This window comes from Ruegeria sp. CH8 (assembly GCF_056536985.1).
This window is the reverse complement of record NZ_JBQFQR010000012.1, coordinates 1-53,567: the sequence shown is the minus strand read 5'-3', so window position 1 is coordinate 53,567 and position 53,567 is coordinate 1. Positions and strand designations below refer to the sequence as shown.

At 58.9% G+C, this 53,567-nt stretch carries 67 protein-coding genes (1 of these 67 running past the window's edge); 37 read left to right on the top strand and 30 right to left on the bottom strand.

Translation table 11 applies throughout. From position 1 onward, the window contains the following. The 6 genes from bluB to ACR0ER_RS14550 all read right to left on the bottom strand — a co-directional run. Positions 1–146 carry the 5' end (the start) of a 5,6-dimethylbenzimidazole synthase gene (gene bluB, locus ACR0ER_RS14575; RefSeq protein WP_480769562.1) on the bottom strand. It extends 490 nt beyond the left edge of the window, so the window shows 146 of its 636 coding nt (coding positions 1–146); its start codon is at positions 144–146; its stop codon lies off the left edge, out of view. A gap of 12 nt (positions 147–158) precedes the next feature. Beyond that, positions 159–548, bottom strand: a complete 390-nt coding sequence (gene rpsP / locus ACR0ER_RS14570) for a 30S ribosomal protein S16 (RefSeq protein WP_170333809.1) — start codon at positions 546–548, stop codon at positions 159–161. 70 nt (positions 549–618) lie between these two features. Further along, the gene (locus tag ACR0ER_RS14565; protein WP_170333807.1) at positions 619–915 is read right to left on the bottom strand and encodes a chorismate mutase; all 297 of its coding nucleotides are present in this window, start codon (positions 913–915) and stop codon (positions 619–621) included. Then, on the bottom strand, positions 912–1,466 hold the full coding sequence (locus ACR0ER_RS14560; RefSeq protein ID WP_480769561.1) for a GNAT family N-acetyltransferase: 555 nt from the start codon (positions 1,464–1,466) through the stop codon (positions 912–914). Before ACR0ER_RS14560 ends, ACR0ER_RS14565 begins: the two co-directional genes overlap by 4 nt. Next, complete coding sequence (gene ffh / locus ACR0ER_RS14555) at positions 1,467–2,972, bottom strand: signal recognition particle protein (RefSeq protein ID WP_170333804.1); 1,506 nt, start codon at positions 2,970–2,972, stop codon at positions 1,467–1,469. It lies immediately after the preceding gene. Positions 2,973–3,134: 162 nt separating this feature from the next. After that, positions 3,135–3,653 carry a hypothetical protein gene (locus tag ACR0ER_RS14550; protein ID WP_170333802.1) on the bottom strand — a complete coding sequence of 173 codons (519 nt, stop codon included), beginning with the start codon at positions 3,651–3,653 and terminating at the stop codon, positions 3,135–3,137. Positions 3,654–3,741: 88 nt separating this feature from the next. Here ACR0ER_RS14550 and ACR0ER_RS14545 point away from each other — a divergent pair, with 88 nt between their 5' ends. Next, the gene (locus tag ACR0ER_RS14545) at positions 3,742–4,272 is read left to right on the top strand and encodes a prolyl-tRNA synthetase associated domain-containing protein (RefSeq protein WP_480769560.1); all 531 of its coding nucleotides are present in this window, start codon (positions 3,742–3,744) and stop codon (positions 4,270–4,272) included. Positions 4,273–4,348: 76 nt separating this feature from the next. Here the strand turns inward: ACR0ER_RS14545 and ACR0ER_RS14540 are convergent, their stop codons facing one another. Further along, positions 4,349–4,930 carry an FMN-dependent NADH-azoreductase gene (locus tag ACR0ER_RS14540; RefSeq protein WP_480769559.1) on the bottom strand — a complete coding sequence of 194 codons (582 nt, stop codon included), beginning with the start codon at positions 4,928–4,930 and terminating at the stop codon, positions 4,349–4,351. A gap of 119 nt (positions 4,931–5,049) precedes the next feature. On the opposite strand from ACR0ER_RS14540, the gene ACR0ER_RS14535 reads away from it, so the two are divergent. The 3 genes from ACR0ER_RS14535 to ACR0ER_RS14525 all read left to right on the top strand — a co-directional run bounded on the left by ACR0ER_RS14535 (position 5,050) and on the right by ACR0ER_RS14525 (position 7,368). Next, positions 5,050–5,928, top strand: coding sequence for a LysR family transcriptional regulator (locus tag ACR0ER_RS14535; RefSeq protein WP_480769558.1), 879 nt, complete (start codon positions 5,050–5,052; stop codon positions 5,926–5,928). Further along, positions 5,925–6,836 carry a DMT family transporter gene (locus ACR0ER_RS14530; protein WP_480769557.1) on the top strand — a complete coding sequence of 304 codons (912 nt, stop codon included), beginning with the start codon at positions 5,925–5,927 and terminating at the stop codon, positions 6,834–6,836. The genes ACR0ER_RS14535 and ACR0ER_RS14530 overlap by 4 nt, the downstream gene beginning before the upstream one ends. A 118-nt stretch (positions 6,837–6,954) precedes the next feature. Then, positions 6,955–7,368, top strand: coding sequence for a universal stress protein (locus ACR0ER_RS14525; protein WP_480769556.1), 414 nt, complete (start codon positions 6,955–6,957; stop codon positions 7,366–7,368). A 9-nt stretch (positions 7,369–7,377) separates the two neighbouring features. Here the strand turns inward: ACR0ER_RS14525 and ACR0ER_RS14520 are convergent, their stop codons facing one another. Then, positions 7,378–7,710, bottom strand: coding sequence for an ArsR/SmtB family transcription factor (locus ACR0ER_RS14520; RefSeq protein WP_480769555.1), 333 nt, complete (start codon positions 7,708–7,710; stop codon positions 7,378–7,380). A 231-nt stretch (positions 7,711–7,941) separates the two neighbouring features. On the opposite strand from ACR0ER_RS14520, the gene ACR0ER_RS14515 reads away from it, so the two are divergent. The 5 genes from ACR0ER_RS14515 (at position 7,942) to ACR0ER_RS14495 (ending at position 10,512) form a co-directional block, all read left to right on the top strand. Further along, a complete protein-coding gene (locus ACR0ER_RS14515) occupies positions 7,942–8,274 on the top strand; it encodes an AtpZ/AtpI family protein (RefSeq protein ID WP_170333789.1) in 333 nt (110 codons plus the stop codon). A gap of 2 nt (positions 8,275–8,276) precedes the next feature. Continuing rightward, positions 8,277–9,035, top strand: coding sequence for a F0F1 ATP synthase subunit A (locus ACR0ER_RS14510; protein WP_480769554.1), 759 nt, complete (start codon positions 8,277–8,279; stop codon positions 9,033–9,035). Between the two features lie 48 nt (positions 9,036–9,083). Then, positions 9,084–9,308 carry a F0F1 ATP synthase subunit C gene (locus ACR0ER_RS14505; protein WP_005981269.1) on the top strand — a complete coding sequence of 75 codons (225 nt, stop codon included), beginning with the start codon at positions 9,084–9,086 and terminating at the stop codon, positions 9,306–9,308. 86 nt (positions 9,309–9,394) lie between these two features. After that, positions 9,395–9,946, top strand: coding sequence for a F0F1 ATP synthase subunit B' (locus ACR0ER_RS14500; protein ID WP_480769553.1), 552 nt, complete (start codon positions 9,395–9,397; stop codon positions 9,944–9,946). A gap of 5 nt (positions 9,947–9,951) precedes the next feature. Further along, on the top strand, positions 9,952–10,512 hold the full coding sequence (locus ACR0ER_RS14495) for a F0F1 ATP synthase subunit B (RefSeq protein WP_170333783.1): 561 nt from the start codon (positions 9,952–9,954) through the stop codon (positions 10,510–10,512). Positions 10,513–10,628: 116 nt separating this feature from the next. Here ACR0ER_RS14495 and ACR0ER_RS14490 read toward each other — a convergent pair whose 3' ends face one another. Both ACR0ER_RS14490 and ACR0ER_RS14485 read right to left on the bottom strand, forming a co-directional pair. Further along, entirely contained in the window at positions 10,629–11,117 is a 489-nt protein-coding gene (locus tag ACR0ER_RS14490) for a metal-dependent hydrolase (RefSeq protein WP_480769552.1), read from the bottom strand. Then, a complete protein-coding gene (locus tag ACR0ER_RS14485; RefSeq protein WP_480769551.1) occupies positions 11,117–11,887 on the bottom strand; it encodes an FCD domain-containing protein in 771 nt (256 codons plus the stop codon). Before ACR0ER_RS14485 ends, ACR0ER_RS14490 begins: the two co-directional genes overlap by 1 nt. A gap of 147 nt (positions 11,888–12,034) precedes the next feature. On the opposite strand from ACR0ER_RS14485, the gene ACR0ER_RS14480 reads away from it, so the two are divergent. The 4 genes from ACR0ER_RS14480 to ACR0ER_RS14465 all read left to right on the top strand — a co-directional run bounded on the left by ACR0ER_RS14480 (position 12,035) and on the right by ACR0ER_RS14465 (position 17,686). Next, positions 12,035–13,234, top strand: a complete 1,200-nt coding sequence (locus ACR0ER_RS14480) for an aminotransferase-like domain-containing protein (RefSeq protein WP_480769550.1) — start codon at positions 12,035–12,037, stop codon at positions 13,232–13,234. Between the two features lie 44 nt (positions 13,235–13,278). Then, entirely contained in the window at positions 13,279–13,686 is a 408-nt protein-coding gene (locus ACR0ER_RS14475; protein ID WP_480769549.1) for a hypothetical protein, read from the top strand. A 139-nt stretch (positions 13,687–13,825) separates the two neighbouring features. Continuing rightward, positions 13,826–17,281, top strand: a complete 3,456-nt coding sequence (locus ACR0ER_RS14470) for a chromosome segregation SMC family protein (RefSeq protein WP_480769548.1) — start codon at positions 13,826–13,828, stop codon at positions 17,279–17,281. A gap of 54 nt (positions 17,282–17,335) precedes the next feature. Continuing rightward, positions 17,336–17,686 (top strand): hypothetical protein, encoded by a 351-nt coding sequence (locus tag ACR0ER_RS14465; protein WP_480769547.1) that lies wholly within the window; start codon positions 17,336–17,338, stop codon positions 17,684–17,686. A gap of 250 nt (positions 17,687–17,936) precedes the next feature. Here ACR0ER_RS14465 and ACR0ER_RS14460 read toward each other — a convergent pair whose 3' ends face one another. From ACR0ER_RS14460 to ACR0ER_RS14445, 4 genes are all read right to left on the bottom strand, one after another. After that, the gene (locus ACR0ER_RS14460) at positions 17,937–18,872 is read right to left on the bottom strand and encodes a Hint domain-containing protein (protein WP_480769546.1); all 936 of its coding nucleotides are present in this window, start codon (positions 18,870–18,872) and stop codon (positions 17,937–17,939) included. 225 nt (positions 18,873–19,097) lie between these two features. Beyond that, positions 19,098–20,261 carry a lytic murein transglycosylase gene (locus ACR0ER_RS14455; RefSeq protein WP_480769545.1) on the bottom strand — a complete coding sequence of 388 codons (1,164 nt, stop codon included), beginning with the start codon at positions 20,259–20,261 and terminating at the stop codon, positions 19,098–19,100. Between the two features lie 10 nt (positions 20,262–20,271). After that, positions 20,272–21,192 carry an adenosylcobinamide-phosphate synthase CbiB gene (cbiB, locus tag ACR0ER_RS14450; protein WP_480769544.1) on the bottom strand — a complete coding sequence of 307 codons (921 nt, stop codon included), beginning with the start codon at positions 21,190–21,192 and terminating at the stop codon, positions 20,272–20,274. Then, positions 21,189–22,154, bottom strand: a complete 966-nt coding sequence (locus tag ACR0ER_RS14445) for a threonine-phosphate decarboxylase (RefSeq protein WP_480769543.1) — start codon at positions 22,152–22,154, stop codon at positions 21,189–21,191. The genes cbiB and ACR0ER_RS14445 overlap by 4 nt, the downstream gene beginning before the upstream one ends. A 182-nt stretch (positions 22,155–22,336) precedes the next feature. Between ACR0ER_RS14445 and ACR0ER_RS14440 the strand changes: the two genes are divergently transcribed. Beyond that, positions 22,337–22,699, top strand: coding sequence for a response regulator transcription factor (locus tag ACR0ER_RS14440; RefSeq protein WP_480769542.1), 363 nt, complete (start codon positions 22,337–22,339; stop codon positions 22,697–22,699). Here the strand turns inward: ACR0ER_RS14440 and ACR0ER_RS14435 are convergent. Next, positions 22,681–23,670 (bottom strand): glutathione S-transferase family protein, encoded by a 990-nt coding sequence (locus tag ACR0ER_RS14435; RefSeq protein ID WP_480769541.1) that lies wholly within the window; start codon positions 23,668–23,670, stop codon positions 22,681–22,683. The genes ACR0ER_RS14440 and ACR0ER_RS14435 overlap by 19 nt on opposite strands. A gap of 212 nt (positions 23,671–23,882) precedes the next feature. On the opposite strand from ACR0ER_RS14435, the gene ACR0ER_RS14430 reads away from it, so the two are divergent. Next, on the top strand, positions 23,883–24,236 hold the full coding sequence (locus ACR0ER_RS14430; RefSeq protein WP_170333757.1) for a hypothetical protein: 354 nt from the start codon (positions 23,883–23,885) through the stop codon (positions 24,234–24,236). Here the strand turns inward: ACR0ER_RS14430 and ACR0ER_RS14425 are convergent. Both ACR0ER_RS14425 and ACR0ER_RS14420 read right to left on the bottom strand, forming a co-directional pair. Then, complete coding sequence (locus ACR0ER_RS14425) at positions 24,233–24,760, bottom strand: L,D-transpeptidase family protein (RefSeq protein WP_480769540.1); 528 nt, start codon at positions 24,758–24,760, stop codon at positions 24,233–24,235. The genes ACR0ER_RS14430 and ACR0ER_RS14425 overlap by 4 nt on opposite strands. A 4-nt stretch (positions 24,761–24,764) precedes the next feature. Continuing rightward, on the bottom strand, positions 24,765–25,937 hold the full coding sequence (locus ACR0ER_RS14420) for a MalY/PatB family protein (RefSeq protein WP_480769539.1): 1,173 nt from the start codon (positions 25,935–25,937) through the stop codon (positions 24,765–24,767). Positions 25,938–26,031: 94 nt separating this feature from the next. Here ACR0ER_RS14420 and def (ACR0ER_RS14415) point away from each other — a divergent pair, with 94 nt between their 5' ends. The 6 genes from def (ACR0ER_RS14415) to speB all read left to right on the top strand — a co-directional run bounded on the left by def (ACR0ER_RS14415) (position 26,032) and on the right by speB (position 29,323). Beyond that, the gene (def, locus tag ACR0ER_RS14415; protein WP_480769655.1) at positions 26,032–26,550 is read left to right on the top strand and encodes a peptide deformylase; all 519 of its coding nucleotides are present in this window, start codon (positions 26,032–26,034) and stop codon (positions 26,548–26,550) included. Next, positions 26,547–27,041, top strand: coding sequence for a peptide deformylase (def, locus tag ACR0ER_RS14410; protein WP_480769538.1), 495 nt, complete (start codon positions 26,547–26,549; stop codon positions 27,039–27,041). The genes def (ACR0ER_RS14415) and def (ACR0ER_RS14410) overlap by 4 nt, the downstream gene beginning before the upstream one ends. Positions 27,042–27,043: 2 nt before the next feature. Next, positions 27,044–27,958 (top strand): methionyl-tRNA formyltransferase, encoded by a 915-nt coding sequence (gene fmt, locus ACR0ER_RS14405; RefSeq protein WP_480769654.1) that lies wholly within the window; start codon positions 27,044–27,046, stop codon positions 27,956–27,958. Positions 27,959–27,963: 5 nt separating this feature from the next. Continuing rightward, complete coding sequence (locus ACR0ER_RS14400) at positions 27,964–28,200, top strand: hypothetical protein (protein WP_170547215.1); 237 nt, start codon at positions 27,964–27,966, stop codon at positions 28,198–28,200. A 1-nt stretch (position 28,201) separates the two neighbouring features. Further along, positions 28,202–28,438, top strand: coding sequence for a GlsB/YeaQ/YmgE family stress response membrane protein (locus ACR0ER_RS14395; protein ID WP_170333744.1), 237 nt, complete (start codon positions 28,202–28,204; stop codon positions 28,436–28,438). Positions 28,439–28,501: 63 nt separating this feature from the next. Beyond that, positions 28,502–29,323 (top strand): agmatinase, encoded by an 822-nt coding sequence (gene speB, locus ACR0ER_RS14390; RefSeq protein ID WP_480769537.1) that lies wholly within the window; start codon positions 28,502–28,504, stop codon positions 29,321–29,323. Positions 29,324–29,379: 56 nt separating this feature from the next. On the opposite strand, the gene ACR0ER_RS14385 is transcribed toward speB, so the two are convergent. The 7 genes from ACR0ER_RS14385 to ACR0ER_RS14355 all read right to left on the bottom strand — a co-directional run bounded on the left by ACR0ER_RS14385 (position 29,380) and on the right by ACR0ER_RS14355 (position 33,673). Next, on the bottom strand, positions 29,380–29,751 hold the full coding sequence (locus tag ACR0ER_RS14385; protein ID WP_480769536.1) for a YybH family protein: 372 nt from the start codon (positions 29,749–29,751) through the stop codon (positions 29,380–29,382). A gap of 92 nt (positions 29,752–29,843) precedes the next feature. Continuing rightward, entirely contained in the window at positions 29,844–30,467 is a 624-nt protein-coding gene (locus ACR0ER_RS14380) for a trimeric intracellular cation channel family protein (protein ID WP_480769535.1), read from the bottom strand. Then, positions 30,464–30,931, bottom strand: a complete 468-nt coding sequence (rnhA, locus tag ACR0ER_RS14375; RefSeq protein ID WP_480769534.1) for a ribonuclease HI — start codon at positions 30,929–30,931, stop codon at positions 30,464–30,466. The genes ACR0ER_RS14380 and rnhA overlap by 4 nt, the downstream gene beginning before the upstream one ends. Continuing rightward, positions 30,924–31,508 carry a class I SAM-dependent methyltransferase gene (locus ACR0ER_RS14370; RefSeq protein ID WP_480769533.1) on the bottom strand — a complete coding sequence of 195 codons (585 nt, stop codon included), beginning with the start codon at positions 31,506–31,508 and terminating at the stop codon, positions 30,924–30,926. Before ACR0ER_RS14370 ends, rnhA begins: the two co-directional genes overlap by 8 nt. Further along, positions 31,505–31,957, bottom strand: a complete 453-nt coding sequence (locus ACR0ER_RS14365) for a DUF3429 domain-containing protein (RefSeq protein ID WP_480769532.1) — start codon at positions 31,955–31,957, stop codon at positions 31,505–31,507. Before ACR0ER_RS14365 ends, ACR0ER_RS14370 begins: the two co-directional genes overlap by 4 nt. Continuing rightward, positions 31,954–32,904 (bottom strand): 4-hydroxy-3-methylbut-2-enyl diphosphate reductase, encoded by a 951-nt coding sequence (gene ispH / locus ACR0ER_RS14360; protein ID WP_170333729.1) that lies wholly within the window; start codon positions 32,902–32,904, stop codon positions 31,954–31,956. Before ispH ends, ACR0ER_RS14365 begins: the two co-directional genes overlap by 4 nt. A 193-nt stretch (positions 32,905–33,097) precedes the next feature. After that, positions 33,098–33,673, bottom strand: coding sequence for a LabA-like NYN domain-containing protein (locus ACR0ER_RS14355; protein WP_058283597.1), 576 nt, complete (start codon positions 33,671–33,673; stop codon positions 33,098–33,100). 142 nt (positions 33,674–33,815) lie between these two features. On the opposite strand from ACR0ER_RS14355, the gene folK reads away from it, so the two are divergent. The 10 genes from folK (at position 33,816) to ACR0ER_RS14305 (ending at position 41,585) form a co-directional block, all read left to right on the top strand. Continuing rightward, positions 33,816–34,385, top strand: a complete 570-nt coding sequence (gene folK, locus ACR0ER_RS14350; protein WP_480769531.1) for a 2-amino-4-hydroxy-6-hydroxymethyldihydropteridine diphosphokinase — start codon at positions 33,816–33,818, stop codon at positions 34,383–34,385. A gap of 94 nt (positions 34,386–34,479) precedes the next feature. Next, on the top strand, positions 34,480–34,833 hold the full coding sequence (rpoZ, locus tag ACR0ER_RS14345) for a DNA-directed RNA polymerase subunit omega (protein ID WP_170333724.1): 354 nt from the start codon (positions 34,480–34,482) through the stop codon (positions 34,831–34,833). 26 nt (positions 34,834–34,859) lie between these two features. Next, on the top strand, positions 34,860–36,992 hold the full coding sequence (locus tag ACR0ER_RS14340; protein ID WP_480769530.1) for a RelA/SpoT family protein: 2,133 nt from the start codon (positions 34,860–34,862) through the stop codon (positions 36,990–36,992). A gap of 16 nt (positions 36,993–37,008) precedes the next feature. Beyond that, positions 37,009–37,707: a DUF2062 domain-containing protein gene (locus ACR0ER_RS14335; RefSeq protein WP_170333721.1), complete on the top strand. Its 699-nt coding sequence runs from the start codon at positions 37,009–37,011 to the stop codon at positions 37,705–37,707. After that, complete coding sequence (locus ACR0ER_RS14330; RefSeq protein ID WP_480769529.1) at positions 37,700–38,446, top strand: pyridoxine 5'-phosphate synthase; 747 nt, start codon at positions 37,700–37,702, stop codon at positions 38,444–38,446. The genes ACR0ER_RS14335 and ACR0ER_RS14330 overlap by 8 nt, the downstream gene beginning before the upstream one ends. After that, a complete protein-coding gene (locus ACR0ER_RS14325) occupies positions 38,443–39,063 on the top strand; it encodes a LysE family translocator (protein WP_480769528.1) in 621 nt (206 codons plus the stop codon). Before ACR0ER_RS14330 ends, ACR0ER_RS14325 begins: the two co-directional genes overlap by 4 nt. Beyond that, positions 39,060–39,464, top strand: coding sequence for a holo-ACP synthase (acpS, locus tag ACR0ER_RS14320; protein ID WP_170333715.1), 405 nt, complete (start codon positions 39,060–39,062; stop codon positions 39,462–39,464). The genes ACR0ER_RS14325 and acpS overlap by 4 nt, the downstream gene beginning before the upstream one ends. 72 nt (positions 39,465–39,536) lie before the next feature. Continuing rightward, complete coding sequence (gene lepB / locus ACR0ER_RS14315; protein WP_480769527.1) at positions 39,537–40,376, top strand: signal peptidase I; 840 nt, start codon at positions 39,537–39,539, stop codon at positions 40,374–40,376. Then, positions 40,373–41,050, top strand: a complete 678-nt coding sequence (rnc, locus tag ACR0ER_RS14310; protein WP_480769526.1) for a ribonuclease III — start codon at positions 40,373–40,375, stop codon at positions 41,048–41,050. Before lepB ends, rnc begins: the two co-directional genes overlap by 4 nt. A gap of 16 nt (positions 41,051–41,066) precedes the next feature. Continuing rightward, positions 41,067–41,585, top strand: a complete 519-nt coding sequence (locus tag ACR0ER_RS14305) for a GNAT family N-acetyltransferase (protein WP_480769525.1) — start codon at positions 41,067–41,069, stop codon at positions 41,583–41,585. Here the strand turns inward: ACR0ER_RS14305 and ACR0ER_RS14300 are convergent. After that, entirely contained in the window at positions 41,582–42,958 is a 1,377-nt protein-coding gene (locus ACR0ER_RS14300; RefSeq protein ID WP_480769524.1) for a multicopper oxidase family protein, read from the bottom strand. The genes ACR0ER_RS14305 and ACR0ER_RS14300 overlap by 4 nt on opposite strands. A gap of 157 nt (positions 42,959–43,115) precedes the next feature. Here ACR0ER_RS14300 and era point away from each other — a divergent pair, with 157 nt between their 5' ends. The 4 genes from era (at position 43,116) to recO (ending at position 46,226) form a co-directional block, all read left to right on the top strand. Continuing rightward, positions 43,116–44,024, top strand: coding sequence for a GTPase Era (gene era / locus ACR0ER_RS14295; RefSeq protein WP_170333705.1), 909 nt, complete (start codon positions 43,116–43,118; stop codon positions 44,022–44,024). A 55-nt stretch (positions 44,025–44,079) separates the two neighbouring features. Beyond that, positions 44,080–44,409: a DUF1491 family protein gene (locus tag ACR0ER_RS14290; protein WP_480769523.1), complete on the top strand. Its 330-nt coding sequence runs from the start codon at positions 44,080–44,082 to the stop codon at positions 44,407–44,409. Between the two features lie 247 nt (positions 44,410–44,656). Then, the gene (locus ACR0ER_RS14285; RefSeq protein ID WP_480769522.1) at positions 44,657–45,421 is read left to right on the top strand and encodes a hypothetical protein; all 765 of its coding nucleotides are present in this window, start codon (positions 44,657–44,659) and stop codon (positions 45,419–45,421) included. A gap of 79 nt (positions 45,422–45,500) precedes the next feature. Then, the gene (gene recO / locus ACR0ER_RS14280; protein ID WP_480769521.1) at positions 45,501–46,226 is read left to right on the top strand and encodes a DNA repair protein RecO; all 726 of its coding nucleotides are present in this window, start codon (positions 45,501–45,503) and stop codon (positions 46,224–46,226) included. Here the strand turns inward: recO and ACR0ER_RS14275 are convergent. From ACR0ER_RS14275 to ACR0ER_RS14265, 3 genes are all read right to left on the bottom strand, one after another. Continuing rightward, positions 46,210–46,602 carry an META domain-containing protein gene (locus tag ACR0ER_RS14275; RefSeq protein ID WP_480769520.1) on the bottom strand — a complete coding sequence of 131 codons (393 nt, stop codon included), beginning with the start codon at positions 46,600–46,602 and terminating at the stop codon, positions 46,210–46,212. The genes recO and ACR0ER_RS14275 overlap by 17 nt on opposite strands. Before the next feature lie 38 nt (positions 46,603–46,640). After that, entirely contained in the window at positions 46,641–47,195 is a 555-nt protein-coding gene (locus ACR0ER_RS14270; protein WP_480769519.1) for a hypothetical protein, read from the bottom strand. A 160-nt stretch (positions 47,196–47,355) separates the two neighbouring features. After that, positions 47,356–49,047, bottom strand: a complete 1,692-nt coding sequence (locus ACR0ER_RS14265) for an acyl-CoA dehydrogenase family protein (protein WP_480769518.1) — start codon at positions 49,045–49,047, stop codon at positions 47,356–47,358. Positions 49,048–49,192: 145 nt separating this feature from the next. Between ACR0ER_RS14265 and ACR0ER_RS14260 the strand changes: the two genes are divergently transcribed. Continuing rightward, positions 49,193–49,957, top strand: coding sequence for a sulfite exporter TauE/SafE family protein (locus ACR0ER_RS14260; RefSeq protein ID WP_480769517.1), 765 nt, complete (start codon positions 49,193–49,195; stop codon positions 49,955–49,957). Here ACR0ER_RS14260 and ACR0ER_RS14255 read toward each other — a convergent pair. Further along, positions 49,954–50,505, bottom strand: coding sequence for a hypothetical protein (locus ACR0ER_RS14255; protein ID WP_480769516.1), 552 nt, complete (start codon positions 50,503–50,505; stop codon positions 49,954–49,956). The two genes, ACR0ER_RS14260 and ACR0ER_RS14255, sit on opposite strands and share 4 nt — an antisense overlap. A gap of 27 nt (positions 50,506–50,532) precedes the next feature. After that, positions 50,533–50,823 (bottom strand): hypothetical protein, encoded by a 291-nt coding sequence (locus tag ACR0ER_RS14250; protein WP_170328304.1) that lies wholly within the window; start codon positions 50,821–50,823, stop codon positions 50,533–50,535. Between the two features lie 958 nt (positions 50,824–51,781). Here ACR0ER_RS14250 and ACR0ER_RS14245 point away from each other — a divergent pair. Then, entirely contained in the window at positions 51,782–53,074 is a 1,293-nt protein-coding gene (locus tag ACR0ER_RS14245) for a hypothetical protein (protein ID WP_170557790.1), read from the top strand. The last annotated feature ends 493 nt before the right edge of the window (positions 53,075–53,567 follow it).

The following is a 53,567-nucleotide window of genomic DNA, read 5'->3' as shown; positions in this document are numbered from 1 at the left end:
GAGGGAGCCAGCCGAAACGCGTCGAGGCAGCGCTTCAGCACTGCCTCGTCTATCGCGTCGGTGCGGAACCGGCGCACGTCGCGCCGGAGCCGCATCAACAGGTCGAACTGCGTGCGAAAATCGTCGGTGAAAGTCTGATCCTGCACGCGCCCGCCTGCTTATTCTTCTGCAGCCGCTTCTTCAGCCGGTGCAGCAGCAGCTTCGGCAGCTTCAGCGGCCTTTGCAGCTTTTTCTTCCGCGCGCTCTTGAGCTTTCTTGCCCGGAGTACCCTTGTTGGGGTTGTTACGCTCGGCTTTGTCCTTCGCGCCAGCAGCTTCCAGCATACGTGCGATACGGTCGGTGGGCTGTGCACCCTGATCCAGCCAGTACTGAACGCGCTCCATGTTCATTTTCACGCGCTCTTCGCTGTCTTTCGGCAGCAGCGGGTTGTAGGTGCCCAGTTTCTCGATGAAACGGCCGTCGCGGGGCATACGGCTGTCAGCAGCCACAATGCGGTAGAAGGGACGTTTTTTCGAGCCGCCGCGGGCGAGACGAATTTTCATTGCCATGGTGGTATCTCCTTTGAATGGCGTGTCCGGCGTAAAACCGGTTAGTTCTGGTGTTTGTTGAACCGGAGTTTCACTCTTGATGTTTCCGGTGGTGTCGGATGACTTCCTGAATGATGAAATTCAGAAAAGCCTTGGCGAAGTCGGGGTCCAGATCGGCCTGTTTCGCCAGGTCTTCTAGCCGAGCGATCTGCGCAGCCTCGCGCGAGGGATCGGACGGGGGAAGTTCGTGTTCAGCCTTGAGCTTGCCAACGGCCTGAGTGTGCTTGAACCGCTCGCCCAGCGTGTAGACAAGGATCGCGTCCAGCCGGTCGATGCTTTCGCGGTGCTCTTTCAATAGCGCGGCAGCCCGCGTCACGGGGTTGGTCATGCGTAGGCCTCCATGCCGCCATTCACCAGATCCGCTGGAGCAGGATGCCGCCAAGTCTCGGTGGTGCCGAATTTCGGGTGTTCGTAGTGGTAATCAAATGAAGCGCCCATCCGTTTGGCCACGGCCTTGCTGGCGTGGTTTTCCGGGTCGATCAGCGAAATGGCCGTTTCCCAGCCCAGCACGTCGTAGGCATGGGCGCGCGCGGCCAAAGCGGCCTCGGTCGCGTATCCCTTGCCGGTGGCATGTGTCATCAGAGTCCAACCCACTTCAGGCTCCGGCCAACCTTCGGGGAACCACAGGCCGATCCGACCGACATAGGCGCCGGTGTCTTTTTCATCGACACTCCAATATCCATAGCCACGCAGAGCCCAATGACCAAAATGCAGGGCAATCACCCGCCACACTTCATCCCGACGCAGAGGCCCGCCGACATATTTCGCAGCATCGCTTGCGAAGAAGGCGCTGTCCGCGTCCAGATCGGCCTCGGATGGCGCACGCAGGATCAGGCGCTCGGTCTCAAGCCGGGGGATATGTTGGGCGATGGCGTTCATTTATTTCTTCTTGCCAAACCCACTGAGCCCCGGAGGCAGGGCCATGCCACCGCCCATGCCAGGCATACCGGGCATCTTGCCACCCATCGCCTTCGCCGCCTGTTCCAGCGCTTTTGGGTCCATGCCTGCAGCCATTTCTTCGGGCGAGGGGCCGCCTTTGCCAAACATGCCTTTCATGGCCTGCTTCAGCATCTTGCCTTTGCCCATCTTGCCCATCTTTTTCATCATGTCCGACATCTGCCGGTGCATCTTGAGCAGCTTGTTGAGGTCGCTGACCTCCATCCCTGAACCGGCTGCAATCCGTTTCTTGCGGCTGGCCTGCAGCAATTGCGGGTTGGCGCGTTCGCGTTTGGTCATGGATTGGATCATGGCGATCTGCTGGCGCAGGATCTTGTCATCCAGACCGGCCTGATCCATTTGCTTGGCCATTTTGTTCATGCCCGGCATCATGCCCATCATGCCCTGCATGCCGCCCATCTGGATCATCTGCTCCAGCTGCATTTTCAGGTCATTCATGTTGAACTGACCTTTGACCATGCGCTTCATCATGCGCTCGGTCTGTTCCATCTCCATCGTTTCCTGGGCCTTTTCGACCAGAGCAACGATGTCGCCCATACCCAGAATACGACCGGCGATCCGGTCCGGCTCGAAGGTCTCAAGCGCGTCCATCTTTTCGCCCAGACCGACAAAACGGATCGGCTTGCCGGTGACCGCGCGCATCGACAGCGCCGCACCACCGCGCCCGTCACCGTCCATCCGGGTTAGAACCACGCCCGAAATGCCAACTTTGGCGTCAAACTCCTCGGCGACCTCAACTGCGACCTGACCGGTCAGGCCGTCGACCACCAGCAGGGTTTCACGCGGATCGACCGCGTTGCGAACCTGCTCGACTTCGTCCATCAGGACTTCGTCGATATGCAGACGGCCCGCTGTGTCGAGCATGTAGACGTCGTAGCCACCCAGCGTTGCCTGCTGCTTGGCGCGTTTGGCGATATCGACCGGTTTCTGGCCGGGAACGATCGGCAGGGTGTCAACGCCGACCTGCGTGCCCAGAACGGCCAGCTGATCCATCGCCGCCGGGCGATAGACGTCCAGCGAGGCCATCAGGACCTTTTTGCCCTCTTTCTCTTTCAGGCGTTTGGCGAGTTTACCGGTGGTGGTGGTCTTACCCGAACCCTGCAGGCCGACCATAAGGATCGGGGCGGGCGGGTTGTCGATCTTCAGCTTGCCGGGGTCTTCCTCGCCGCGCAGGGTATCGACCAGCGCGTCATGCACGATCTTGACGACCTGCTGACCCGGAGTAATCGACTTGGTCACCGCCTGACCGGTTGCCTGTTCCTGTACTTTCTTGACGAATTCACGGGCAACCGGCAGCGAGACGTCGGCCTCAAGCAGCGCAACCCGGACCTCACGAAGGGCGGTTTTGACGTCTTCTTCGGACAGAGCACCTTGTTTGGTCAGCCGATCAAAGACGCCAGAAAGGCGTTCGGATAGATTTTCAAACATGCCTTCGGCCTCCTTAGCCGGTTATCTGATGGCACTTCCTAGGTAGGAAACACCGGTTAAATACACAATTGCCCCCACGGGCGAAACTCGCTGGTGGGGGGCGATCCCTGAACGACTCAAGGGACCGGAAGGATCGTCTCTTCCGGATGTTTGGATGGGGCTTTAGGCGGATTGACTGTCAGAGTCAACCTTGAGCGCCGGAAGCCAGTCATTGACAGCATCCACCAGCCGCTGCGCCCCGTGCCCGCTGACATAGGCTTCGACAATCGGGTGGCGCCCAGCGCTCATTCCCTTTTCCAGAATCAAAACGGGACGATGCATTTTGGACGTGGTCCTGTCGCGGCTTGAGGTGGTGGTTTCCACCTCGGCATGGGACAGGTTCGACAGCTCATGTTCTACAGTGTCATATCCAAAGATGGATTGGCGACGGATCAAGATGCTATTGCTGTTGCGGTCCAATATGACCTGAACCCGGCGCACAAAGACGCAGAATGCGCCAAAGCCCATCCCCCCGCCGAAGACCGCAAAGAAGATGCCGAACAATATGCCCTCACCACCCTCGCTGGCCATGAACAAACCAGCCCCAACAAAACAGAGGATAAAGAGCACCAGCGTGATGCCGATGAACCATGGCGTGTTGGACAGGATCAATTGATCTGGGGTGTTTCGCGTTACTTTCATTGCGGCACGCTAACACTGAATTCTGGCACTGTCGTGGCTTGAATTCGTCCGCGTGTTGCGCAATGAGCGCGCCAAACAGGAGGTTCTCATGGACGCATCATCCGCTTTTCAGGACTCACTACCGCTTAGCTCGGACGCGCTGCTGGCGCAATTGGACGATTGGGGGCTGACCTATCGTCTACATACCCATGTGCCGCTGCGCACGGTCGAAGATTCGAAGTCGGTTGAGGATCAATTCATGGTTCCGGGCGAAAACGCCCTGCGCCTGAAGAACCTGTACCTACGCGACAAGAAAAAGCGGAACTATCTGGTGACGCTGGAACAAAGCCGCGAGATTGACCTCAAGGCGCTGGGCGCAGAGCTAGGTGTGGGCAACCTGTCCTTCGGTTCGGCAGACCGGTTGTTGCAAAACCTCGGTATACGGCCCGGAGCGGTCAGCCCGCTGGCGATGATCAACGGGGTGCAGAACGATGTGCGGTTCTTAATGGATGGTGCGACGCAGCAGGCCGATGTCATCTACATGCACCCGCTGGTCAATGACCGCACCGTAGCGATGACGCGCGCTGATCTGATGGCGTTCTTTGACCGGGTCGGGTGTGAGGTGGCCTGGCTGCCCTGATCCAAGACCATATAATAAGTGCGCCCAACAGTTGCAAAAGCAGGCTGGGCGCGCAGGCTTCTAAAGGTGCAGTTGATCAGGCTGCCAGTTCCAGAACGGCTTTCTGTGCCTTGGCCAGTGTGGTTTCGGCATCCAGAGCCATCTGGTCGGCGGCAACAACGTCCACATCGTGAATGCCGATAAAGCCAAGCACATGTTTGGCATAGTTGGTGGCGAAATCGACCTCGGACCCGACGGGGACACCACCCGACGCAATGGCCAGAACCGCGCGTTTGCCTTCCAACAATCCCTTTGGGCCGTTTTCGGTGTAGCTAAAGGTCAGGCCGGCGCGGGCCACCAGATCGATCCAGGCTTTGAACGCTGCAGGCACCGAGAAGTTGTAGATCGGCAGGCCAACGACGATGGTGTCGGCCTCTTGCAGTTCGTTCACCAGCGTATCCGACAGCGCCAGCTGATCGCGCTGGGTCTCGTCACGCTGATCGGCGGGGGTGAAGTTAGCAGTGATCCAGTCTTCGGTCAGCAGGGGCAGGGGGCTGGCCAGATCGCGGCGGATGATGCGCCCGGCGCCCAGATGCTTGACGATGCGGTCGGACAAATCACGGGTGGCAGAGCCTTCGCGGCGGGCCGAGGCGTCGATATGCAGGATAGTTTTGGTCATTTCACTGGGTCCTTGTAGATAGGGATTTCTCGTCTGGTCCCAATATGGATGTTGCGTACGTGAACAAAACTCGGATACATCAACAGTTGATGTTGGAATTTGCACAGTAAGGTGGCGCCGTGGACAATTGGGACGAAGTGAGAACCGCCTATCAGGTGGCCCGCATGGGTACCGTCAGTGGTGCGGCCGAGGTGCTGGGCGTACACCATGCGACCGTGATCCGGCACATCGATGCAATTGAGGCCCGGTTGGGGACCAAACTGTTCCAGCGGCATGCGCGCGGCTATACGCCCACCGAGGCCGGAGATGACCTGCTGCGCGTGGCACAGGCGACCGAGGATCAGTTCAACCAACTGGTCGGCCGGATGAAGGGGCGTGGCGATGACGTCTCGGGTGAGCTCGTCGTGACATCTCTGTCCTCACTGGCGCCGCTGGTGGTGCCCGTGCTCAGCGAGTTTCAGCGGCTGCATCCAGGCCTGATCGTGCGCTACCTGACCGGAGACCGCCTTTTCCGTTTGGAATACGGAGAAGCACACGTCGCTATTCGCGCGGGGTCGGCCCCGGATCAGCCGGACAACGTGGTGCAGCCCTTTATCACGCAAGAGGTCGGCTTGTTTGCCAGCAAGGATTACGTGGATCGAAATGGGAAGCCCGCGGGTGTTGAGGATTTCTCTAACCACCAATTTGTCAGCACGGACGACGAAAACAGTCGCGCGCCGTTTTCCCGGTGGCTGCGCGCGACAGTTCCGGCGGAAAACATCACCTTTCGCTGCACTAACAATTTCTGCATCCGCGAGGCGGTTCTGTCCGGTGCCGGGATCGGGTTCATGGCCCGATGGGAGGCAAGCCGGGACTCCAATCTGATCGAGGTGATCGACCCGCTGCCGGAATGGTTCGGGAATCTTTGGCTGGTGACTCATGTGGACCTGCATCGCACGACCAAGGTTCAAAGTTTTTTGACCTACCTGAAAGAACAATCCAAAGGCTGGCTGGCGTGAGCCCTCAGGCACAGGGTCACTTGGCCATGCTTGTGTTCTCGGCCCTGGTGGCGGGCAGCTTTTCGCTGGGCTCGTTGGTCGCCAATCAAATCGCGCCCGAGGCGATCACGGCGGCCCGCTTTCTAATCGCTGCGGTTGTGATCGGGCTTGCGGCGCTTTTGACCACCGGCCTGCCGCGCAGCGCGGCGCAGGCCCCATGGCGCTATCTGGTTCTGGGCGGGTTGTTTGCCACCTACTTCGTTCTGATGTTCCATGGCCTGAAGACCGCACCTCCGGTCAGTGCCGCCGCCGTGTTCACGCTAACCCCGGTGATGTCCGCGGTGGCGGGCTGGGTGTTGCTGCGGCAGGTCACGACGTCCCGGATGGCCTTTGCCCTGACCGTGGGAGCCGTGGGGGCGCTCTGGGTCATTTTCCGCGCGGACTGGCAGGCCTTCACCGCGTTCCAGATCGGCGGTGGTGAGATCATCTATTTGTGGGGCTGTGTTGCGCACGCGATCTATACGCCGATGGTGCGCAAGCTGAACCGGGGCGAACCGGCGGTGGTGTTCACCTTTGGCACTCTGGTCGCGGGCTGCGTTCTGCTGACGCTTTACGGCTGGTCCGACATTCGGGCGACCGATTGGGTCAACCTGCCACTGATCGTCTGGGTGGGGCTGCTTTATGTCTCGATCTTTGCCACTGCAGTCAGCTTTGTTCTGGTGCAGTTCGCCACGCTGCGGCTGCCCTCGGCCAAAGTGATGGCCTATACCTACCTGACGCCCAGCTGGGTGATCCTGTGGGAAATCGCGTTGGGGCAGACGCCGCCTCCGCTGTTGGTTGTCGTAGGGGCGATCCTGACCGTCGTCGCGCTTGTGCTGCTGTTGAAAACGGAAGATCAGCACCGTACTGCGACCCCCCTTCCTGAATGACGATGGCCATCCTTTCCAAAAGTGGCGTGTAAGAGGTCTTTCTGTCAGCCTATGCTTGAGGCAGGTCAATGCGTTAACATTTTCTCCCAATTACCCTAGGGGCAAGGAGGAAAGCACCATGTTCAACCACATTATGCTCCCCGTCGATCTGCATTTGCCGCCCGAGGTCCGAAAAGCGCAGGAGGTCGCCACGCAGATTGCCAAATGGCAGGGGGCCAGGATCACGGTTGTCAGCGTGACCGGCACGCAACCCGGGGATCCGGTGCAGACTGACGCGACAACCAATCAGATGTTGACCGCCTTCGCGGAACAAGTGGCAACGGACAGTGGTGCCCAAGTGGACAGCCGAAATATCCACTCGGTCGATGTTGCGGTCGAGGTCGATGGTGACCTGACACGCACCGCCGAGGAGATCGGCGCCGACCTGATCGTTGTGGGCACCCACGCACCGCGGATCACCGACTATATCTTTTCAAGCCATGCGGGGTACCTGGCCAAACACGCCAAGGTCTCGGTCCTCGTCGTGCGGTGAAACAGGCCTTTAGTCTTCAGCGGCGGGCAGTTCAACTTCCAAAAACCGCTCGAACGCATCCAGATTGATCGGTTCGAACTGCCCGAACCCCTGCATCCAAACCGACGCTGCACGTAGGGCATCGGGTTCGAGCTTGCACCATTTTACCCGGCCTCGCTTTTCCTGACTGATCAGCCCGGCCTTGGTCAGGATGACCAGATGTTTCGAGATCGCGGCAAGCGACATCTCAAACGGCTCGGCCACATCGGTAACGGCCATGTCATCCTCAAGCAGCATCGCCAGAATGGCGCGGCGGGTGGGGTCGGCAAGGGCCGCGAATACAGTGTCGAGATCATTGGACATGCTTCCGCTGAACCACAGCGCCCGGGTTTGGTCAACCATTTGGTTGAATATGCAGATTCAATGCATTTGAACTGTGGCGAAGGGGCGAGGCGCTGCATTTCCGCATCTCCGTTGGAGAAAAATATATAAATAACAATGCATTAACATGCGGCAATTCGAGCGCTCAACGCCGTTGACTCTGCGCCCGTCGCCCCTTAGCACCATGCCCAAGACTGTACGAGGGAAACGCCCGTGACCGATGACGACCAAAAGCAGCGTATGGCGCAGCTGGAGGCCAAGATCGAGGCGGCGAAAAAGGCCAAAGAGCCGAAGCCCCGCGCAGACGCTGACGTCTCGGGTGGCGAGCTTGCCTGGAGGATGGTCATCGAAATGGTATCCGGTCTTGGGATCGGATTTGGCATCGGATACGGGCTGGACAGCCTGCTCGGGACGATCCCGATCTTTCTGGTGCTGTTCACATTGCTGGGCCTTGTCGCGGGCGTGAAGGTTATGCTCCGAAGCGCGAAAGAGGCTCAAGAGAAACAAACGGCAGCGACGGCTGCCGAGAAGGACGAGAGGGACTGAACGTGGCAACTGAGACCACCGCAGCAGAAGGCAGCAGCCTGGTATTCCACCCGATGGACCAGTTCATCGTCAAGCCGTTGTTCGGCGACGGTGCAGTGGGAATGTTCACGGTTACCAACGTGACCCTGTGGCTGTTCTTCGCGGTGCTGGCTGTGGCTGCTCTGCTGATTCTGCCCACGTCCAAGCGCGCGATCGTACCCAGCCGGATGCAGTCGGTCGCGGAACTGACCTACGGCTTTATCTACAAGATGCTGGAAGACATCTGCGGCAAGGACGGCGTCAAGTTCTTCCCCTATGTCATGACCCTGTTCATGTTCATCGTCAGCGCGAACTTCCTGGGCCTGATCCCGACGTCGTTCACCACCACGTCGCACTTTGCGGTCACCATCCCGTTGGCGCTGGCAGTGTTCCTGACTGTGACCATTCTGGGTTTCGTCAAGAACGGTGCCGCGTTCCTGGGTCTGTTCTGGGTGTCCAGCGCGCCTCTGGCGTTGCGCCCGATCCTGGCGATTATCGAGCTGATCTCGTACTTCGTACGTCCCGTCAGCCACTCCATTCGTCTTGCCGGTAACGTCATGGCTGGCCACGCGGTTATCAAGGTTTTCGCAGGCTTCGCTGCGGTCGCCGTGATCTCGCCCGTGTCCGTTCTGGCGATCACCGCAATGTACGGTCTTGAGGTCCTGGTGGCCTTTATCCAGGCCTACGTATTCACCATTCTGACCTGTGTTTATCTGAAAGATGCGCTGCATCCTTCGCACTAAGGTCCGATACCCCAACATCGAAACTTCCAATTCGTAAGGAGATACATCATGGAAGGCGATCTCGCACACATCGGCGCAGGCCTGGCAGCAATCGGTTCCGGCGCAGCCGCAATCGGGGTGGGCAACGTAGCAGGCAACTTCCTGGCCGGCGCCTTGCGCAACCCTTCGGCGGCTGCTTCGCAGACCGCAACCCTCTTCATCGGTATCGCATTCGCAGAAGCGCTGGGCATCTTCGCATTCCTGGTCTCGCTGCTGCTGATGTTCGCCGTCTAATCTGCGGAACCTGATCCTTACGCGCAGGTGGGTCCAAGCCATAGCGGCCCACCTGTTGTAAAGACAACGTTCCGACGGAGGACATCATGGCGACTGAACCCATTAGCGAAGAAGTAGTAGGCGCGTGCGTCGACTCGCATGGCTCTGCCATCGGGATGCCGCAGCTCTGCTTCGATTGGTTCCCCAACCAGATTTTCTGGCTGGTCATCACGCTGGTCGTCATCTTTCTGGTCCTGTCTCGCGTGGCTCTGCCCCGCATCGCGGCAATCCTGGCTGAACGTCAGGGGACCATTACAAATGACCTGGCTGCGGCCGAAGATCTAAAGGCCAAGGCGGTCGAGGCCGAAGAGGCCTACAACAAGGCGCTGGCCGATGCCCGTGCCGAAGCGCAGCGTATCGCTGCCGAAGCCCGTGCTGAAATCCAGGCTGGTCTGGATGACGCGATTGCCAAGGCGGACGCGGAAATCGCTGCAAAGGCGGCTGAATCGGAAAAGGCAATTGCCGAAATCCGTGCTGGTGCGCTGGAAAGCATTCAAGTGGTTGCCAAGGACACGGCGGCTGAACTGGTTACTGCACTGGGCGGCGAGGCGGATGCCAAAGCCATCGACGGTGCCGTTGACGCGCAGATGAAAGGATAAGTGACATGCGGAACACTCTTGCTCTTATCCTGACCGTCGGCGCAGCCAGCCCGGCATTTGCTGCAAGCGGCCCGTTCTTCTCGCTTGGCAATACTGACTTTGTCGTCCTTTTGGGCTTCATCGTTTTCATCGCGGTCCTGTTCTACTTCAAGGTCCCCGGTCTGATCGGTGGCGCGCTGGACAACCGTGCTGCTGGCATCAAGTCCGAACTGGACGAAGCTCGCGCTCTGCACGAAGAAGCGCGCAGCCTGCTGGCCTCATACGAGCGTAAGCAGCGTGAAGTGCAGACGCAGGCAGATGCCATCGTGGCTGCTGCGAAAGACGATGCCGCTCTGGCTGCTGAGCAGGCCAAAGCAGATCTGGAGAAATCCATCGCACGCCGTCTGGCCGCTGCGCAGGATCAGATCGCATCGGCGGAAGCGTCGGCAGTGAAGGAAGTCCGCGATCAGGCCATCACCGTAGCTGTTTCTGCAGCAAACGCGGTTCTGGCCAAGCAGATGACAGCGACGCAGGCGAACAAGCTGATCGACTCGGCGATTGCTGACGTGGACGCAAAACTCCACTAAGCCTGACGAAGTATAAACTTTGAGCGACCCGGCAGACTTCTGCCGGGTTTGCCATTTTTAGGGCTGGGGTTTTGCCTGAACAGCACGCAGGTTGTGCCGATAGTCCCAAGTGGGCCTTAGCCGGTGTGGGCTGACCTGTTTCTGCCAGAGAAAAACACGATTGCAGCCAGCACGGTGATCCCGATCTCAACCATGAAGGTCCAATGGTTGAGAAAGGAGAGTATCCAGTGCGAGTGCGTGGCCTCGACGGTCACGAGCGGGTGGGAAAAATCCGAAAACGGCCAAAGCCAGATGATTTTCCCCACAATGGAATCCAGCACCATATGGACCAGACCTCCGGCCCCAAAGAACGCCACGACGCGCCCCGTCTGTGGCCAGCGCAGCCCGGTGATCAATCCCAGCAATAGGATACCAGCCCACAATGCCGGTCGATGCGTGAGGTAAGCGTGGTGGTGATAGGCCCGGTCGTCGATCAGATAGAACCAAAGCATGTCCAGATCCGGCGCTATCGCGCCGAGCATTGCCGCAGCAAAGACCGTTTTCCCGACATTCAGCGTGGCGGCTCGAAAGACAAGGTAGGCCCCCGGTAAATGCCCGATGAACATCAGGTCTGACCTGTCTCGTGCTGCAGCCGTTGCTGCGCGATGGCTTTGTTGCGTTGGGCTTTCTGGTGGTCTTCCATGCACCGCTGAACAAAGCTGAGATGCTTGTGAATCGCATCCCGTGCACCCTCGGGGTCGCGGGCTTGCAGAGCGGTGTTGATGGCGCGGTGCTGGTCCAGAATGGCCCCGCGTGTGGTTTGCTGCTGGAACATGATCTGGCGGTTATAGAACACGCCCTGTTGCAACAGTTCATACATCGACCGCATCATGTGCAGCATCACCACGTTATGGCTGGCCTCGATGATGGCCATGTGGAACTGGGCGTCCAGCTGAGCCTCATCCTCGGAGGCGTTGCGCCCATGGGCAGCCTGCATCTTGTCGAAGATCGCCTGCACGACCTTTAGATCGCTGTCCGATCCCAGCCGCGCAGCGCGTTCAGCCGCCAGACCTTCCAGGTCTTTTCGGAACGAAAGGTAATCGAACACGGCCTCTTCATGGCTGCCGAACAAACGGACCAAGGCAGGGGAAAATGCCGATCCCAGAACCTCAGCCACATAGATGCCGGACCCTGCTTTGGCAGTCAGCAGCCCCTGATCCTGAAGGTTCGAAATTGCTTCGCGCAGCGAGGGCCGCGATACGCCCAGCCGCTCGGCCAGCTCACGTTCCGCTGGAAGCCGTTCGCCGGGCCGTAAGATGCCTCTCAGGATCAGCATCTCGATCTGTTTTACTACCGCGATAGACAGCTTTTCGGGCTGGATTTTCTGAAAGGGCATGGGGCGTTCCGGAAATTGGTCAAATCATATGACCACGTATTCGGGGTTGGTTCAAGAACACCGGATCACCTGTTTTGCAACAATAGGTCAGAACTATTGACATTAATGGCGTGACGCCTAATCTGCCCGGCATAAAGGAGGAGACCCATGTCGACGAAAGACCTTTTTGCCACGCGGGCGTCCCGGATGAAGGCGTCTGAGATTCGCGAATTGCTCAAACTGTTAGATCAGCCGGGGATCATTTCCTTTGCCGGCGGCATTCCCGACCCGGCGCTGTTCCCGGCGGATGGCTTTGCAATGGCGTTTCAGAATGCGTTGGGACAAGAGAGTCGGGCGCAGGCGCTACAATATTCCGTCAGCGAAGGCTATGTGCCGCTGCGCGAATGGCTGGTCGGTCACATGCGTCAGATCGGTATCGGATGTGGGCTGGACAACATCCTGATAACCTCCGGCTCGCAACAGGCGCTGGACTATCTGGGCAAGCTGTACCTGTCGCCAGGTGATACCGCGCTGGTTGGCTGGCCCACCTATCTGGGCGCATTGGCGGCGTTCAACGCGTACGAGCCGCGTTTTGATCGACTCGGCATCAACGGCAACCGCGGCGCTGCGGAATACAAGGCGGCGGCGGGTGAGGGGGCGGTGAAGTTTGCCTATCTCTCGCCGGACTTCGCCAACCCGACCGGAGAGACCGTTGACTTGCGGGGGCGCGAAAACCTGCTGGATTTGGCCGAAGACCTGAACTGCGCGATCATCGAGGACGGTGCCTATCAAGCCCTGCGCTATGACGGAGAGGCGATCCCCCCGGTTCTGGCACTGGAATTGGCGCGCAAGGGGTCGATTGAAAACTGCCGGACGATCTATTGCGGTAGTTTCTCGAAAACGCTGTCTCCGGGACTGCGTGTCGGGTGGGTCGTGGCGGCTAAACCGGTGATCTCGCAGCTGGTGCTGATGAAACAGGCGGCCGATCTGCATTCGGCAACAATCAATCAGATGGCCATCAACGATGTGGCACGGGCCAGTTTTGACACGCATATCCCGATGTTGCGCCGGGTCTATGGTGCGCGTCGCGACGCAATGCTGGAGGCGTTGCAACAGCACATGCCGGACGGGGTCGAGTGGACCAGGCCCGAGGGGGGCATGTTCATCTGGGTGACGCTACCCAAAGGCATGGTCGGGGCCGACCTGCTGGCGCGTGCACTTGAGACGGTAAAGGTGGCCTTTGTCCCCGGTCAGGCTTTTTTTCCGGACGGGTCCGGGGCCAACACGATCCGGCTGAGTTTCTCGAACTCGGATGAGGATACGATCCGCCAGGGTATCCGTCGGCTGGGGGACGTTCTGCGCGCCTGATCCGGGAAAGGTTCTGTTAACCATATTGCGGCAGGTATGGGTGCATGATCCGGTATCTGTCCCTCCTCGTGCTGGCCGCCTGTTCGGCCGGCACGCCATACTTTCGCGATGTGCCTGCCACCCGTATCTCGGTGAATGGCAGCGTTTTTGATGTGCGCGTGCGTGGGGAACTGGCCGAGGCGGTGCGGGTTAACATCCAATACGCCCCGCGTCTGGGGCCTATCCGCGACCGCGCCGGGCTGGCCATGGCGCAGGTTTCGGGCTGTCCGATTCTGGATGTGCTGGGCGATGCGGCGGTGACCGTTGGTGTGCTGGGTTGTGACCGCGAGGCGGGGGAGCGGTTGCTGCTGACCGCGGTATCGACCCCAAACTACGAATGCATCGACTACGGCATCTATGAGAACATCGACAACGGGAACGGCTATCAGGTTTTTGAGTGCACTCCCTACTGAGATACGCGTATTTCTGCGCATTTCGGCAAGATGTTGTGGATAAGTCGGGTTGATGTCCCATATCCTGCGCAACTCCGTTGACTCGACCCCAATCCGTTGCGCAGACTTCCAGATATAGGAATCACGGGACTTATTGCCTTTGCGCTTCAGCAAACTCAAACTCACCGGCTTCAAAAGCTTTGTCGATCCGACCGATCTGATCATCGCGGACGGGTTGACCGGTGTGGTGGGGCCGAATGGCTGCGGCAAGTCCAATCTTCTGGAAGCCTTGCGCTGGGTGATGGGTGAAAACCGCCCCAAATCCATGAGGGGCGGAGCGATGGAGGATGTGATCTTTGCCGGGGCCGCCACGCGTCCCGCCCGCAATTTTGCCGAAGTGGTCCTGACTATGGACAACTCGGAGCGGTTGGCACCCTCGGGGTTCAATGACTCGGATCAGCTGGAAATTGTGCGGCGTATCACGCGTGACGTGGGCAGTGCTTATAAAACCAACGGCAAGGATGTGCGCGCCCGCGATGTGCAGATGCTGTTCGCGGACGCCTCGACCGGGGCGCATTCGCCCGCGCTGGTGGGGCAGAACCGCATTGCCGAGCTGATCAACGCCAAACCCCGCGCCCGTCGCCGTATTCTGGAAGAAGCTGCCGGGATTTCGGGCCTTTATCAGCGCCGTCACGAAGCCGAGCTAAAGCTGAAGGGCACCGAGTCCAACCTGACCCGTGTGGATGACGTTTTAGAACAGTTGGGCGGGCAACTGGCGCAGCTGGCGCGTCAGGCCCGACAGGCCGCGCGCTACCGCGAGATTGGTGAACAATTGCGGCAGGCCGAAGGGATGCTGCTCTATCGCCGCTGGAAAGAGGCTGACATGGCCCGTCAGCAGGCAGAAGAAAAACTGCGTGAGCGCATCACCGAAGCGTCCCGCGCCGAGGCGGAAGCCCGTGCTGCCGCCACCAAGCGGGCCGAGATCGAAGAGACGCTGCCACCGCTGCGCGAGGAAGAGGCCATCGCGGCTGCCGTCCTGCAACGCCAGCAGGTGCAACGCGACCAACTGTCGGATCAGGAAACCCGCGCCCGCCAGACCATCGAAACGCTGACCAACCGGATTCAGCAACTGGGCAACGATATCGAACGCGAGACTGGTCTTAACCGTGACGCGGGCCAGATGATCGAGCGTTTGGAGTGGGAGGCGCGCGAGCTGGCAAAGGCTGCCGAGGGGCACGATGACAAGGTTGCTGAGGCCGCCGAGATTGCTCGCGAAGCAGCTGCGGTGCTTCAGGACCGTGAAGATCATCTCTCCCAGCAAACCGAGGATATGGCGCGTCTGGTTGCCCGTCACCAGTCGGCGCAACGTCTGGTCGAGGACAGCCGCAAGACGTTGGCACGGTCCGAGGCTGAAGAGGAAAAAGCGCGTGGAGCCGTGGACGAGGCGCGCGAGGCGCTGACCCTTGCCGGTGAAGCATTCGAGACGGCACAAGAGGGTGAGGAAGAGGCGCGTGAAGCCGCCGAAGCAGCCGAAGAAGCGCTGGCCGCTGCCGATGAGTTGCGCAACGACACGCAGGCTCGTGAAGCCGAAGCCCGCGCACAGCGGTCCGAGGCCGAGGGTGAGCTGGGTGCTATCCGGGCTGAAACGACGGCTCTGTCCAAGCTGGTTGAACGTGATACCGCTGAAGGCGGGCAGGTGCTGGACCTGCTGCGTGTGGCTCCGGGCTATGAAAAGGCACTTGGGGCTGCTCTGGCTGACGATCTGCGTGCGCCACTGGTCGAAGGCGATGGGCCCTCGGGCTGGGTGCAGGTTGCGGGTTACGACGCCGATCAGCCGTTGCCGGACGGGGCCGAACCGCTGGCCTTGCATGTTTCAGGGCCGGACCGGCTAAGCCGCCGCATCGCGCAGATCGGTCTGGTGGATGCAGATCAGGGCGGACGTTTGCAGGCGTCGTTGAAGCCTGGCCAGCGGTTGGTGTCGCGCTCAGGTGATCTATGGCGCTGGGACGGGTTCCGTGCCTGGGCAGAGGATGCGCCCAGTGCGGCGGCCCTGCGTTTGGAACAGCTCAACAAACTGGAAGCGCTGAAACAGGAACTGGCCCGGACCGAGGCTCAGGCCGATGGTGCCCGCGCGGCGCACGAAGCACTGTCGCAGCAACTGGCGGACGTGACCGAAGCCGACCGCCGTGCGCGTGAGGCTCGCCGTGCTGCTGATCAGCGCATGGCCGAAACCGCGCGTCAGCTCAGCCGGGCCGAGGCGGACCGAAATCTGGCGCAAGGCAAGCTGGAAACCCTAACCCTTGCCGTCGACCGCCACAAGGAAGACGCCATGTCTGCCCGCGCGCAACTGCGTGAGGCCGAAGGAGCACTGAATGGGCTGGGCGACCTCGACAGCGCCCGCGCGCAGGTTGAGGATATCAAACAGACGGTTGAGGCGGCGCGGATCACCATGCTGACCCACCGCTCGACCCATGACGAGCTGCGCCGCGAGGGCGAGGCGCGGACCCGCCGCACGCAAGAGGTGACCAAAGACCTCAGCGGCTGGAAGCACCGTCTGGAAACGGCCGAGAAACGGATTTCCGAATTGGCGGAACGCAAGGAAAGCTCGGAAGAAGAGCTGTCCGAGGCCATGGCTGCCCCTGCCGAGATTGCCGAGGCGCGGGAAGAGCTGAACGAGTTGATTGAGGCCGCCGAAACCCGTCGGGCCGAGGCAGCCGACAAGCTGTCCGAGGCCGAAACCCAACAGCGCGAGGTCGTGTTGGCCGAGCGGGATGCGGAACGTCTGGCCTCCGAGGCGCGTGAGTCCCGGGCTGCGGCTGAGGCGCGGTGTGATGCGGCCAAGGAAAGTGTCACCGCTGCGGCCGAGCGCATCGCCGAGGATCAGCAACTGACGCCGAACCAGTTGCTGAATCAACTGGACGTGAACCCGGATCAGATGCCCGCTGCAGATGCGTTAGAGGCCGAAGTGAATCGCCACAAACGTCAGCGCGACGCCATGGGCGCGGTTAACCTGAGGGCCGAAGAGGACAGTAAAGAAGTTCAGGAAGAGTTCGACACGCTGAACTCTGAAAAGGCTGATCTGGAAGAGGCGATCAAAGCCCTGCGCAGCGGCATCGCCAGCCTCAACCGCGAAGGGCGCGAGCGTCTGCTGACCGCGTTCGAACAGGTGAACTCGAACTTCGCCATGTTGTTCAAACACCTGTTTGGTGGTGGTGAGGCCAATCTGGTCATGGTTGAAAGCGATGATCCGCTGGACGCCGGGCTTGAGATCATGTGCCAACCGCCGGGCAAGAAACTCTCGACTCTCAGTCTGTTATCGGGCGGCGAACAGACCCTGACTGCTACCGCACTGATCTTTGGCGTCTTCCTCGCCAATCCGGCCCCGATCTGTGTGCTGGACGAGGTCGACGCGCCGCTGGACGACGCCAACGTGACCCGCTTCTGCGACCTGCTGGACGAGATGTGCCGCCAGACCGACACGCGGTTCCTGATCATCACCCACCATGCGGTGACCATGGCGCGGATGGACCGGCTGTTCGGCGTGACCATGCAGGAGCAAGGCGTCAGTCAACTGGTCTCGGTCGACCTGAAAAAGGCCGAGCAGATGGTCGCCTGACCGCTCACTGCAACGTTATGACCATCTGGCGACCCCACAGGGTAAGCTGGCCGCATGACCCGATTTCTGATCCTCGCCCTGCTGACCGCCAGCCCAGCCATCGCCACCGAGTGGCCTACCAAACCCGGAGATGTGCCACTGTCCCCCGAGGAACTGAACGCTCTGGCGGGCCAGACGTTCACCTTTTACGATGACGGCCAGGCTTCTTTCTCGGCCGGAGGCGCCTATTCCTATACCTACGCCAGCGGAGACGCGGCCTTTGGCACGTACTCCATCGCCGAGGATGGCAGCGTCTGCATCGCCTATCGCAACGGGTTCAGCCGGTGTGATTTATATGTGCGCAGTGGGGAGAGGTTGATCCTGATTGATGAGAAGGGGGATCGCTATCCGGTCAGGCCGGAGTGAAGTGAAAGTGCGCCGCTATTCGTGTCATCCAATGGCCGCTGTGCGGACAAAGCCGACCATGCTTACCAAAACCCCCTGCATAAAACGGCAAACTCTGGGACTAGTTTGGGAGTGGCCCGAGGCCGCTTAACTTGACGATCTCCGGCGGCAATCTGGGTCTCCGCCTTCACAACATTAGATTATTATCGAGCTATGATTGCAGCTGAGACAGTTAGCGTCACAATTGTAAAGTTGGATTCCTTGAGAGTTACTACTCTAGATTTCTCACAGCTTGTAATAGCGTGCACTCAAATCGCTTGAGCGATGGCCGTGCTGTCGGACCGTAATCTCCAACTTTGTTTAGCAACTCCGGAAAAATCTCTAAAATCTCGCCCCGTGTGTCCTTTTCCAGCCTATTGATCAAGTAGTGCCCAGGGTGGAAACTCTCCGAAAGTGCATCTTCGGCTAAGATGATCTCGTGTTCTTCAAACAATATGTGAAAATATTCTACTTCGGTCGCGGGGTACTGATAGATCGTATCGCAATTCAAAAGGTGCTTTGCTGCTGCAAGAACACATTGCTGACCGAAAAAGAGTTCTGCCCGCCATCCACAAATTAACATGCGATGCTGTGGGGACACCACCAGATCTCTTGACGGTTCGTTCTTGCCCAATGCGCCCGCTCGAATGCAAATCGGCCGTAGTTTTGGATTCAACCTTAAATCAACGGCAGTGAGTTTTCGCGAACCGATCCATCGAATTGGTTGAAAACCGTGATCCATTGTTTGGACCAAATCACCTGCTTGTAGAACCTCAATTGGCCGTTTTTTTGTGTCGGTTTGAATAAGCGTTCCCGATACAAAGCACGGTATGATGTAATCGCCCCGGTCAAGGTCACCTTCCTTGATTGTATCCGGCGGAACGTCCACTACTCCTTCAGGAGTGAAAACCTTCCATTGACCCGTACTGGGCCCAGTACTTGGAATGGTCTCTACCACTATCCAAGTGCTAGTGCCGTTTGTGAACGTGCCATTGAAAGTGCCAATAGTAACTCCGTTTTCAAGGATTGGCTCCCCGAACTCGAAGACATCGTTTGCGTTGCTATCGGTGAGAACTCCGTCTGTTGAGTCAAAAGAGCCCTGCTTGTAGTTCGAGCTGTTTCCGGCCTCGTCGTAAATAAACGAAGATGTGAAGTCTAAGGACGCCAATTAAACGCTCTCACCAAGCAGGATATATTGATGTTCGAATGATATATCTTTTAGCTCTCATATCAAGTTTCCGAAGGCCAGCGACACTTCTGCTCGGTGAATTGTTTTGTGCTCAACCGCTGCTCATATTTCTTTGGGAAGCTCGCGGATCAAACCGGAAGTATACTGCGGCACTAGATCTTCAGTCTCGCACCGACCGCTTCGGGCTCCAAGACCGACATTGCATCACAATCGCTCCAACAACTCCACCGTCGGCCACGCATCTGCAGGAAGCCCCAACCGCGCCTGCTCCGCCTGAACTGCCGCACGCGTCCCAGCTCCAAGAATGCCATCGATTTTGCCAACGTCATGCCTGCGTGCTTGCAGTTTGGTCTGTAGCTGCTTCATCTGCCCGCCGGACAAGCCCTGTGCCGGATTGCCTGCGTCGTAAATCTGCGCACCCTCAAGCCGTGTGCCAAAATAAGCGGCGGTCAGGACGTAGACAAAGCTCTGGTTCCATTCGAAATAGACGTCGAAATTGGGATAGGCCAGAAAGGCCGGACCGTTGTGCCCCTGCGGCAGGATCAGAGAGGCGGGTAAGTTGGCCAGCGACCCGTTGCGGGCTTGCACGCCCATGGCCTGCCATTCGGACACCGGGCGCGGTTTGCCGGGGCCGGACAGCGACCAGTCCATTTGCGCGGGCACCGTGACCTCTTGCAGCCAGGGCTGACCGGGCTGCCAGCCCAGATGCGACAGCATTTTGGCGCCCGACATCAGCGCATCCGGCGCTGAGGTTTTCAGCGAGACCTTGCCATCGCCATCGCCATCGACGCCGTTTTCCAGAATATCACGGGGCAGCATCTGAACCATGCCGATCTCACCTGCCCAGGCGCCGGTGGTGCGGGCTGGGTCGAAATCGCCCTGTTGGTACAGCTCAATCGCGGCGAAGATCTGCGGGCGGAACAGTTCGGGGCGGCGGCAGTCATGCGCCAAGGTCACCAGCGCGTTGCGGGTGTTAAAATCGCCCTGAAACGCGCCGTAGTCGGTCTCGAACGCCCAGAAGGCCAGAAGAACCCCGCGCGAGACGCCGTATTCGGCCTCGATCCGGTCGAACACAGCGTCGTATTTGCGCGACATGGCCTGCCCGCGCTCGATGCGGTTTTGTGAGATCAGATGGCGTGAAAAATCTATGAACGGTTTCTGGAACACACCCTGCGCGCGGTCGGCTTTCAGAACCGCTCCGTCCTGCTGCACGCCCTTGAAAAACGCATTGACGGTGGATTTGTCGAAGCCCTGCTGGACGGCTTCGGCCTTTAGCCCTTTGACGAAGGCATTGAACCCGCCACCGCATTGGGCCAGAGCGGGCGAGGCGAACAGGGCGGCGGCAACAAGGCCAGAGAGAAAGCGCATGGAGGCTCCGTCAGAGAATAAAGCTGAGCCCAACCCACACCGACACGAGGCCAAGCGCAAGCCCCCAGACCTTCCATAGCATGTCACATGCGCGAAAAACCTCTGGCGCACCGATTTTGCGCGGAGCATCGCCGTTGACCCACGCCAGATCGCGGATCTGCCCGTCATAGCTGCGCGGGCCGGCAAGGGCGACGTTCAGGGCGCGGGCCATGGCGGCTTCAGGCCATCCGGCGTTGGGTGAGATATGGCGGCGCGCATCTGCCACCATGTCGGGCCAGCGTGCCCATTGGCCCGACAACGCCACGATCATCACACAGGTCAGGCGGGCAGGGATCAGGTTCAGCACATCGTCCAGACGGGCGGCGGCCCAGCCGAAGTCGCGATATTTTTCGGTGCGGTAACCGATCATGCTGTCTGCGGTGTTGACCGCCTTGTAGATCAGCAAGCCCGGCAAACCGGCGACCAGAAACCAAAAGGCAGGCGCAATGACCCCGTCGCTGAGGTTTTCTGCGGCGCTTTCGATTGCGGACCGGGCCACCTGCGCCTCGGACATGTCCCGCGTGTCGCGTGAGACAATCATGGCGACCTTAGCGCGCCCTTCGGCAAGCGAGGCGCGCAACCCGTCGCCCACATCCCGCACATGGGTCACCAGAGATTTCTGGGCCAGTAGGATGGCGCAGAGGATGACCTCTACCACCGGTCCCAACAGGGCCAGCAGTTGCCCGAGGATCAGCGCACCGCAAACCAGCAGGACTACCACACCGACCCCTTTCAGCTGCCGCTGCGCCCCATGGTTCAGACGCCTATCCAGCCAGCCGATGACGTTGCCCATCAACACCGCCGGGTGTTTCACCCGCGACCACAGCCAGTCCGGCTCACCCAAGGCGGCGTCCAGACACATCGCGCAGACCAGCAGGAAGGCTGTGCTCACAATGCGGCCTCCAACCTGCTCCAACCGTCTGCGGGGGGCAGGCCAAGCCGCAGGTAGGTTTTGGAGTAGGGGAAGATGCGGCTCCAGATATGGGCGCGGGCCAGGCGGTCTTGCCAGACGGCGGCGCTGTCAACTTCGTACAGGCGGAAAAGGGTGGTGCCGCCCACAAGGGTCGCGCCTTTGGTGGTCATCAGATCGTCCAGACGGGCGGTCTCGGCGGCTAGCCGTTGGCGGGTGCCGTTCGCCCATTCGACGTCCTGCAATGCGCGTGTTCCAATCCGCAGTGCGGGGCCGGACACGGCCCATGGACCGGTCAGGTCGTTCAGCCGCGCGATCAGGTCGGGCTGACCGATGGCAAAGCCCAACCGTAGCCCGGCCAGTCCCCAGAATTTTCCGAAGCTCTTCAGCACGATCAAGCCGGGCCGGGCGGCCAGTTGGATCAGCGATACCTCGGGGCTGACATCACAAAAGCTCTCATCAATCACGGTCAGGGGGGCATTCGCGTCCGCCTCGGTCCAAATCCGACCGTCGGGGTTGTTCGGGTGCACGAAGACGCGGGCCTCGACCGGGCCATTGGGCTGAACGGTCCAACCCTGTGCAGCAAAGGCGGCGGCGTGTTCGTTGTACGTGGGCGTCGTGATCTGTACCCGGCCTTGTTCTGCCAGCGCAGGAATGCGCGCGATCACGGCCGAGGCGCCGGGCGCGGGCAGGATCGCGGCACCTTCCGGGACGGACCAGAACCGGCGCGCGGCCTCAGCCAGGTGCTCAAACGCGCCATGATCGGGCAGTTCAGTCCAGTCTGATTGGGTCAGGTCTGAGACCTCATAGGGGTGCGGGTTGATACCGGTGGAGAGGTCCATCCACTCCGTGCGGGTTCCGCCATAGCTGGCGATGGCCCCGTCCAGCCCTCCGCCATGGTCACGCGCGGCGCGTGGATTCAAGTTATCGTTATCGCCTGCCATGGGGTTCTCGCCGGAATCGCTTGTTTCAGGCTGTTTCAAGCGGATTTTTGCCGTTTACACAAGCAAATCTACTCGTTCGAAGCTGCCGACCGATGTCGTTAACACTTTGTTAAGGAATAAGCGTGATCACGATTTACGGGGGACGGCACCAGACACTCAATCATGGGCCGAGGTTGTTGCGAATGAATGTTTTGATTGTTGAGAGTAACCCCGACCTTGGTCGGGTTTGGAAAAGGCATCTTGAACGGCAGGGCGCCGAAGTCACGCTGGTGCCGGGTCAAGAGGCCGCGATTCTGGCGCTTTATGGTCAGGACTTCGATATTATTGTGCTCGATCTGGTTCTGGAAACCGGCAGCGCGTTGGCTGTGGCTGATTTCGCCAGCTACCGCCGCCCCGATGCGCGGGTGATCTTTGTCACCAACACCACCTTCTTCTCGGACGGGTCAATTTTTGCCCACAGTCCCAACGCCTGCGCTTACGTGCAAAGCGCAACGCCGCCAGAGGATCTGGCGGCGATGGTCGAACATTACGCGGCGGGTCGCTGATTCCGCCCGTGTGGCTCCAGATAGTCCAGAACGGGGTTCACAGGGATGATCCGGTTTGGGTTAATCGTGTCGTGGCTATAGTGATAGTGGCGCACGATATGGTTCATGTTCACTGTCCCAGCGACACCCGTCCACTGGTAGAGCTCGCGGGTATAGGCCCATAGGTTGGGGTAATCGACCAGCCGACGACGGTTGCACTTGAAGTGCAGATGATAGACCGGGTCAAAGCGGATCAGGGTGGTGAACAGACGCCAATCGGCCTCTGTCAGGCGGTCGCCCATCAGATAGCGGTTTCGGGAAAGGCGCTCTTCAAGCCAGTCCAGCGTGTCGAACAGCGGGGTTACGGCTACGTCGTAAGCTTCTTGCGTGGTGGCAAAGCCCGACTTGTAGACGCCGTTATTGACGTCGGAGTAGATGCGGGCGTTGACCTCTTCGATTTCACTTCGCAGCGTTTCGGGCCAGTAATCCTCGGTACTGCCGGTGAGTCTATCAAAGGCCGAGTTGAACATGCGGATGATTTCCGAGCTTTCGTTGGAAACGATTGTCTCCTGCTGTTTGTCCCACAGGATCGGTACGGTGACACGACCCGTATAAGTGGGGTCGGCCTTGGTATAAATCTGGTGCGCGAAATCGAAACCATAAAGCGTATCCCCGGTCGCGCCGTGGTCATCCGTTTCGAATGTCCAGCCCTTGTCCAGCATATCCGGATGCACAACCGAGACTGAGATCAGATCGCTCAGGCCTTTCAACTCGCGGAAAATCAGCGTGCGGTGCGCCCAGGGGCAGGCGTGGCTGACATATAGGTGATAGCGACCGGGTTCTGCTTTGAAGCCGCCCCTGCCGGATGGCCCCGCGCTGCCATCCGCAGTCAGCCAGTTTCGAAACTGAGCGGCACTGCGTTTGAAGGCGCCACCTGTTGTTTCTGTATCGTACCAAGTGTCGTGCCATTCGCCGTCGATCAACAGACCCATTGTGAATCCTCCGCGTTTCGATTTCAGCAAAGATAGGGCCGTGCGTGCGACCTTCCCACATCAGGCACCGCGCACCGGGCCTGCGTGGGTGCACAGGTGGGAATGAGATTTCCGCGCAACAGGCTGAATTCGAACCATTCTGTGTGACGGGCTTCACTGGATTTTCACAATTTTACCGGCACAATAGAATCTATTACGGGGGAAGAGTCGTTATGAGTACCTATGTTTCTAAAGAAATAAGCGCCGAATTGGATGCGGCGCGAATCGCGGGATTGAAGAAAATCAGCCGCCTTCGCGTGGAATTTGGCGACAATGCCTTTAAAATTCTCCGATTGTGGAAAGACGGTTTTACGGTCGAAGCCGAAACCACACCACAATTGCGCGGGCTTGTAGATATCTACGACGGTGCGCGTCACCTGTACCAATGTCTGATCATCGCGGATGACGAGGAAGCTGGCGAGATGCGTTACGACTTTAAGCGCAGTACCGCTGCCGCTGATACCGCCCCGCTGGATTTCTACCGCGCCCCGGACGCTCCGATTGCGCTGCTGGGGTACGAGGACTAGGGACGGATTTCCACAACGGTCCCGGTGGGCGTCAGGCTCCAAAGCCGCGTCATCTCGGCATTCGACAGGGCGATACAGCCTGCAGTCCAGTCTCCGGGCAGGGTCAGGCCTGCGACGCTGTTCGGCTGCCCGTGGATGAAGATGTCTCCGCCCGGACCAATGCCCTGACTTTGGGCGCGGTCGACATCTTCGGGCAAAGGGTAGTTGATCCCGAGGGAGAGGTGAAAAGCGCTCAGCGGATTGCGCCGGTCGATCAGGAAAATCCCAACCGGGGTCTTGCCGTCACCTTCCTGCTGTTTGTCGCCTTCGGGCTCGAACCCCAACGCGACATCCGCTTGCATGACAATTGCTCCGTCCAAGGACGCGGTCAGTCGGCGGGCAGATTTTTCGATCAGAATATAGTCGATTTGCGTGGCCTCAGGGGCCATTGACGGCGCGGGTGGGCGGGGGCTGAATTGATGCCAGCCGAACCACGCCGCGCCCATCAAGCAGATCAGCAGGGCAATGCGTGCACCCTGCCGCATGGGCTTATTGCAAATCGGCAAACGCGTGTTTCAGACGGGCACAGGCCTCTTCAACCCGGGCACGTTGGGTGGCGAGGTTGAACCGTTCGAAACTCTCGCCGCCCGGGCCAAAACCGGGGCCGGAGGAAGTCGCGATTTTGGCGTCTTCGCGCAAGCGGCGCACGAGCTCGTCGTGATCCATGCCAGTGCCCGAGAAATCGACCCACGCCAGATAAGTTGCTTGCAGAGGCATCGACCAAAGTCCGGGGATGTCGGCGATGGTGGCGTCGAACAGTTTGCGGTTGCTGTCCAGATGGGCGATCTGCTCATCGACCCAGGCCGCGCCTGCCGGAGAATAAGCGGCGGTGATCATGGCCACACCCAGGGCGCTGGGCGCATAGTCCAGCGTATGCAAGCGATAGCGCATGGCCGCGCGTAGCTCGGGGTCGGGGATGATAATGTTGCCGGTGCGTTGACCCGCAATGTTGAACGTCTTGGATGCCGCCGTCAGCGTCACCGTCCACGACCGCGCATCGGGTGCGGCCACATCAATGGGCACAAATTTTTGGCCGGGATAAACCAGATCGTGGTGAACTTCGTCCGAGACCAGGATCAACCCGTTCCGTTCGGCAAACGCGGCCACGGCGCGCAGCTCGTCCGGGGTCCAGACCCGCCCCGAGGGGTTCTGCGGCGAGCACCACAGAAGCATCTTTTCCGACCCGTCCAGCCGAGACTGTGCGTCCTCCAGATCGACGCTATAGCTGTCGCCTTCACGGACCAGCGGGCATTCCACCACGCGGCGACCGGTTTTGTTCACCTTGTAAGCAAACTCATGGTAGACGGGCGTGAAGATCACCACCCCGTCACCGGGTTCGGTCCAGACGTCCAGACACAGGGCGATCGCGTTGCCTAGCCCCTGCGAAGTCAGCGCCCAATCGGTGTCGATCTCCCAGTCATGGCGGTTCTTCATCCACCACTGGACCGAGGCCAGATAATCCGGGTGCGTCCAGGAATAGCCAAAGGCACCGTGATTGGCCGCCTCGCGCACCGCTTCAATAACGCAGGGTGCAGTGGCATAGTCGGAATCGGCCGTCCACATGGCCAGCCCATCCTGCGGCGACACGCCGTACAGGTCTTCCATCTTGTCCCATTTGGAACTGTTGGTTCCGCGCCGGTCGATCAGGTCGTTGAAAGTCATGTCTGCTCCGTCTGTTGAAACGAAAGCTAGCTACAATTCCAGCAGGCGCAAGGGGGGCGTTGCGGCGGCGGGCGGGATGGCCTACATCAAGCCCATGAAACGCAATATTCTGATCCATCCCGACCCCCGTCTGAAAAAGGTCTGCACCACGGTGGCTGACCTGTCGGACGAGCTGCGCAAACTGGCTGACGACATGCTTGAGACAATGTATGACGCCCCCGGTATCGGGCTGGCGGCGCCGCAGATTGGTGTGTTGGATCGTCTGATCGTGATGGACTGCGTCAAGGAAGAGGGTGAGGCGCCGCGCCCACTGGTCATGTTCAACCCTGAGGTCATTGCGTCCTCGGACGAAACCAATGTATATGAAGAAGGTTGCCTGTCGATCCCCGAGCAATTCGCCGAGGTGACCCGACCCAAAGTGGTCGACGTCACGTGGATGGACCGCGATGGCAACTTGCAGCAGGAGACTTTCGATGGCCTCTGGGCCACCTGTGTGCAGCACGAGATCGACCATCTGAACGGCAAGTTGTTCATCGACTACCTCAAGCCGCTGAAACGTCAGATGATCACCCGCAAGATGCAAAAGCTGAAACGCGAACAGGCCCGCGCATGACCGTTCGCACCTGCCTGCCATGGCCCGACAAGCGCCTGCGAACCAAGGCCGAGGACGTGGCGGAGATCACCGACGAAATCCGCGCGATCTGGGACGACATGATCGACACCATGGAGGCAATGCCCGGTGTCGGCCTTGCCGGTCCGCAGATCGGGGTAATGCTGCGGCTGGCGGTCGTGGATGGCTCGACCGAGCGGGGCAAGGCTGTGCGTCTGGCGAACCCGGAAATCCTGCACAGCTCGATTGAACTGCGTGAGCATGATGAAGCTAGCCCGAACCTGCCCGGCGTGTCCGCCAAGGTGAAGCGCCCGCGTGCGGTGACGGTGAAATTCCTGAACGAACAGGGCATGATCGACCGCCGCGATTTCGTGGGGATTGAGGCAACAAGCGTGCAGCATCAGATCGACCATCTGAACGGTCGGATGTATTTCGACCGGCTCAGCAAGGTCAAACGCGACATACTGTTGCGCAAAGCCAAGAAACAGGGATGACCATGCGCGTAGTCTTCATGGGAACTCCAGAATTCTCGGTTCCGGTGCTGGATGCACTGGTTGAGGCCGGGCATGAGATTGCCGCCGTCTACTGCCAACCTCCGCGCCCGGCGGGGCGGGGGAAGAAAGACCGCCCGACGCCTGTTCATGCACGGGCCGAGGTGCTGGGTCTGACCGTCCGCCATCCTGTTTCGCTAAAACCGGCCGAGGAGCAGGCAGCGTTTGCCGATCTAAATGCCGATGTGGCGGTGGTCGTGGCCTATGGTCTGCTACTGCCGCAGCCCATTCTGGATGCGCCCACGCATGGTTGCCTGAATATCCACGCCAGCCTGCTGCCGCGCTGGCGCGGGGCCGCGCCGATCCATCGCGCGATCATGGCAGGGGATGCGCAGACCGGTATCTGCATCATGCAGATGGAGGCCGGGCTGGACACCGGCCCCGTGCTGTTGCGGCAGGCCACCGATATCGGTCCGCAGGAAACCACAGCGCAACTGCATGATCGTCTTGCGCCCATGGGGGCTGATCTGATCGTCGAGGCGTTGGCGCGTCTGCCTGAACTGACACCTGAGCCTCAGCCCGAGGACGGCGTGACTTATGCTTCGAAAATCGACAAGGCCGAGGCGCGGGTGGACTGGACCCGCCCTGCAGTCGAGATCGACCGCCAAATCCGCGGCCTGTCACCTTTCCCCGGTGCCTGGACCGAGATCACAGGTGACCGGGTCAAACTACTGGCCTCGACTCTGACCAGCGGGCAGGGTGCGCCCGGAGAGGTACTGAACGAAACACTTCGCGTGGCTTGTGGCGAAGGGGCGATTGACCTGTTGCGCCTACAGCGTGCCGGGAAGGGTGCACAGGACGCAGAAACCTTCCTGCGGGGCTGGCCGGTCGCGGCCGGAACCCGCCTGAGTTCGGAGTAATCCGGATGTTTATGATCCTGATGGGCACTGTCGTGATAGCCGGTATCGTGGGGTATCTGTCTGAGAAAACCGGGTTCACCCACAACGGGTACCTGCCCTCGATCATCATTTGCGTGGGTGGTGCTTTCCTGTTCTATTTCGTCCGTATCATGTTCGGTATCAGCTTTGGCCCTCCAGGCCTCAATGCTGTGATCTCATCCATCGGCGCGCTGATCATCGTGCCGACGCATTGGAGGAAATAACATGCCCGTCATCGCCCTGATCGTCATAGGTGCTGCTGCCGGATTTCTGGCCACCCGCCTGATGCGGATCGAGGCCGACATCCCCACGACCATGCTGATCGGCATCGTGGGAGCGCTGGTGGGTGGTTTCCTTCTGCGCGCATTGATCACTGTTGCGGGTTGGCTTTCGGGTTTTGTCGGCGCCGTGTTGGGCGCGTTGCTGGTCATCTGGATCTGGCAAACCTATCTGCGTCGCTAACCTCTTGACCATCGGGTGGGTTACCGGCCAGATCGCCGTAACGCTCAACCCGAAAGATATGCCATGCCCTATGATCTGAACCCCGGTGACGTCGCCCTGATAGGGGTGCCGCTGGACCTGCATTCGTCCTTCCTGCAAGGACCGGCCTTTGCGCCTGGCCGCATCCGCGAGGCGCTGCATTCCGGAGCGGCCAACCTGACAGCAGAGGATGGCACCGATCTGGGCGCGACCGACCGGTTCAAGGACACTGGCGATCTGGATGTGTTCGAGATGATGGGGCAGGAACCCATCGACCGGATCGAAGCCGGGGCTGCTGATCGCATTGCAACCGGTGCGCGGTTGTTGTCACTGGGCGGTGATCACTCGGTGGCCTATCCGCTGATCAAGGCACATGCCGAGCGGTATGAGGGGCTGAACATCCTGCATATCGACTCGCACCCGGACCTTTATGACAGCCAGCAGATTGGCCCACTGGGCCATGGCTGCCCCTTCGCGCGGGTGATGGAGACTTGCCAGATCAACCGTCTGGTTCAGGTCGGCATCCGTACAATGAACAAGCACCAGCAGGAACAGGCCGACAAGTTCGGGGTCGAGGTGATCGACATGCAAAACTGGCGCCCCGATCTTGAGATCAGCTTTGACGGCCCGGTCTACCTGTCGCTGGATCTGGACGCACTAGACCCGGCCTTTGCGCCCGGTGTTTCGCATCATGAACCCGGCGGGCTCAGCACGCGTGAGGTGATCAACCTGATCCACCGGTTCAAAGGGCAACTGGTCGGTGCAGATATTGTCGAGTTGAACCCGCATCGCGATCCTTACGGGATGACCGCGATGGTGGCGGCAAAGTTTGTCAAGGAAATCGGCGCGCGGCTGCTGTCGCGCTGACCCATGTGGGTTTCGCAACTCGCCGTCGAACCCGGTGACCGCACGCGGTCGTGAAATCAGGGCAAATCGCTGTTGAAGATGGAAATCTTGACCTTCCACGTCCCATCGGGCTGGCGTTGCAGGACGTTGACGAATTTCCCCTGTTCTGGAGGGTCCGAGTTCTCGATGGCATAAGTTCCGACCTGATATGCCATATCTCCTTCAACCCCGAAATCGACCAATTCGTTTTTATGCGTGCCACCGGTGTTTTCTGAGATCCGGGATCGGTAGGTGTCCAGAAAAGCTGCCTTGCCGCGCGTCATGGGCTCTCCGGGTGGCAAAAGCATGATGTCCTCGGTAAAGAATGCGGCGCAGCCTTCTGCATCACCGCGATTGAACGCCTCGTTGTAGGCGGCGTCAAAATCTTCGAGCGTTTTCTTCACATCCATGGGCACTCTCCGTGATGGCTCTTGCTGAGAACGGTCACCCGTATCGTGCCACGCAGGGCACTGAACCACAAACATGCGTTTTCCTGGGTCAGTTACCGCCGGGGCGGGCGGCTTTTGTAGACAGGCAGTTGCCAGCCAAACAGCAGCGACCCGGCCCGCAAGGCCCAGCAGATCAGCGCGCAGGCGGCAAGGGCGACGAGTTCATCGAAACCAAGTCGGTCTGCCACGACGGCGGTCAGCGCCCCTGCAAAGGCACAGGAGACATACAATTCGCCCTGTTTCAGGACCAGAGGCACCTCGTTACAAACCACGTCGCGCATCAACCCGCCCAGACAACCGGTCGAGATACCCATCAGCACGACGATCACACCCGATTGGTCCAATGAGAGTGCGGCGCCCGTTCCGGCAGCCACCGCGACGGACAAGGCGAAACTGTCCAGCCAGACCAGCCAGTTATAGCGGCTTTCGACCAGGTGCGCGGTGAAGAACACCAGAACTGCCGCGGCGACCGCGATGAGGATATAGTCGGGCTGACCGACCCAGAAGATTGGATCTCGATTCAGCAGCAGGTCCCGCACCGTGCCGCCGCCCACCGCTGTCAGGCAGGCGATGAAGGCAAACCCGACAAGATCCAGCTGCGCCCGGCTGGCCACCAATGCGCCGGTCAGGGCAAATACCAGAACCGAGGCATAGTCCAGCAGGGCAAGCCCGCTCACGTCTGCGCCTTTTTCGGCTTGAACGGGGCCATGCCTGCGCGGGCGAGCTCGTCGGCTTTTTCGTTTTCGGGATGGCCTGCGTGGCCTTTCACCCATTCCCAAGTCACATCATGGCGGGACTGCGCCTCATCCAGCCGCTGCCACAGATCGACATTCTTGACTGGTTTCTTGTTCGAAGTTTTCCAGCCGTTCCGCTTCCACCCGAAAATCCAGCCGGTGACGCCGTTTTTTACATAGGCGCTGTCGGTAACGACAGTGATCTTCGAGGCTCGTTCCAGCGTTTCCAGCGCGCTGATCGCGGCCAGAAGTTCCATGCGGTTGTTGGTGGTCTCGGCGTCGCCGCCCTTCAACTCGCGCTCTTTCAGGACTTTGTCGCCGTCGACCGCGCGCAACAGCACGCCCCAGCCTCCGGGGCCGGGATTGCCGGAACAGGCGCCGTCGGTATAGGCAAACAGCTCAGGCATGGGCCAGTACCAGAATGAACCCGTCATAGGACCCAGCCAGACCGGTACCCATGCCCGTGGTGATCCGGTCGATGGTGAAACCAGCCTGATCCAGCGCCTCTTCGATCTCGGTCTGCGAGAAATAAGTGTAGCGGCGGTCCAGATCGTCGCGGTGTTCGCCCGTGCCCAGTTTCAGGCCGAGGAAAAAAATGCCCTCGGGTTTCAGCGCCCGGTGAATCGCCGCCAGATGGCGGGGGAAATCCGCGCGCGGGGCATGCAGAAGGGAAAAGCTGCAATAGATGCCGTCATACTCGGCCTCTTCGGTCACATCGTCAAACGTGCCCAGATACGCATCGACGCCGTTTTCGCGGGCATGTTCGACAAAGGCCGGGGTTGCGTCCAGCGCCCGAACGGTCAGCCCCTCACGCATGAAAAATCCACTGTCCGACCCGGGGCCTGCACCCAGATCCAGAATGCGGCCCGAGCCAACGGCCTCGGCAAAGGCCGTGCGGGCTTCGATCTGCTCCGGGGGCAGGGGAACCTGAAGGTAGTCCGCCACGCGGGTCGTATAGGCGTCGATGGTTCGTTTGTCGGTCACAGGTAAACTCCCACGGCAAGGCAGGCCAGTACGATGGCGGTCAGCGTCACACGCAGCCGCAACCACCAGGTTGGGGACAGGCGCCAATAGGCAAAGAGGGCGTCCAGAACCAGCACACCGGCAAACCCGTACATCAGATTTGTGCCAGCGCTGACCGGGCCGCCGCCGGTTTTGAAGAAAGCCCACAGCGCAGGCAGAATCGACAGCAAATAGCAGGTCGCCGCCTTGCCGCCCGAGGTCTTGGTGGCGAACCCCCACAGGACCCCGGACATGAAGCTGAGGATCACCGAGCCGTAGAACAACTGGACGTAGGGGCCCACCATGCGCGATCCGAAGGTTTGCGTGCCCCAAGCATGTAGATCGTCATTCAGATAGGTCAGCGCCCCCCAGACGAACGGGATTAGTCCGGCCAGCCCCAGGAACAGCGGGGCTCTTGGAATGCCGCTCATGCGGGTTGCCTCAGAACGCGGGGGACTTTGAACTCGACGTTCTCGACGGCGGTTTCGACCAGCTCGACGGTCACGTCGAAATGATCCCGGAACGCGTCAATCACCTCATTGACCAGTACTTCTGGGGCTGAAGCGCCAGCGGTTATCGCGACGGATGAGATTCCTTCCAACGCCCGCCAGTCGATATCAGTCGCGCGTTGCACCAGCTGCGCATAGTTGCATCCGGCGCGCGAGGCGACCTCGACCAGACGGCGCGAGTTCGACGAGTTCGGCGCACCGACCACCAGCAGAGCATCCGATTTCGGCGCGACGGCCTTCACGGCCTCCTGCCGATTGGTGGTGGCGTAGCAGATGTCTTCCTTATGCGGACCGACTATGGCCGGGAATCGGGCCTCGAGCGCGGCAACGATATCCTTGGTGTCATCCACCGACAGAGTGGTCTGGGTGACATAGGCCAGCTTGTCCGGGTTGCGCACCTGCACGGAGGCCACATCTTCGACGGTTTCGACCAGAAGAACCTCGCCGTCGGGTAGCTGGCCCATCGTGCCGACCGTCTCTGGGTGGCCCTTGTGACCGATCATGATCATTTGCAGTCCGGCGTCGGCGTGGCGCTGGGCCTCGACATGCACCTTTGAGACCAGCGGGCAGGTGGCGTCGACATAAATCATTTCGCGCTGGGCGGCCGTCGCGGGCACGGATTTCGGCACGCCGTGGGCCGAGAAGATCACTGGCCGGTCATCGGGGCATTCGTCCAGTTCTTCGACAAACACGGCACCCTGCGCGCGCAGCCCGTCGACGACGAATTTGTTGTGCACGATCTCATGGCGCACATAGACCGGCGCGCCCCATTTCTGCAGCGCCATTTCGACGATCTTGATCGCCCGGTCCACACCGGCGCAAAAGCCACGCGGAGCGGCAAGGTAAAGGGTCAACGGGGGCTTGGTCATGTCGCGGTCTCCATAGGCCACAGGTAAGTCTTTTCCCTGCCTTGGTCCAGACGCCACATTGTCATTTACCTGACATGAATCGGTGCTAGTCAGGGTTCGTTTTCAGCACCTGTTCTTAGTTAAAAATGCGCGGTCAGGTTTTTATACCTGACCGCGCCTGTTTCTTCCCCCGGTTTGGTGAGTGGTCGGGGTTTTACTGTCCGCCGGCAGCGGCAACGCTGCGCGGCTCCATTGGCATTTCACGCGGAGGCCGTCCGATCACGTCGCGCAGGTCTTCCAGTTCGATGAAGTTGTCGGCCTGACGGCGCAACTCGTCCGAGATCATCGGCGGCTGGCTGCGGATGGTCGAGACGACCGACACGCGCACGCCCTGACGCTGCAAGCTTGCAATCAGCGGGCGGAAATCCCCATCGCCCGAGAACAGCACAATATGATCGACGCGCGGGGCCAGTTCCATGGCATCAACGGTCAGTTCGATGTCCATGTTTCCTTTGACTTTCCGACGCCCCATGCTGTCGGTGTACTCTTTTGCCGGTTTCGTCACCATGGTGAAGCCGTTGTAATGCAGCCAGTCAACCAAGGGACGGATCGGCGAATACTCGTCGTTTTCAAGCAGCGCTGTGTAGTAGAAGGCACGAAGCATTTTGCCGCGGCGCATGAACTCCTGGCGCAGCAATTTGTAGTCGATGTCAAACCCCAGTGCTTTTGCGGCCGCATAAAGATTCGAGCCGTCGATGAACAGCGCTAGCCGTTCGTCTTTATAAAACATAAATAGATCCTTCCGGTACAAACCAGCAGCGCCGGGTGGTAGGTGAGTGAGCTAGGTATAAAAATCGACGCGCTGATGCGCCTATAATTAGGGCATTTAGTGTGTATCGCAAGTATGCAATTCGCCGAATAAAGGGAGTCTAATGAGCAATTGTACGTCAGAAGCGGTGATTGCGCTGGGTGGAAATCTCAGTTTGAGAGAGTCAGGACCCAAGGTGACACTTGAAAGGGGAATTGACGCGTTTTTGCGTCATGGGGTGGTGATTCGCTCTGTCAGCCGCTTTTTTGAAACCCCGTGTTTCCCTCCTGGCGCAGGGCCGGACTACGTGAATGCGGCCGTCCTGGTTGAGACGGACAAGACCCCGGGCGAGCTGTTGCAGGTGTTGCATGAAGTCGAGCATGAATTCGGTCGTGAGAGGATTCAGCGGTGGGGGATGCGGACGCTGGATCTTGACTTGGTTTGTTTTGACGATCTGGTTCTGCCGGATCGCACCGAATATGATAAATGGCTGGCTTTGCCGCCAGAGGCGCAGACGCAACAGGCTCCGGATCAACTGATCCTGCCGCATCCGCGCGTGCAGGATCGGGCGTTCGTTCTGGTTCCGATGGCGGATGTGGCCCCTGACTGGCACCATCCCGTGCTCGGGCGGACCGTTACCGAGATGCTTGCAGCGCTACCTGCAGAAGATATTGCGGCGGTGACCCCCCTGTGAATGATGCATTTGCGGCATTTCTTGCTTGTCAAGGCGGGGATTCGCGCTTAGATAAACGTCTTCCTGACATGGATTCAGTAACGGAGAGCGCCCAATGGCCCGCGTGACGGTTGAAGATTGCGTAGACAAGGTTCCAAACCGGTTTGAACTGGTGATGCTTGCCGCCCATCGTGCGCGCGAGATTTCCGCCGGTGCGTCGATCACCGTTGATCGTGACAACGACAAGAATCCTGTCGTGTCCCTGCGCGAGATTGCCGACGAAACTCAGAGCGCCGACGAGCTGCGCGAGCGCCTGATCGAGGCCAACCAGACCCAGATCGAGGTCGACGAGCCGGAAGAAGATCAGATGGCTCTGCTCATGGGCGCCGAATCGGACAAGCCTGCCGATGACGACATGTCGGAAGAGAAGCTGCTGCGCGCTCTGATGGAGGCTCAAGGCCAGGGGTAATCCCCAAAGACGAAGGTGCGGACCGGATGATTTCTGCTGACGACCTGATTGCGCTGGTCCGCAACTACAACCCCAAGACAAATGCTGACCGTATCACCCGGGCCTATGAGTTCGGAAAAGAGATGCACGAGGGTCAGTTCCGCCATTCCGGCGAGCCCTATTTCACTCATCCTGTTGCCGTTGCCGCCATCCTGACCGAACAGCGTCTGGATGATGCGACCATTATCACAGCGCTGCTGCACGACACGATCGAAGACACCAAAGCCAATTACGGCAAGGTGGCCGAGCTGTTTGGCGATGAGGTTGCCAAGCTGGTCGATGGTGTGACCAAGTTGACCAATCTTCAACTCTCCAGCCGTGAGACAAAGCAGGCCGAGAACTTCCGCAAGCTGTTCATGGCTATGTCCAAGGACCTTCGGGTTATTCTGGTCAAGCTGGCTGACCGCCTGCACAACATGCGCACGATCAAGGCAATGCGGCCTGAAAAGCAGATCGTCAAAGCCCGCGAGACGATGGATATCTACGCGCCGCTTGCAGGCCGGATGGGTATGCAGTGGATGCGCGAAGAACTGGAAGACCTCGCGTTCCGTGTTCTGAACCCCGAAGGTCGCCAGTCGATCATTCGCCGTTTCATCACTCTGCAACGCGAAACTGGCGACGTAATCCACCGCATCACCGGCGATATGCGGTACGAGCTGGAAAAAACCGGGATCGAGGCTGAAGTGTTCGGTCGCGCCAAGAAACCCTATTCAATCTGGCGCAAGATGCAGGAAAAGGATCAGGGCTTCTCGCGTTTGTCCGACATCTACGGGTTCCGTATCATCACGCAATCGGAAGAAGACTGTTACCGGACACTCGGTGCAATTCACCAGCGTTGGCGCGCGGTGCCGGGGCGGTTCAAGGACTATATTAGTCAGCCGAAATCAAATGGTTACCGCTCGATCCATACCACGGTCTCGGGCCGTGACGGTAAGCGGGTAGAAGTACAGATTCGCACCCGTCAAATGCATGACGTTGCCGAAACCGGCGTCGCGGCGCACTGGTCCTATCGTGACGGTGTCCGCTCGGAAAACCCGTTCGCTGTCGATCCGGCAAAGTGGATTGCAAACCTGACCGAGCAATTCGACAGCGAGGATGACCACGAGGATTTCCTTGAGGCTGTGAAGCTCGAAATGTATTCGGACCAGGTGTTCTGCTTCACACCCAAAGGCGACGTGGTGAAGCTGCCGCGCGGGGCGACGCCGATTGATTTTGCCTACGCCATTCACACTCGCATCGGTCATGCCTGCGTTGGCGCCAAAGTCGATGGCGTCCGCGTGCCGCTGTGGACCCGGATCAAGAACGGGCAATCTGTGGATATTATTACCGCGGACGGCCAGACTCCTCAGGTTACGTGGCTTGAAATCGCGGTGACCGGTAAGGCGAGAACCTCTATCCGTCGCGCCTTGCGTGAAGTAGACCGCGAGCGGTTTATCAAACTGGGCAAAGAGCTGGCGCGCTCCGGGTTCGAACATGTTGGCCGCAAGGCCACCGACAAGGCTCTGGATACGGCGGCCAAACACTTGCGCCTGAAAGATCGGCACGAATTGCTGGCCCGTCTCGGCAGTGCTGAACTGACGGCGCATGATGTGGTTAGCGCGGTCTATCCGGAACTGACGCAGGATGACGGCGATGCTATCTCGCCGCGCCGCGCAGTGATTGGTCTTGAGCCTGGACAAAAATTCGAGCGTGCGCCCTGCTGTCAGCCGCTTCCAGGGGAACGGATCGTAGGTATCACTTATCGCGGCAGGGGGGTGGTCGTGCACGCGATCGACTGTGACCGCCTGTCCGAATACGAAAGCGAACCTGACCGCTGGGTTGATCTGCACTGGCACTCGGGCACGCACCCGGCCGTTTATGGCGTTACGCTGGATCTGACCATCGGCAATGACGCCGGGGTACTGGGGCGTATTTGCACATTGATCGGCGAGAAAAAGGCCAATATCTCGAACCTGGAATTCGTTGATCGCAAACCGGATTTTTATCGTCTGCTGATCAGTGTCGAGCTGCGCGACCTTGAACAGCTGCATTCGCTGATGCTGATGCTTGAGGCCGAAAGCGACGTTGCCGCGGTCGAACGGCATCGAGACAGGGAAAAAACCGCGGTTGCGGCTGGCTGAGAAGGGGTGATCAAGAGTGGTTTTCAAGCGCCGAGACCGACGCTCACCCATTCGGATCGCTTCGGAGTTTGTCTATCCGCGCGGCGGCTGGACTCGGGCCTTTCACTACGTCAAACACCGCATCCGGCGTCTGCCGGATTCACCTGAGCGCATCGCGCGTGGTGTCGGAGCGGGTGTGTTCACCGCCTTCACGCCGTTTTACGGATTCCACTTCGTTATCGCGGCCTTGCTTAGCCGTCTGATTAACGGCAACTTGCTGGCCTCGCTCAGCGGAACGTTTTTCGGAAACCCGCTGACCTATGTGCCCATCGGCGTCATCTGTCTGCAAACTGGGAATTTCCTGCTGGGCGACGATTTTGACGAAGGTGAAACCCACGGCCTGATGGACAGTTTTTTCAAGGCGTTAAGCGACTTGAAGAACAACTTCATGGCGATGTTCACCGACCGCGTGGCCGACTGGCGTGGCCTTGACGTGTTCTACGACGAGGTGTTCTTTCCCTATCTGATCGGGGGTATTTTACCGGGGCTTCTGGCGGGGTTTATCTGTTATTATCTCAGCCTGCCGGTGGTCCGGACCTACCAGCAGCGCCGCCGCGCCCGGATCAAGGCAAAATTCGATGAAATCAAACGGTTGGCGGAAGCCGAACCTACCGTTCCCGTAGCTAACCCTGTAGGCTCGGACCGAAACCCGGAAAAGGAAACAAGCGATGTCTGACAATCACCTTCGTCTGGGTGTGAATATCGACCACGTTGCAACTGTGCGCAACGCTCGCGGCGGCGCTTATCCGGACCCACTGCGCGCGGCTAAACTGGCGGAAGAGGCCGGGGCAGACGGCATCACCGCCCATTTGCGCGAAGACCGCCGCCACATCTCGGACGCCGATATCGACGGGTTGATGGATGTTCTGTCGGTGCCGCTGAATTTTGAGATGGCCGCCACGCCCGAAATGCAGCGGATCGCCCTGCGCCACAAACCACATGCGGTCTGCATCGTGCCCGAAAAACGCGAGGAACGTACCACCGAAGGCGGGCTTGAGGTCGCGCGCGAGGAAAACAAACTGGCTCATTACATCGCGCCCTTGCGCGAGGCAGGTTGCCGCGTGTCCATCTTTATCGCCGCCGACCAGCGCCAGATCGAGGCCGCGCACCGCATCGGTGCCGAAGTGATCGAACTGCACACCGGTGCCTATTGCGACGCTCACGCCGAAGGCCGCCTGGACGAGGCCGCGCGTGAGCTTGAAAGCTTGCGTGAAATGTCTGCCTTCGCACATTCTCTCGGGCTAGAGGTTCACGCGGGCCATGGTCTGACCTATGACACGGTGCAGCCTGTTGCGGCCTTCCCCGAGGTGCGCGAGTTGAACATCGGCCACTTCCTGATCGGCGAGTCGATCTTTCTCGGGCTGACCCCAGCTATTGCCGAGATGCGGCGGCTGATGGATGAGGCGCGGTCATGATTGACCTCACATCCCTTGCGGTTTCGGCCATGGCTTTTTTTATCGTCGCCGTGTCGCCCGGTCCTGCAAACATCTCAAACGCTGCTGTTGCTATGAGTTTTGGCCGAAAAACCAGCCTCATATATGGGGCCGGGTTGTCCTGCGGGCTCGTGTTTTGGGGTTTGGTTGCGGCTAGCGGAATGGGCGCCGTACTTCAGGGCTCGGTTTATGTCTTGATGGCGCTGAAAGTACTCGGAGGTCTTTATCTGCTTTGGCTGGCGTGGCAGTCGGGGCGCTCCGCGGCACAATCGGAAGCAGACAAAATGGCGTTGCCAGACAAAGGGCGCTGGTTCTGGCGTGGGCTGGTTCTGAACCTGTCTAATCCCAAATCGGTCATTGCATGGATGGCAGCCTTGTCTGTGGGGCTGGGCCCGGACGATGGCGTGGTATCTGTTGCCGCAGCGACACTTGTTTGCATGGCGGCAGGGTTTGCAAACAATGCGCTCTATTCAATTGTATTTTCGGTCAGTGGAATGATGGCCGGATACCGTCGGTTTCGGCGCTGGATCGATGGTTTTGTCGCGGGTTTGTTTACTCTTGCGGGGCTGGGGCTGATTAAATCGGCGTTTTCAAGATGATCCTCGGCATCGGCACAGATCTCGCAAATATCGACCGCATCCAAGGCACTCTTGATCGGTTCGGCGACCGGTTTCGCAATCGCGTCTTCACAGAGACCGAGCAGAGCAAGGCTGAACGCCGCGCCGATACTGCGGGAACCTATGCCAAGCGCTGGGCCGCGAAAGAGGCGTGCTCCAAGGCGCTGGGAACCGGGCTGCGCATGGGTATCGCGTGGAAGGATATGGCGGTCACCAATCTGCGCACCGGCCAGCCCGTCATGCACGTCACCGGTTGGGCCGCCGAACGTCTGAAAGAGATGACACCCGAAGGGCACGAAGCGATCATCCACGTCACTTTGACCGATGACCACCCTTGGGCGCAGGCCTTTGTGGTGATCGAAGCGCGACCGCTTCAAGATTAGGCCACGTAGCCTTGACTTGCCCCCCTCGGCCCCGCATGTAGCACCCCAACAATGCAAGGACCGGAGAGCAGTATGGCCGAGGACGTCAAAACCGGAAATCCCGTGTGGGAGACGATCAAAACCATCGTCTACGCCCTGCTGATCGCAGGCGTTTTCCGCACCTTGTTCTTTCAGCCGTTCTGGATTCCCTCGGGCTCGATGAAACAGACCCTGCTGATCGGGGATTTCCTGTTCGTCAATAAAATGGCCTACGGTTATTCCTATGCGTCCTGCCCCAGCCTGATTATTCCCAGCGTCGGTCTGAACATCGATGCCGAAGATATCTGCGGCTGGATGCAGGGAGACGACAATTCGCGCATCCTGGGCGGAGAACCCGAGCGCGGCGACGTTATCGTCTTTCGCCATCCCGTCACGGGGCGTGATTACATCAAACGCCTGATTGGTTTGCCTGGTGACCGCATTCAGATCCGCGAGGGTCAGATCATACTGAACGGTACTCCGGTATCCCAGCAACCCGACGGTGTCTTTACAGAAACCGCCGCGCCGCAAGGCCCGCAGGGCCTGCGCCCCCGTTGTGAAAACGGTCCAGTGGGGATTGGTGGGGTGTGCGAGAAATCACGCCTGATCGAGACCTTGCCCAATGGCGTTTCTTACGACGTGTTGAATATCGGAAATCAAGCGTCCGATAATACCGGTATCTATACCGTGCCCGAAGGCCATTACTTTTTTATGGGTGATAACCGAGACAATTCCAGCGACAGCCGTCTGCCGCAATCCGCTGGCGGAGTGGGCTATGTGCCCTATGAAAACCTGATCGGTCGGGCCGACCGGATCATGTTCTCGTCTGCAGGTCGGTCGATGCTGTTTTTCTGGACATGGCGCGGAGATCGGTTCTTCAAGGCGGTCAATTGAAGCTCTCGGCCGATATCAAAGCGTTCCAGCAGCGTTTGGGGTATGAATTCGCCAACCCCGAGCTTTTGGTGCGCGCGTTAACGCATGGGTCCGTCTCGTCGGCCACCCGACCCGACAACCAGCGGCTCGAGTTTCTGGGCGACCGGGTTCTGGGCCTTGTCATGGCCACCGCGCTGCTTGAGGCAGACAAAAAGGCTTCGGAAGGTCAGCTGGCGCCACGGTTTAACGCGCTGGTTCGGAAAGAAGCCTGTGCAGATGTTGCCCGTCAGATTGATCTGGGCGCGGTTCTGAAACTGGGCCGGTCCGAGATGCTGTCCGGTGGCCGTCGCAAACAGGCCCTGCTGGGCGACGCGATGGAGGCAGTGATCGCGGCTGTTTATCGCGATGCCGGGTTTGAAGCTGCGCGTGATGTAATTCTGGCGCTTTGGGGCGACCGCATCCATACGGTCGAGGCTGATGCCCGCGATGCAAAAACCTCACTGCAGGAGTGGGCGCAGGCACGCGGACAGAAACCGCCCAGCTATGTCGAAGTTAAGCGCAGCGGCCCGGACCACGCACCCGTCTTCACCATCGCCGCCCGCTTGCAGGACGGGACCGAGGCGCAGGCAACAGCAGGATCAAAGCGTCAGGCCGAACAGGCCGCAGCCAAGGCTCTGCTGGAGCAGTTGAAGTGAGCCATGGGCTCACGCAATGAGGATCCGACCTGCAGCGAAAACGGACGCGGCCGCTCTTGCGGCTTTGTCGATTGAGGTCTGGGTTGGCACTTATCTGCGGCGCGGGGTGAATTCCTTCTTCGGTGAATTTGTTTTGTCGGAATTCACACAGGGCAAGTTTGAGGCCATTATTGACGCCGGAAACGATCTTATGGTGGTCTCGGAAAATCAGGATGGGATCGACGGATTTATTCGGATGGCCGACGGGCGAGACGCACCTGTTGATGGGCTGTCCGATCTGGAGATTGTCACGTTCTACGTTCAGCCAAGCCATCACGGGAAGGGGATCGGTTCAGCCTTGTTGAACGTTGCGACCGACTATTGTCGGGGCAAAGGCCGGAACTCGATCTGGCTCACGACCAATTCCGAGAACAAACCCGCGATTGATTTCTACATCGCAAAAGGGTTCCAGCAGGTCGGCACAACGGATTTCCGGATCGCGGATCAATGCTATCCGAACCATGTCTTGTCTCTGGACGTCCCAGCCCAGGTCTAAGTCACCCGAATAAATCCGGTCAGCCCCGTTTTCTGATGCTCAATCACATGACAATGAAAGGCCCAATCGCCGGGATTGTCCGCGACCAGAGCAATCTCGACTACCTCGTCTTTCAAAAGAAGCATTGTGTCAGTCATCAACGGAGGCAGGGTCCGAAGGTTCGACTTTAGCGGCACAAATGCCAACCCATGCAGGTGGATCGGATGCAGGTTCGGAGATTCATTGCGCAGACGCAGCACATAGCTCTTTCCCATCTGCAACGTTGCCAGTGGTCCTACGCCTTGCGCGGCATCTCCGGGCCACGATTTGCGGTTGATAGACCAGAAGTTATAGCCCAGAGACCCACAGAAACCGTTAGTTGGCTCACCTCCTTCGGGTGTCCAGCCAAAGACAAATTCGTGCAGTTCGGCGTTTGCCAGATCCGGTTTGGTCACCGGATTTTCCGGCAGGGGACGCAATTCGCGCAGATCGCGCCCGGCAGAGCGACCAACCGCCCGCAACTGCGTCATGGCTCGATGCGGCTGACCGGGCAGCTTTGCCATAAGTTCAACGGTCTGACCTTCGCCTGAAGGCATCTGTATGGCAAAGTCCACCCGTTGACCCGGACCAACCAATAGCGGGTCTTCTGCTGTTGGCATTGGAAGGTTAATGCCGGTCGGATGCCCATCCCAGGCAATGATCCGTGCTGTAGCCCCATTCACGTGCAGCTTGTAGATACGTGTCGTGTCGGTGTTCACCACCCGAAGACGCACCAACCCGCCCGAGAAATGGTCGTACACTGGGGCGTCCAGCCAGTTGGCGGTCTGAACATTTCCAAAGGTCCCTGCACGAGCCGCTCCGCGCGCTGTATAGGCAGGTAGGAACTGATCCTGCTCATCCAGCCGGAAATCGCGAAGATTGATCACCTGTTCACTGTCGAAACCGGGGTCTTCCGCTTCGGCAATCACCATCACACCGGTCAGGCCATGGGCCATTTGCTCCATCGTCATGCAATGGGGGTGATACCAATAGGTACCCGCGTCCGGAGGCGTGAACTCATAGTTGAAAACCTCATTGGGCCCGATCGGCATTTGCGTCAAATAGGGAACCCCATCCATCCCGTTGGGAATACGCAACCCGTGCCAGTGCATCGCAGTGTAGTCAGACAAGGTGTTGCGCACTGGCAGGCGCATCATTTCGCACTGTTTGCCGTACAAGACCGGGGGCGGTGCATCCGGCGAAAGGCTGACCATGCCATTTGTCACCTGATCACGTAGGGCGAAGCTGGCGGGTTGTATGGCCAGTTCCTGTGTACCTGCTTCGAGCCCAAACGCACCTAGACCCAGCGCTCCAGCGGCGGCACCGCTGCCCAGCAGAAACTCACGACGTTTCATTGTTGCCTCATATGATTGAAGATTGCCTGGCTGGGGTTGGCGCGGCGTGTCACGGTCTTGCCATCGAAACAGCATGGCTGCAATGCGACAAATCCCTCTGGCCCAAAGGGTCTTTCTGCTATAGGGGTGCGCACTTGCAAACAGGATCGCAGGACACATGACCACACGCGCCGGATTTATCGCCCTGATCGGAGAGCCCAACGCAGGCAAATCCACCCTTTTGAACCGCATGGTCGGGGCTAAGGTCTCGATCGTAACGCATAAGGTGCAAACCACGCGCGCCCGCATCCGCGGCGTCGCGATGGAGGGCGATGCGCAATTGGTCTTCGTGGACACGCCCGGCTTGTTCAAGCCGCGCCGTCGACTGGATCGCGCGATGGTCGCTGCCGCGTGGGGTGGCGCAGCGGATGCCGATGTGGTGGTTCTTATGGTCGAAGCGCATCGCGGCATCACCGAAGGCGTTGAGCGCATCCTTGAAGGTCTGGAAGAGATCGGGCAGGGCCGCACCATCGCACTGGCGATCAACAAGATCGACAAGGTGCCCAGCGAGAAGCTGCTGGCCCTGACCAGCGACCTGAATGCGCGCTATCCATTTGCCGAGACGTTTATGATTTCCGCTGAAAAGGGTTATGGCGTCGATGACCTGCGCGCGTGGCTTGCGGCGGAACTTCCCGAAGGGCCTTGGCTCTACCCCGAGGATCAGATCGCGGATCTGCCCCTGCGCATGATCGCGGCCGAGATGACGCGCGAGAAGCTGACCCTGCGTTTGCATCAGGAACTGCCCTACCAACTGACCGTTGAGACCGAGAACTGGGAAGAGCGCAAGGATGGCTCGGCCAAGATCGATCAGGTCATCTATGTCATGCGTGACGGCCATAAGGGCATCGTTCTGGGTAAACGTGGTGAGACGATCAAGGCCGTCAGTCAGGCCGCGCGGGCCGAGTTAGAAGAGTTCCTTGACCGCAAGATCCACCTGTTCCTGCAAGTCAAAGTCCGGCCCAATTGGTTGGAAGAATCCGAGCGGTACTCGGAAATGGGGCTGGATTTCAAAGACGGCAACGCATGACACGGGTCAAGAATTTTCGTCGAAAATTCTTACGCCGGGTGGGTAGGGCGGTTCAATGACACGTCTGACGGCAGAGTTCTGGGTGCATGCCTATCTGGCACGGCTTAGATTTCAGGAAATACCGGCCTTTGTAGTCGCCCATGGCGATGACACAGCCGGCGCGGTTCTGGTGAAGCTGAACACTCTGGACGGCCAGTCAGCCGCGTTCCAGCGCAGTTTTGATCTGATGAGCGGAGAACGCAAATGGGTCGAGCTTTCCAGCGGCCCCGAGGGTGATGTCGACGCTGCCATCACCAAACAGCGCAGCTTTGATCCGGACCTTTGGGTGATTGAGGTTGAGGATCGGCAAGGGCGTCATCTGCTGGGGGAAGAGGGGCTCGAATAATTCCCTTGTGGTCTGTCGAAGACAGTCAAACATTCTATTTTCATTGTGCGTTCTGTAGAAGATGCAGAACTGCTATTTGAGACTGTGCCCTGTTTTCAAAAGGTTGGAGCGGATGAGAACTTTCCAGTCAACGTTATACGTGAGTGCGTTGTTTTTGAGCATGTCCGCGACCGTATCTTCTGCGCAGCCCAGGGTGGGATGGGTCTATCAACTTGACGGGCTCGCAGCTTTTCAAGGCGATGCGAGCTTGGATGATGGAGGAGAGTTTTCGGCCAATCGCGCCTTCTTGCGCGCGACAGCGCTGTACAATCTGGAAGAAGGAACCTCGGTTGGGCTGTCGACCAGTTTTGGTAGGTTCGACTACAATTTCAGTGAAGCCGAAAATCAACCTTGGGAAGACATTCGTGACATTCGGTTTTCCGTGCCCGTTCGATTTCGCGTAGGCAATAACGCTACCGTTTTTGTGTCTCCGCAAGTGCGCTGGGATTATCAGAGCGGGGCTTCGACTTCGGACGGCCGGACCTATGGAGTGTTCGCAGGTGTCGCATGGAAGTTGAATGAGCGGTTGACGATTGGTCCTGCGTTTGGTGCCTTTTCCCGGTTGGAGGATAGCGATGCCGAGGTTTTCCCGGCGCTGTTGGTCGATTGGGACATTAATGACCGCTGGAACCTGAACACGGGCTCGGGCATTGGGGCGACGCAGGGCCCTGGATTAACGCTTAGTTACGCACTGAGCGAGGAAATGAGCCTGTCGCTTGCCGCACGATCTGAACGGATAAGGTTCCGCCTGGATGGGGATGGGCTGGCACCTGACGGGGTTGGTGAAGACAAAAGCATCCCCGTTGTTCTGGCCTTTGGCTATGCCCCGAATCCCGGCGTGTCTTTGAATGTTTTCGCCGGCGCTGAACTGGACGGGCGTCTGACGCTGGACGACCGGAATGGCAATGAGCTCAGCCGCCAGGAATATGATACAGCACCCCTGGTTGGATTCGTATTTCGGCTTCGGTTCTGACTGGTCCTGTTCCCGCTTGCGTAATGCAGCCGCCTGCGGTCTGTTGTGGCGACACCGGGACGCAACATAAGGCGGATTTTTGGACTGGCGCGATCATGGTATACTTCTGACCTCTCGCCGCCATGGTGAGACGGCGGCGATCATCGAGGTCTTTACCGAAGGCCACGGTCGCCATGCCGGTGTCGTGCGCGGGGGAACCAGTCGTAAGATCGCTCCGGTCCTGCAGCCTGGTGCGCAGTTGGATGTGCTCTGGCGCGCGAGGCTTGAGGAGCATATCGGGACGTTTCAGGTCGAACCCCTGCGGTCGCGGGCAGCGGCGGCATTTTCGGGGCGGTTGGCGCTGGCCGGGTTGAACGCGGTGGTGTCGTTGCTGTCGTTCTGCCTGCCCGAACGTGAACCGCATCCGGCGATCTACAAGCAGACCGAGCAACTGATGGACCTATTGGGGCAGGACGAAATTTGGCCGCTGGCCTATTTGCGCTGGGAACTGGCGCTGCTTGAGGAATTGGGCTTCGGTCTGGACTTGTCCGCCTGTGCGGTGACCGGTGTGACCGAGGGGCTGATCTATGTCTCGCCCAAGACTGGCCGGGCCGTCAGCGCCCAAGGCGCGGGGGAGTGGGCGGACAAGCTGTTGCCGCTACCGCCCTGTTTGCGTGGCGAAGGGGCGGCACCAGATGCCGAAACTGCCGATGCCCTAAAGACGACCGGGTATTTTCTGGAACACCGGGTCGCGCCGTCGCTGGGCCATCATCCGCTGCCCGAGGCGCGAGCGCGGTTTGTGGATCAGTTCACTCGACGGCTGTGAACACCATCTCGTGCCCATCCTCGTTACGCAGGATCAGCACATCCCCTGACACTTCGGATTGGGTCATGGCCATCAGCGCGGCGAAGTAGAAGCCCTCGGCCTCAAGCCCGGCACAGGCGGCACGCGTGGCGACCAGATCCGCGATTTCAAACCACGGGTAGGGCGCGTTCAGGGTGCCGCTGTAGCTGTTGCAGGGGGCGTTGCCTTCAATCTTTCCTTCCACAGGAAAGCGCAGCAGGGCGCTGGCCTCGAACGGTTGCCCGTCAATCTCTTGCAAGGCCCACGTCTGATCTGCAGCGCCGTAGGCGGCAACTGTTTCGTCCTTTTCACATTGAAACAGGGCGAGCAGGGGCAAGGTCAGGATCAGGCGTGTCATGGGGCGGTATTAGCTCAGCAGGAGTGTCGACGGAACCTTTAGTAGGGGAGTTCTCCGCTGATTAGCTCTTCCCGAACGTCCAGACGGGGGCGCCAGTTGTACTTGGTATCCTCTCGCACGGGGGCCCATGTGAGCGCACCGCTTGCGCGCCACGGATCAAGGATGATCCCGTCATACATCGAATCTCCATTGGCGCTGATCAGGGCCGAGTGATGGATAATCCGGAACTGCGTCGGCGGGGACGTGGCCCAGTGCAGGTCCAGCGTACGGAAGTTTTCCTGCCGCAGGCGCGTCGTCATCGCTTGCGCCCAGTCGTTGCACAGGCCCTTTTCCCGAAACCCGTTGATAACCTTGGCGTTGTGAATGATGGCCGTGTCAGTAACGTTCCAGTCCTGCTTCAACTGCTGCGAATACGTGTAGGCGATTGTCGCGGCCTTTTGCGCCTCGACCGGGTCGACTTTTGGGTCGAGGGACTGAATGGCCTGTGCCAGATCGTTGATATCGTTCTGCGTGGCAGTCGGCTGTGTCTTGGTGCAGCCGCCGATTGCGAGAGCTGCAAGGACCGCCCAAAGTGCGAAAAGTCTTCTGGTCATTCCGGATGCCATTCTTTTTGAAGCGCAGGGTGCTGTAACCGGGTTCGTGCCTGAGATCAAAGGGGAAGTTCGCACATAGGCGGATCACAACTGGCACGTAACAGAAAAAGACCCGGCGCAAAGGCCGGGTCAGTCGGGGAAACAGGAATGCCGAGAAAGGTCAGCCCAGCAGACGCCGAGCGATAACCTGTGCCTGAATTTCGGCAGCCCCTTCGAAAATGTTCAGAATGCGCGCGTCGCACAGGACGCGGCTGATCTTGTATTCCAGTGCAAAGCCGTTGCCGCCGTGAATCTGCAGACCGTTATCAGCAGCCGCCCATGCGACGCGCGCGCCCAACAGCTTGGCCATGCCGGCCTCAAGGTCGCAACGCTGGCCGTGATCCTTTTCCCAGGCCGAGAAATAGGTCAGCTGACGCGCGATCATGATCTCAACCGCCATCATCGCCAGCTTGCCGGACACACGGGGGAAGTTGATCAGCGACTTGCCGAACTGCTTGCGGTCCTGTGCGTATTGCATGGCGATATCCAGCGCGCTTTGCGCCACGCCGATGGCGCGGGCCGCGGTCTGGATGCGGGCGGATTCGAAGGTCTCCATCAGTTGTTTGAAGCCTTTGCCCTCTTCGCCGCCCAGAAGGTTCTCGCCTTTGACCTTGAAGCCGTCAAAGCCCAGTTCGTATTCCTTCATGCCGCGATAACCCAGAACTTCGATCTCGCCACCGGTCATGCCGGGGGTGGGGAAGGGGTTCTCATCCGTGCCCGGCGCTTTTTCGGCCAAGAACATGGACAGGCCACGGTGGTCTGTGGTGTCCGGGTTGGTGCGAGCCAGCAGGGTCATCACATGGGTTCGCGCCGCGTGGGTGATCCAGGTCTTGTTGCCGGTGATTTCGTAATCACCGTCCGCATTCTTGACCGCGCGGGTGCGCAGGCTGCCAAGATCGGATCCGGTGTTGGGCTCAGTGAACACGGCCGTCGGTAGAATTTCAGCGCTGGCCAGTTTCGGCAACCAGTTGGCTTTCTGGTCGTCGGTGCCACCCGCGATGATCAGCTCAGCCGCGATCTCGGAGCGGGTGCCCAGAGAGCCGACACCGATATAGCCGCGCGACAACTCTTCGGAGACCACGCACATCGAGGCTTTGGACAGACCAAAGCCACCGAATTCTTCAGGGATGGTCAGGCCGAATACGCCCATCTCGGCCAGTTCCTCGATGATCTCAATCGGGATCAGTTCGTCTTTGAGGTGCCAGTCATGCGCGTTCGGTTCGACCTTTTCTTGCGCATAGCGGCGGAACTGGTCGCGGATCATTTCAAGCTCTTCATCCAGACCCGAGGCGCCGAACATGGTCGCGCCGGCCTGATCCTCCATCAGGGCCACCAAACGCGTGCGGGCGGTCTGCGAGTTTGCCTGCGCCATCAGGGTTTGAATTTCGGTCGATTGGAATCCCGACAGCGCGTCCCAACCAAGGCCCATGTCCTGCAAGCGCACGACCTCGCCCTGGTTCATCGGGATGCCGCCTGCGACCTGATGCAGGTATTCACCAAAGGCGATCTGGTGCAGCAGTTGTTCCATTTCGCCGAACTTGCCATCTGCCTCCAGCGCGTCGGCCCAGCGTTGCATCTGTTGCAGAGACTGATTGTATGTCGCCAGCCAAGCCAGGCCATGCGCGGCGGTCTGGTTCGCTTCGATCAGCGCGCCAGAGACCCGGCCATCCGCGGTGACCATCTCACGAACTGCGTCGCGGGCGCGTTCAAACACGGTTTCGACCGCAGGCAGCGCGGCACGGGTCAGCGTCAGAAGCTCGGGCAAAACAGCGGATGTTGTCATCTGGGTCATATCCTGTCCGTCATGGGCCATGAATCAGGTCCTTCTCTGGTGTCGTCCGGTCATATCATGCTGCACGTGCAGCGCAACAAAAATACGTGAACTGCGGCTAAAAAGTTCGAAAATTGCTTTGACGATTTTGCAGTGCAGCGCCGGTCAAGAGTGATATCAGGGGCGTATGACGCTGTTTTCTCTGCTTACTCCGCAAGACCTGTTGCTAGCCCTCGTCGTTGCCTTTGTGGCGGGGTGGGTCAAAGGCATGGTTGGGTTTGCCATGCCGATGGTTCTGGTGTCCGGGCTTAGTATGTTCCTGCCGCCCGATCTGGCGATTGCGGGGCTGATCCTACCGACGCTGGTGACCAATAGCGTCCAGGCCCTGCGTGAAGGGGTGCCTGCCGCCGTCTCGGCTATCAAGCAATTCCGGGTCTTTCTGGTGGTGGGGCTTGTGTTCCTGCTGCTGGGGGCTCAACTGGTTAGCGCCGTGCCTGCCCGGACCTTCTTGCTGATGATCGGCATTCCGGTCACGTTTTTCGCGCTGATACAGGTGCTGGGGGTGCAACCGTCGCTTGGTAAACCGTCTGCACGGATCGAGGTCGGGATCGGCGCGGTTGCCGGGTTTGTCGGCGGGATGTCGGGTATCTGGGGGCCGCCGACTGTTGCCTACCTGACTGCGTTGAACACGCCCAAAGCAGTGCAGATGCGTGTGCAAGGTGTGATTTACGGTTTGGGGGCAGTGGCGCTGATGCTGGCGCATCTGGGATCGGGCATCCTGCGGGCCGAAACGGTGCCGTTTTCGGCGATCCTGGTCCTGCCGGCGCTGGTGGGGATGCGGATCGGGCTGGGACTGCAGTCGCGTATCGATCAAGCGGTGTTTCGCAAGGTTACACTGCTGGTGCTGCTGGTTGCGGGCGTGAACCTGTTGCGGCGTGGGTTGCTCGGTTAACTGCGCCTGTCGGCAAGCCGAAAGGTGTAATAAAGCCCCAGCATCAGGAAAAAGAGGCCTGAGATGTCGCCGATCAGAAAGGCGACGTATTCCACACGCGCGCTTCCGAATGCCAGATTGGTCAGGCCTGAGACAAGGAAAGACGTGATGATCCCGACCCCCATGACACAAGACCAGCAGGGTTTGCGATCTGGTCGGGGGAACAGGTCCCAACCGATCCATTTGCAAAGGTAGAAAACGGCCGGCACTGTGGTGACGGCAATGAACATCGCCAATAATCGGCTTGGCAGGAACACATCACTGCCGCCTAGGACGGCAAACACAATAAAGACCCCTGGTAGCAACGCGAAAATCGCCCGCCAGCCCAAGAGCCACGCTGAAAGAACCCGCACTCCATGTGGCAGGAACAGCAAACTGGCTTTGCTTGGATATTCCGGAAAGAACACATTCTGAAGCGGCATCAACACCTGAAATGTAAGGTACGATGCCACCACGTATGCCAATGAGGCCCAGAATGTGTCAGTCGCCCACCTGCGCACGTCGATCATCAGCTACCTGTGCGCAGATTCAAGGCGTCACTTGGGGGCATGAACGATATACCGGCCCCGGTTGGCGCTGCCGCTTTGCGACAGGTAACCTTTTTGCACCAACGATTTCAGTGCACGGAAAAAGGTCGGGCGCGAAACGCTTTGAACGAGTGTGTGCTCGATCAGGCCAAAAGTGCGCACTTCTTCGTCGGATTTGGACAGCTCTTCGGCCGCATAGTAAATATCGCGCTCAACCGGAGATAGTTGTTCAAGCCCCAGTGTACGCTCCATGCTTTGCATCAGCTTGCGCAATTCGGTCAGTTTCGAGATTTCGGTCATAGTCTACCCATCGCTTCCAGTGCCGTCAGCCGCATGTCCGCGACGGAAATCGACATACTGAGTGGAGTGAATTCAGCATGTCTCATCTTGACACTTGTTCCCTTTGTAATACATTACTTATTTGATTAGGTTGCTCATTCTGCTGATGTGATCGTCTGCTCGAGCTGCCCCAAGGTCTTTTCAAGTTCAGTCCGGTGCAGAATTGCGCCGGACTTTTTGTCATAATGACGTCATCAAATACCCCATGAATCGGCCTCGGGCAACGCATTTGTAACCGAGCTGTGCCCAATACAACCTTGAGGTGATCCTGTCGCGGTGAGGCACCCGAAAAGAAAAGGGGGCGAAACCCAAGGCCTTGTAGCTAAATGTTGACGATATCCCACCCAGCGGCTAGCCTGCTGGGTGTTTTCGTTGAATATTAAGGGGATGTTGTTTGCCTAACTTGTCGGACCTCTCGCAAAAAGCTGCGAGGCAGGAGCGATATCGCCTACCTCGGCTTGTTGGCGGCTATTCAGTCAATTTTTGTCGCAACCCAGTTTGCGAAATGTTCGGCGTTCTACCCGACCGCAGGGATGGTCGAGGTCGACGCTCCCAACCAGGTTCGAACATCGGACGAGGCCGCGTAATCGGTTCTGGTGATGAGCGAACCTTTGTTTGCCCCGCTTGCGACCGATCCAGCATCGTAAAATCCAACAAGGCTATTTTCGAAGAGTATGCGAGACTGTCTCGACTGCATAGGAGAACAAAACGTGAAAGTTGTCCAAGTGTTGCATGTATCAATCATGGGGCGACAATTTCACTTATGCCTAGCCGCTACAGAAAGTTTGGCAAGACCGCAAAGGGCGACCCGAGGTTTCAATGTAAAGCTTGCAAGAAAACCTTCTCTTTGGGTAAGTCAAGCAGACGTCATTTCCGCAGCGATCTGAATGGGAAAGTTCTGAGGAGTATTGTTAATGGAATGACGATCTCTGCGATTTGCCGGACACTGGATGTCCAGCCGGCAGAAGTTTACCGCAAGATCGACTTTATTCATGTGCAGTGCCAAGCCTTTGCTGCCGAACGAGAAAGGCTGTTACCAAGTGCCATTGCGGGTCAATCACCCTACTTCGCCACTGATACGCAAATTCTTCAGGTAAATTGGCCGGACAGGGGAGTTCGAAAGGCTGTTGAAGTTCGCCATATCTGCACTGTCGCGCGTGACAGTAATTACGTGGTCGCCTCTACAACAGATGTAGATCCCGACGTTCAGCCAGCGGCAATTGAAAAGGTCATGGAAATTGTAGGTGACCTAGAAAAGCCCCGCTCAATGAGAGAAAATGCGAGGGTCTGGTTTGCGACCGAATACTTAAAAAATCTGCGTGATAAGCATGATGCTTTGAACAAGTCCCGAGGCGGGACGGAGAAGGGAGCCTTCACGGCATCCGAGGAAGATGTGAAGCTTCTGGAGAAAGCAGCAAGGGTAAGACAGGACGCAGCTGAATTCGCCCATATCATGCTGGTCAAGAAAAAGCTGGGGAGCAAGTATGCAAAGTTGAATTTTTCAACTGACCGTGATGCTGGCCTTTCTGCTGCATACGCAGCTGTATTTGCAAATGAAGTAAAGGCCAAGCGTGTCAGAATTGCGGATATCGCAATTACGAAATATCTGGTGACGGACCAGCGAAAGGCGTTGGTCGCAGAAGGAAACAAGGAATACAGCAGACTTCAGAGAGCTCTTGATCGCTCAAACGTCGTTCTGGGTACAGGCGATCCGGTGTCACCCAGGAAGCAAGACGGTGTCATGGAAGTTTTAGTGCGCTCCTTATTGCAGCAACGCCCGCCAGAGGACTATCTGCACGAATTGATGAATTATTTCGGCGAACGAGAAAGCAGGGATGAGGGGCTGCTATATCCGTTCCATTTCATCAATGAACCTGAGAAGCGCGTAATCTTCAAAACGAACCCAAATGACTTGAACTATACTCAAATTGCCCAGTTCGCTGTGAGGTCCGGGACTCATCCCGTTGATATGTATCATGCGCGGGCCAGAACGAAGATCATGGGTTTTGAACGCGGTCTGGTATCTTCTGGACGCGGTCGGCTCTGGTACTATAAGCAATATTACAACCCCGTCATGGTTTCGAAAATGGTCGATATTCTGAGGTTTGCCCACAACTATACGAACCTGATGAACAAAGCTAAGGATACACCAGCCATGAAGATTGGGCTCGCCAAGGGTTTTGTTTATGAGCGAGACCTATTTGCGTTTTAACACGTCAAGCGACCCAGTGTTCTAAGTAGCGAAATGCCAAAAACTTCGATTGGGTTATCGCGACTGGTATCCACAAACTGACCGCCCTGATGGCTTTCAACTGTTTACAGAACTCTGAAACGGCACCAGAGCTGACCTTCGCTGCACGGTCCACGAATTGGAAAGACGCGGACAAAGTTGCCATAGGCTCAATGGTTGTTGAGGACCGGTCTCAGCCCAAAGCGGACCTTCATCACTAAGCTTTGCAATCTCTGAGATGCGGGACGAAGCTGACTTTTCAGGTCCGGCTATGCGTTCCTTTCCTAGCAATAAATTTCGTAGTCTCTATCATGCTGGTTTTGCCCCACTGTCGAAGGAAACAACATGTTGCGTTCAATGCTTATCCCCGCAGTTCTCTTTGCGCCTCATTGTCTGACTGCTGCAGAGAAAGTGTCGGCAACGAACTTCTATGTCGTCAACCAAGAGCAAATTTCCGCGGGCGAGGACGTGTTCT

Coding starts and splice junctions, on each gene's coding strand:
- rpsP (WP_170333809.1), bottom strand. CDS start 548: ATGGCAATGAAAATTCGTCTCGCCCGCGGCGGCTCGAAAAAACGTCCC.
- ACR0ER_RS14565 (WP_170333807.1), bottom strand. CDS start 915: ATGACCAACCCCGTGACGCGGGCTGCCGCGCTATTGAAAGAGCACCGC.
- ACR0ER_RS14560 (WP_480769561.1), bottom strand. CDS start 1,466: ATGAACGCCATCGCCCAACATATCCCCCGGCTTGAGACCGAGCGCCTG.
- ffh (WP_170333804.1), bottom strand. CDS start 2,972: ATGTTTGAAAATCTATCCGAACGCCTTTCTGGCGTCTTTGATCGGCTG.
- ACR0ER_RS14550 (WP_170333802.1), bottom strand. CDS start 3,653: ATGAAAGTAACGCGAAACACCCCAGATCAATTGATCCTGTCCAACACG.
- ACR0ER_RS14545 (WP_480769560.1), top strand. CDS start 3,742: ATGGACGCATCATCCGCTTTTCAGGACTCACTACCGCTTAGCTCGGAC.
- ACR0ER_RS14540 (WP_480769559.1), bottom strand. CDS start 4,930: ATGACCAAAACTATCCTGCATATCGACGCCTCGGCCCGCCGCGAAGGC.
- ACR0ER_RS14525 (WP_480769556.1), top strand. CDS start 6,955: ATGTTCAACCACATTATGCTCCCCGTCGATCTGCATTTGCCGCCCGAG.
- ACR0ER_RS14520 (WP_480769555.1), bottom strand. CDS start 7,710: ATGTCCAATGATCTCGACACTGTATTCGCGGCCCTTGCCGACCCCACC.
- ACR0ER_RS14505 (WP_005981269.1), top strand. CDS start 9,084: ATGGAAGGCGATCTCGCACACATCGGCGCAGGCCTGGCAGCAATCGGT.
- ACR0ER_RS14500 (WP_480769553.1), top strand. CDS start 9,395: ATGGCGACTGAACCCATTAGCGAAGAAGTAGTAGGCGCGTGCGTCGAC.
- ACR0ER_RS14495 (WP_170333783.1), top strand. CDS start 9,952: ATGCGGAACACTCTTGCTCTTATCCTGACCGTCGGCGCAGCCAGCCCG.
- ACR0ER_RS14490 (WP_480769552.1), bottom strand. CDS start 11,117: ATGTTCATCGGGCATTTACCGGGGGCCTACCTTGTCTTTCGAGCCGCC.
- ACR0ER_RS14485 (WP_480769551.1), bottom strand. CDS start 11,887: ATGCCCTTTCAGAAAATCCAGCCCGAAAAGCTGTCTATCGCGGTAGTA.
- ACR0ER_RS14480 (WP_480769550.1), top strand. CDS start 12,035: ATGTCGACGAAAGACCTTTTTGCCACGCGGGCGTCCCGGATGAAGGCG.
- ACR0ER_RS14475 (WP_480769549.1), top strand. CDS start 13,279: ATGATCCGGTATCTGTCCCTCCTCGTGCTGGCCGCCTGTTCGGCCGGC.
- ACR0ER_RS14465 (WP_480769547.1), top strand. CDS start 17,336: ATGACCCGATTTCTGATCCTCGCCCTGCTGACCGCCAGCCCAGCCATC.
- ACR0ER_RS14455 (WP_480769545.1), bottom strand. CDS start 20,261: ATGCGCTTTCTCTCTGGCCTTGTTGCCGCCGCCCTGTTCGCCTCGCCC.
- ACR0ER_RS14445 (WP_480769543.1), bottom strand. CDS start 22,154: ATGGCAGGCGATAACGATAACTTGAATCCACGCGCCGCGCGTGACCAT.
- ACR0ER_RS14440 (WP_480769542.1), top strand. CDS start 22,337: ATGAATGTTTTGATTGTTGAGAGTAACCCCGACCTTGGTCGGGTTTGG.
- ACR0ER_RS14435 (WP_480769541.1), bottom strand. CDS start 23,670: ATGGGTCTGTTGATCGACGGCGAATGGCACGACACTTGGTACGATACA.
- ACR0ER_RS14430 (WP_170333757.1), top strand. CDS start 23,883: ATGAGTACCTATGTTTCTAAAGAAATAAGCGCCGAATTGGATGCGGCG.
- ACR0ER_RS14425 (WP_480769540.1), bottom strand. CDS start 24,760: ATGCGGCAGGGTGCACGCATTGCCCTGCTGATCTGCTTGATGGGCGCG.
- ACR0ER_RS14420 (WP_480769539.1), bottom strand. CDS start 25,937: ATGACTTTCAACGACCTGATCGACCGGCGCGGAACCAACAGTTCCAAA.
- def (WP_480769655.1), top strand. CDS start 26,032: ATGAAACGCAATATTCTGATCCATCCCGACCCCCGTCTGAAAAAGGTC.
- def (WP_480769538.1), top strand. CDS start 26,547: ATGACCGTTCGCACCTGCCTGCCATGGCCCGACAAGCGCCTGCGAACC.
- fmt (WP_480769654.1), top strand. CDS start 27,044: ATGCGCGTAGTCTTCATGGGAACTCCAGAATTCTCGGTTCCGGTGCTG.
- ACR0ER_RS14400 (WP_170547215.1), top strand. CDS start 27,964: ATGTTTATGATCCTGATGGGCACTGTCGTGATAGCCGGTATCGTGGGG.
- ACR0ER_RS14395 (WP_170333744.1), top strand. CDS start 28,202: ATGCCCGTCATCGCCCTGATCGTCATAGGTGCTGCTGCCGGATTTCTG.
- speB (WP_480769537.1), top strand. CDS start 28,502: ATGCCCTATGATCTGAACCCCGGTGACGTCGCCCTGATAGGGGTGCCG.
- ACR0ER_RS14385 (WP_480769536.1), bottom strand. CDS start 29,751: ATGGATGTGAAGAAAACGCTCGAAGATTTTGACGCCGCCTACAACGAG.
- rnhA (WP_480769534.1), bottom strand. CDS start 30,931: ATGCCTGAGCTGTTTGCCTATACCGACGGCGCCTGTTCCGGCAATCCC.
- ACR0ER_RS14365 (WP_480769532.1), bottom strand. CDS start 31,957: ATGAGCGGCATTCCAAGAGCCCCGCTGTTCCTGGGGCTGGCCGGACTA.
- ispH (WP_170333729.1), bottom strand. CDS start 32,904: ATGACCAAGCCCCCGTTGACCCTTTACCTTGCCGCTCCGCGTGGCTTT.
- ACR0ER_RS14355 (WP_058283597.1), bottom strand. CDS start 33,673: ATGTTTTATAAAGACGAACGGCTAGCGCTGTTCATCGACGGCTCGAAT.
- folK (WP_480769531.1), top strand. CDS start 33,816: ATGAGCAATTGTACGTCAGAAGCGGTGATTGCGCTGGGTGGAAATCTC.
- rpoZ (WP_170333724.1), top strand. CDS start 34,480: ATGGCCCGCGTGACGGTTGAAGATTGCGTAGACAAGGTTCCAAACCGG.
- ACR0ER_RS14340 (WP_480769530.1), top strand. CDS start 34,860: ATGATTTCTGCTGACGACCTGATTGCGCTGGTCCGCAACTACAACCCC.
- ACR0ER_RS14330 (WP_480769529.1), top strand. CDS start 37,700: ATGTCTGACAATCACCTTCGTCTGGGTGTGAATATCGACCACGTTGCA.
- ACR0ER_RS14325 (WP_480769528.1), top strand. CDS start 38,443: ATGATTGACCTCACATCCCTTGCGGTTTCGGCCATGGCTTTTTTTATC.
- acpS (WP_170333715.1), top strand. CDS start 39,060: ATGATCCTCGGCATCGGCACAGATCTCGCAAATATCGACCGCATCCAA.
- lepB (WP_480769527.1), top strand. CDS start 39,537: ATGGCCGAGGACGTCAAAACCGGAAATCCCGTGTGGGAGACGATCAAA.
- ACR0ER_RS14305 (WP_480769525.1), top strand. CDS start 41,067: ATGAGGATCCGACCTGCAGCGAAAACGGACGCGGCCGCTCTTGCGGCT.
- ACR0ER_RS14300 (WP_480769524.1), bottom strand. CDS start 42,958: ATGAAACGTCGTGAGTTTCTGCTGGGCAGCGGTGCCGCCGCTGGAGCG.
- era (WP_170333705.1), top strand. CDS start 43,116: ATGACCACACGCGCCGGATTTATCGCCCTGATCGGAGAGCCCAACGCA.
- ACR0ER_RS14290 (WP_480769523.1), top strand. CDS start 44,080: ATGACACGTCTGACGGCAGAGTTCTGGGTGCATGCCTATCTGGCACGG.
- ACR0ER_RS14275 (WP_480769520.1), bottom strand. CDS start 46,602: ATGACACGCCTGATCCTGACCTTGCCCCTGCTCGCCCTGTTTCAATGT.
- ACR0ER_RS14270 (WP_480769519.1), bottom strand. CDS start 47,195: ATGACCAGAAGACTTTTCGCACTTTGGGCGGTCCTTGCAGCTCTCGCA.
- ACR0ER_RS14265 (WP_480769518.1), bottom strand. CDS start 49,047: ATGGCCCATGACGGACAGGATATGACCCAGATGACAACATCCGCTGTT.
- ACR0ER_RS14260 (WP_480769517.1), top strand. CDS start 49,193: ATGACGCTGTTTTCTCTGCTTACTCCGCAAGACCTGTTGCTAGCCCTC.
- ACR0ER_RS14255 (WP_480769516.1), bottom strand. CDS start 50,505: ATGATCGACGTGCGCAGGTGGGCGACTGACACATTCTGGGCCTCATTG.
- ACR0ER_RS14250 (WP_170328304.1), bottom strand. CDS start 50,823: ATGACCGAAATCTCGAAACTGACCGAATTGCGCAAGCTGATGCAAAGC.
- ACR0ER_RS14245 (WP_170557790.1), top strand. CDS start 51,782: ATGACGATCTCTGCGATTTGCCGGACACTGGATGTCCAGCCGGCAGAA.